The organism is Pseudomonas lurida (genome assembly GCF_013522705.1).
Lineage (GTDB): Bacteria > Pseudomonadota > Gammaproteobacteria > Pseudomonadales > Pseudomonadaceae > Aquipseudomonas > Aquipseudomonas quebecensis.
Map to the genome: position 1 here is coordinate 113,382 of NZ_JAAMRE010000009.1, position 44,201 is coordinate 157,582.

At 62.0% G+C, this 44,201-nt stretch carries 38 protein-coding genes, 1 rRNA gene and 2 pseudogenes (1 of these 41 only partly in view); 15 read left to right on the top strand and 26 right to left on the bottom strand.

What is annotated here, in order from left to right:
* The 3 genes from G7025_RS10515 to G7025_RS10525 all read left to right on the top strand — a co-directional run.
* Nucleotides 1-64: the final stretch of a polyprenyl synthetase family protein gene (locus tag G7025_RS10515; RefSeq protein WP_032885595.1), read on the top strand. The gene continues 905 nt to the left of window position 1, outside the view; only the last 64 of its 969 coding nucleotides appear in the window; its start codon lies off the left edge, out of view; its stop codon occupies nt 62-64.
* A 118-nt stretch (nt 65-182) separates the two neighbouring features.
* Nucleotides 183-524, top strand: a complete 342-nt coding sequence (locus tag G7025_RS10520; RefSeq protein ID WP_181078794.1) for a zinc ribbon domain-containing protein YjdM — start codon at nt 183-185, stop codon at nt 522-524.
* Nucleotides 525-684: 160 nt separating this feature from the next.
* Nucleotides 685-942, top strand: coding sequence for a PA4570 family protein (locus G7025_RS10525; RefSeq protein ID WP_181078796.1), 258 nt, complete (start codon nt 685-687; stop codon nt 940-942).
* 63 nt (nt 943-1,005) lie between these two features.
* On the opposite strand, the gene G7025_RS10530 is transcribed toward G7025_RS10525, so the two are convergent.
* Nucleotides 1,006-1,623, bottom strand: coding sequence for an FKBP-type peptidyl-prolyl cis-trans isomerase (locus G7025_RS10530; protein ID WP_034100560.1), 618 nt, complete (start codon nt 1,621-1,623; stop codon nt 1,006-1,008).
* Between the two features lie 272 nt (nt 1,624-1,895).
* On the opposite strand from G7025_RS10530, the pseudogene G7025_RS27015 reads away from it, so the two are divergent.
* Both G7025_RS27015 and G7025_RS27020 read left to right on the top strand, forming a co-directional pair.
* Nucleotides 1,896-2,960, top strand: a pseudogene (locus G7025_RS27015) (methyl-accepting chemotaxis protein); the annotation flags it as partial.
* 258 nt (nt 2,961-3,218) lie between these two features.
* A pseudogene (locus G7025_RS27020) lies at nt 3,219-3,815 on the top strand (methyl-accepting chemotaxis protein); the annotation flags it as partial.
* Between the two features lie 300 nt (nt 3,816-4,115).
* On the opposite strand, the gene G7025_RS10540 reads toward G7025_RS27020, so the two are convergent.
* The 4 genes from G7025_RS10540 to G7025_RS10555 are packed head-to-tail and all read right to left on the bottom strand — an operon-like array spanning nt 4,116 to nt 8,201.
* Nucleotides 4,116-4,484 carry a glyoxalase superfamily protein gene (locus G7025_RS10540; protein WP_181078800.1) on the bottom strand — a complete coding sequence of 123 codons (369 nt, stop codon included), beginning with the start codon at nt 4,482-4,484 and terminating at the stop codon, nt 4,116-4,118.
* A gap of 29 nt (nt 4,485-4,513) precedes the next feature.
* The gene (locus tag G7025_RS10545; protein ID WP_181078802.1) at nt 4,514-5,977 is read right to left on the bottom strand and encodes an N-acyl-D-amino-acid deacylase family protein; all 1,464 of its coding nucleotides are present in this window, start codon (nt 5,975-5,977) and stop codon (nt 4,514-4,516) included.
* Between the two features lies 1 nt (nt 5,978).
* On the bottom strand, nt 5,979-6,839 hold the full coding sequence (locus tag G7025_RS10550) for a MurR/RpiR family transcriptional regulator (protein ID WP_181078803.1): 861 nt from the start codon (nt 6,837-6,839) through the stop codon (nt 5,979-5,981).
* Between the two features lie 12 nt (nt 6,840-6,851).
* Nucleotides 6,852-8,201, bottom strand: a complete 1,350-nt coding sequence (locus tag G7025_RS10555) for a GntP family permease (protein WP_258197669.1) — start codon at nt 8,199-8,201, stop codon at nt 6,852-6,854.
* A gap of 248 nt (nt 8,202-8,449) precedes the next feature.
* Here G7025_RS10555 and G7025_RS10560 point away from each other — a divergent pair, with 248 nt between their 5' ends.
* On the top strand, nt 8,450-8,830 hold the full coding sequence (locus tag G7025_RS10560; RefSeq protein WP_181078807.1) for a lysozyme inhibitor LprI family protein: 381 nt from the start codon (nt 8,450-8,452) through the stop codon (nt 8,828-8,830).
* A 19-nt stretch (nt 8,831-8,849) separates the two neighbouring features.
* On the opposite strand, the gene G7025_RS10565 is transcribed toward G7025_RS10560, so the two are convergent.
* The 4 genes from G7025_RS10565 to G7025_RS10580 form a co-directional block, all read right to left on the bottom strand.
* Nucleotides 8,850-10,295, bottom strand: a complete 1,446-nt coding sequence (locus tag G7025_RS10565; protein WP_181078809.1) for a SulP family inorganic anion transporter — start codon at nt 10,293-10,295, stop codon at nt 8,850-8,852.
* A gap of 123 nt (nt 10,296-10,418) precedes the next feature.
* Nucleotides 10,419-11,315, bottom strand: a complete 897-nt coding sequence (locus G7025_RS10570) for a LysR family transcriptional regulator (protein WP_181078811.1) — start codon at nt 11,313-11,315, stop codon at nt 10,419-10,421.
* Nucleotides 11,316-11,345: 30 nt separating this feature from the next.
* Nucleotides 11,346-11,936, bottom strand: a complete 591-nt coding sequence (locus tag G7025_RS10575) for an NAD(P)H-dependent oxidoreductase (RefSeq protein WP_181078813.1) — start codon at nt 11,934-11,936, stop codon at nt 11,346-11,348.
* A gap of 115 nt (nt 11,937-12,051) precedes the next feature.
* Complete coding sequence (locus G7025_RS10580) at nt 12,052-12,816, bottom strand: sulfite exporter TauE/SafE family protein (protein ID WP_181078815.1); 765 nt, start codon at nt 12,814-12,816, stop codon at nt 12,052-12,054.
* A 135-nt stretch (nt 12,817-12,951) separates the two neighbouring features.
* Here G7025_RS10580 and G7025_RS10585 point away from each other — a divergent pair, with 135 nt between their 5' ends.
* The gene (locus tag G7025_RS10585) at nt 12,952-13,848 is read left to right on the top strand and encodes a LysR family transcriptional regulator (RefSeq protein WP_181078817.1); all 897 of its coding nucleotides are present in this window, start codon (nt 12,952-12,954) and stop codon (nt 13,846-13,848) included.
* On the opposite strand, the gene G7025_RS10590 is transcribed toward G7025_RS10585, so the two are convergent.
* A complete protein-coding gene (locus G7025_RS10590; RefSeq protein WP_181078819.1) occupies nt 13,794-15,200 on the bottom strand; it encodes an amino acid permease in 1,407 nt (468 codons plus the stop codon). The genes G7025_RS10585 and G7025_RS10590 overlap by 55 nt on opposite strands.
* A gap of 100 nt (nt 15,201-15,300) precedes the next feature.
* Nucleotides 15,301-16,551, bottom strand: coding sequence for a kynureninase (gene kynU, locus G7025_RS10595; protein WP_181078821.1), 1,251 nt, complete (start codon nt 16,549-16,551; stop codon nt 15,301-15,303).
* Between the two features lie 144 nt (nt 16,552-16,695).
* Between kynU and G7025_RS10600 the strand changes: the two genes are divergently transcribed.
* The gene (locus G7025_RS10600; RefSeq protein ID WP_017531067.1) at nt 16,696-17,169 is read left to right on the top strand and encodes an Lrp/AsnC family transcriptional regulator; all 474 of its coding nucleotides are present in this window, start codon (nt 16,696-16,698) and stop codon (nt 17,167-17,169) included.
* 77 nt (nt 17,170-17,246) lie between these two features.
* Here the strand turns inward: G7025_RS10600 and catA are convergent, their stop codons facing one another.
* The 3 genes from catA to G7025_RS10615 are packed head-to-tail and all read right to left on the bottom strand — an operon-like array spanning nt 17,247 to nt 19,648.
* Nucleotides 17,247-18,176 carry a catechol 1,2-dioxygenase gene (gene catA, locus G7025_RS10605; RefSeq protein ID WP_181078823.1) on the bottom strand — a complete coding sequence of 310 codons (930 nt, stop codon included), beginning with the start codon at nt 18,174-18,176 and terminating at the stop codon, nt 17,247-17,249.
* A gap of 41 nt (nt 18,177-18,217) precedes the next feature.
* Nucleotides 18,218-18,508, bottom strand: coding sequence for a muconolactone Delta-isomerase (gene catC / locus G7025_RS10610; protein WP_181078825.1), 291 nt, complete (start codon nt 18,506-18,508; stop codon nt 18,218-18,220).
* 12 nt (nt 18,509-18,520) lie between these two features.
* A complete protein-coding gene (locus G7025_RS10615; protein ID WP_181078827.1) occupies nt 18,521-19,648 on the bottom strand; it encodes a muconate cycloisomerase family protein in 1,128 nt (375 codons plus the stop codon).
* A 114-nt stretch (nt 19,649-19,762) separates the two neighbouring features.
* Between G7025_RS10615 and G7025_RS10620 the strand changes: the two genes are divergently transcribed.
* Nucleotides 19,763-20,638: a LysR family transcriptional regulator gene (locus G7025_RS10620; RefSeq protein WP_181078829.1), complete on the top strand. Its 876-nt coding sequence runs from the start codon at nt 19,763-19,765 to the stop codon at nt 20,636-20,638.
* Between the two features lie 38 nt (nt 20,639-20,676).
* Here the strand turns inward: G7025_RS10620 and G7025_RS10625 are convergent, their stop codons facing one another.
* Entirely contained in the window at nt 20,677-21,669 is a 993-nt protein-coding gene (locus tag G7025_RS10625) for an AraC family transcriptional regulator (protein ID WP_181078831.1), read from the bottom strand.
* A gap of 311 nt (nt 21,670-21,980) precedes the next feature.
* On the opposite strand from G7025_RS10625, the gene antA reads away from it, so the two are divergent.
* The 4 genes from antA to G7025_RS10645 all read left to right on the top strand — a co-directional run bounded on the left by antA (nt 21,981) and on the right by G7025_RS10645 (nt 26,372).
* Entirely contained in the window at nt 21,981-23,372 is a 1,392-nt protein-coding gene (gene antA, locus G7025_RS10630) for an anthranilate 1,2-dioxygenase large subunit (RefSeq protein ID WP_181078833.1), read from the top strand.
* Complete coding sequence (gene antB, locus G7025_RS10635) at nt 23,372-23,863, top strand: anthranilate 1,2-dioxygenase small subunit (protein ID WP_181078835.1); 492 nt, start codon at nt 23,372-23,374, stop codon at nt 23,861-23,863. Before antA ends, antB begins: the two co-directional genes overlap by 1 nt.
* A gap of 26 nt (nt 23,864-23,889) precedes the next feature.
* A complete protein-coding gene (gene antC, locus G7025_RS10640) occupies nt 23,890-24,897 on the top strand; it encodes an anthranilate 1,2-dioxygenase electron transfer component AntC (protein ID WP_181078836.1) in 1,008 nt (335 codons plus the stop codon).
* 71 nt (nt 24,898-24,968) lie between these two features.
* Nucleotides 24,969-26,372 carry an amino acid permease gene (locus G7025_RS10645; RefSeq protein WP_181078838.1) on the top strand — a complete coding sequence of 468 codons (1,404 nt, stop codon included), beginning with the start codon at nt 24,969-24,971 and terminating at the stop codon, nt 26,370-26,372.
* 37 nt (nt 26,373-26,409) lie between these two features.
* Here G7025_RS10645 and kynA read toward each other — a convergent pair whose 3' ends face one another.
* Nucleotides 26,410-27,267 (bottom strand): tryptophan 2,3-dioxygenase, encoded by an 858-nt coding sequence (gene kynA / locus G7025_RS10650; protein WP_181078840.1) that lies wholly within the window; start codon nt 27,265-27,267, stop codon nt 26,410-26,412.
* Nucleotides 27,264-27,914 carry an arylformamidase gene (gene kynB / locus G7025_RS10655; RefSeq protein WP_181078842.1) on the bottom strand — a complete coding sequence of 217 codons (651 nt, stop codon included), beginning with the start codon at nt 27,912-27,914 and terminating at the stop codon, nt 27,264-27,266. Before kynB ends, kynA begins: the two co-directional genes overlap by 4 nt.
* 379 nt (nt 27,915-28,293) lie before the next feature.
* Between kynB and G7025_RS10660 the strand changes: the two genes are divergently transcribed.
* Nucleotides 28,294-28,638, top strand: a complete 345-nt coding sequence (locus tag G7025_RS10660; protein WP_181078844.1) for a cupin domain-containing protein — start codon at nt 28,294-28,296, stop codon at nt 28,636-28,638.
* Nucleotides 28,639-28,722: 84 nt separating this feature from the next.
* Here the strand turns inward: G7025_RS10660 and mmsB are convergent, their stop codons facing one another.
* On the bottom strand, nt 28,723-29,610 hold the full coding sequence (gene mmsB / locus G7025_RS10665) for a 3-hydroxyisobutyrate dehydrogenase (RefSeq protein ID WP_181078846.1): 888 nt from the start codon (nt 29,608-29,610) through the stop codon (nt 28,723-28,725).
* 15 nt (nt 29,611-29,625) lie between these two features.
* Nucleotides 29,626-31,143, bottom strand: a complete 1,518-nt coding sequence (locus tag G7025_RS10670) for a CoA-acylating methylmalonate-semialdehyde dehydrogenase (RefSeq protein ID WP_181078848.1) — start codon at nt 31,141-31,143, stop codon at nt 29,626-29,628.
* A 132-nt stretch (nt 31,144-31,275) separates the two neighbouring features.
* Between G7025_RS10670 and G7025_RS10675 the strand changes: the two genes are divergently transcribed.
* Nucleotides 31,276-32,223, top strand: a complete 948-nt coding sequence (locus G7025_RS10675) for a LysR family transcriptional regulator (RefSeq protein WP_181078850.1) — start codon at nt 31,276-31,278, stop codon at nt 32,221-32,223.
* A 56-nt stretch (nt 32,224-32,279) separates the two neighbouring features.
* Here G7025_RS10675 and G7025_RS10680 read toward each other — a convergent pair whose 3' ends face one another.
* The 7 genes from G7025_RS10680 to rrf all read right to left on the bottom strand — a co-directional run bounded on the left by G7025_RS10680 (nt 32,280) and on the right by rrf (nt 44,191).
* Entirely contained in the window at nt 32,280-32,771 is a 492-nt protein-coding gene (locus tag G7025_RS10680; protein ID WP_181078852.1) for an OmpA family protein, read from the bottom strand.
* A gap of 4 nt (nt 32,772-32,775) precedes the next feature.
* Nucleotides 32,776-34,038, bottom strand: a complete 1,263-nt coding sequence (locus G7025_RS10685; RefSeq protein ID WP_181078854.1) for a diguanylate cyclase domain-containing protein — start codon at nt 34,036-34,038, stop codon at nt 32,776-32,778.
* Nucleotides 34,035-34,610, bottom strand: coding sequence for a YfiR family protein (locus G7025_RS10690; RefSeq protein ID WP_181078856.1), 576 nt, complete (start codon nt 34,608-34,610; stop codon nt 34,035-34,037). Before G7025_RS10690 ends, G7025_RS10685 begins: the two co-directional genes overlap by 4 nt.
* A gap of 155 nt (nt 34,611-34,765) precedes the next feature.
* Nucleotides 34,766-36,823 (bottom strand): exodeoxyribonuclease V subunit alpha, encoded by a 2,058-nt coding sequence (gene recD, locus G7025_RS10695; protein WP_181078858.1) that lies wholly within the window; start codon nt 36,821-36,823, stop codon nt 34,766-34,768.
* Entirely contained in the window at nt 36,820-40,494 is a 3,675-nt protein-coding gene (recB, locus tag G7025_RS10700) for an exodeoxyribonuclease V subunit beta (RefSeq protein ID WP_181078860.1), read from the bottom strand. Before recB ends, recD begins: the two co-directional genes overlap by 4 nt.
* Nucleotides 40,491-43,943, bottom strand: a complete 3,453-nt coding sequence (recC, locus tag G7025_RS10705) for an exodeoxyribonuclease V subunit gamma (protein ID WP_181078862.1) — start codon at nt 43,941-43,943, stop codon at nt 40,491-40,493. The genes recB and recC overlap by 4 nt, the downstream gene beginning before the upstream one ends.
* 132 nt (nt 43,944-44,075) lie before the next feature.
* A 5S ribosomal RNA gene (gene rrf / locus G7025_RS10710) occupies nt 44,076-44,191 on the bottom strand.
* Nucleotides 44,192-44,201 lie beyond the last annotated feature (10 nt).

A 44,201-nucleotide genomic window follows, 5' to 3' on the forward strand; every position in this document is an offset into this window, starting at 1 on the left:
GGCCAGCGAATACAGGGACGCCCTGGTTGAGCTGAGTGAGTTTGCGGTGGCACGCACGCACTAAATCACATTGATGCGGGAGGAGCGTACCTCCTCCCACATTTAGATTTCATTCAACCTGCAAGACCGTAAATCCCTATACAATGTGCGACTTTAGCCATCCTGACCTTTAAGGAGCGCAAGTGAGCACTTTGCCACCCTGCCCGAAATGCAATTCCGAATACACCTACGAAGACGGCACCCAACTGGTCTGCCCGGAATGCGCCCATGAATGGTCCGCTAACGGTGAGACCGAAGCGGCCGGCGATGAAACCGTGAAGAAAGACTCCGTGGGTAACGTGCTGCAGGACGGCGACACCATCACCGTGATCAAAGACCTCAAGGTCAAGGGCACCTCCCTGGTGGTGAAAGTCGGTACCAAGGTGAAAAACATCCGCCTGTGCGACGGCGACCACGATATCGATTGCAAGATCGACGGTATCGGCCCGATGAAACTCAAATCCGAGTTCGTGCGCAAAGTCTGAATATGCTGCTTCCATCCCGCGCCCGTCGCGGGATGGCGTTTTGCCCTCTGCGTTGATCGAACGCAACACCCCTTCAGAAAAAACCAAAAACCGCCAATAGGCACTTGCTATTCAGCGAATAAGAATTATTCTCATTGAAACCCATCAAGGAGAATTGACCATGACTTATTTGATAGACGCCTGGCTGGATCGCCCACACCCTTACCTGCGAATCCTGCATCGGGAAACCGGCGAAGTCTGTGCAGTGCTTGAAGAAGAAGCATTGAGTGAACTGCAGGACCAGGGCGACCTGGACGTCAATGGCCTGAGTTCGAGCGAACCCGGTGTGCTGAAGGAGGTGGTGCGTAATTTGTTTCTGTTCTGCTATGCCCGAGCGTTGCGCCCGGCCACGGAAATCAATGGCAAGTTTCATCCATGAGCCATGCTGAAGAACCCTGTAGGAGCGGGCTGGCTCGCCCCTACAGGTAATCAGCAGCAGGTCTTACAGAACGTCGAGCAGCTCGACGTCGAACACCAGAACGCTGTGTGGCGGGATGCTGCCAACGCCTTGAGCGCCGTAAGCCAACTCGCTCGGCACGTACAGGCGCCATTTGCTGCCGGCATTCATCAGTTGCAGGGCTTCGGTCCAACCGGCGATCACGCCACCTACCGGGAATTCGGCTGGCTGGCCACGCTCGTAGGAGCTGTCGAACACAGTGCCGTCGATCAGGGTGCCGTGGTAGTGGGTACGCACCTGGTCTTCACGGGTCGGCTTGGCGCCGTCCCCCTGAGTCAGCACTTCAAACTGCAGACCGGAAGCCAGGGTGGTGATGCCCTCGCGCTTGGCGTTTTCAGCCAGGAAAGCCAGGCCGGCACCGGCTGCGGCTTCAGCCTTGGCAGCGGCTTCGGCTTGCATGACTTCGCGGATCACCTTGAAGCTGGCGGCCATTTGTTCCTGGTCAACACGGCTTGGCTTGCCCGCAAAAGCGTCGGTCAGGCCGGCCAGGATCGCGTCCAGGCTCACGCCCGGCGGCGGGTTGTCGCGCAGTTGGTCGCCCAACTGACGGCCGATACCGTAGCTGACGCGGGTTTCGTCGGTGGACAGATTAACTTCGGACATGAATAGGCTCCGCTGTAGGACGGTACTGAAAACACTGTCTCCCGCACCGCCCAAAACTAAAAGGGCCCGCAGACTAGCACAGAATATGTGCCCCCGATGAGCCTTCGCGGAGTACCGATATGGCGCCGCAGGTCGCTGTACAAGAGTGTGCGCCGGGGTTTTACGAATAAACGTTTCAGATTCTCGTCTGCCTGCCGATACAGGTCTACTCACCTTGGCTGGCTCAAACAACAACACCGTCCAGCAGACAAATCACTTTTGCGGAGCATTCGATGAACAGCTGGTTCGGTAACATCAGCGTCAACCTCAAACTCGGCCTGGGCTTCGGCCTGGTGCTGGTCCTCACCTCGATCCTGGCCCTCACCGGCTGGACCAGCCTCGGCAGCCTGATCGATCGCAGTAACTGGATGAGCGATATCACCCAGCTCAACGCGTCGCTGACCAAACTGCGCATCGTGCGTTTGCAGTACATGCTGGCCAACGGCGACGAAGCCGTGGCGCAGAACGTACAGACCAGCCTGGATGCGTTCGCCGCACAACAGCAGAAGCTGCTGGACAGTTTCAAGAGCCCGGAAAACGTCAAGCTGCTGACCGACCAGAAGGCCGTGATCACCGCCTATCAGCAGTCCCTGAACAAAATGCGTGAGGCTTACCGCAACGGCAACGCGTCGCGCCAGGTCATGGGTGACAAGGCTGACATCGCCAACGCTCAGATCGAGGCCCTGGACACCAGTGTGCAGCAGATGCCGGACAGCCCGGAACGCTTCACACAGTTCCAGGCATTGACCAATGCCAAGCAGGAATTCCAGTTGGCCCGCTACGAAGTGCGTGGCTACACCAACAACGTCAACCCTGACACCGAAGCCCGCGCCGCGGCACAAATCGAGAAAGCCATCAACGGCTTGAAAGGTTTGAACGCCGTGTTCAGCAGCAGCCAGCAAAGCGCACTGACCGCGCTTGAAACCGCCCTGAATGCCTATCGCAACGCCGTGCAGAACTATAAGGCTGCCAACGCCAACATCGTCGCCGCCCGGGCCGAGATGACCACCCAGGGAGCCGATATCGTCACCATCAGTGACAAGCTCTACGATATTCAGCTTGACCGCCGCGACGCCGAAAGCGCCCAGGCCCGTAGCCTGCAGTTGATCAGCACCTTGCTGGCACTGCTGGTCGGCATCATCGCCGCGCTGGTGATTACCCGCCAGATCACCCGTCCGATCCAGGACACCCTGGCCGTGGTGGAGCGCATTGCCTCCGGCGATCTGAGCCACAACATTCAGGTCACCCGCCGCGACGAGTTGGGCGTGCTGCAACAAGGCATCCAGCGCATGGGCACCACTTTGCGCGAACTGATCAGCGGGATTCGTGATGGCGTGACTCAAATCGCCAGCGCCGCCGAAGAGTTGTCGGCCGTGACCGAGCAGACCAGCGCCGGCGTGAACAGCCAGAAAATCGAAACCGACCAGGTCGCCACCGCGATGCATGAAATGACCGCCACCGTGCAGGAAGTGGCGCGCAATGCCGAGCAGGCTTCCCAGGCTGCGTCCGACGCCGATGGCCAGGCCCGTGAAGGCGACAAGGTGGTGGCCGAGGCCATCGCTCAGATCGAGCGGCTCGCCGCTGAAGTGGCGCGCTCCACCGACGCCATGACGCATCTGCAGCAAGAGAGCAACAAGATCGGCAGCGTGATGGATGTGATCAAGGCCGTGGCCGAACAGACCAACCTGCTGGCTCTCAACGCAGCGATCGAAGCGGCACGTGCCGGTGAAGCCGGCCGTGGCTTTGCCGTCGTGGCGGACGAAGTGCGCGGCCTGGCCCAGCGCACGCAGAAATCCACCGAAGAAATCGAAGGCCTGGTCGCCGGCTTGCAGAACGGCACCCAGCAAGTGGCCAACGTGATGAACAACAGCCGCAGCCTCACCGACAGCAGCGTGGAACTGACCCGCAAGGCCGGCGTGTCGCTGGAGAACATCACCCGGACGGTGTCCAACATCCAGTCGATGAACCAGCAGATCGCCGCTGCCGCCGAAGAGCAGAGCGCCGTGGCCGAAGAGATCAGCCGCAGCATCGTCAACGTGCGCGACGTGTCGGAACAGACCGCCAGCGCCAGTGAAGAGACCGCCAAATCCAGCGTGGAACTGGCCCGACTGGGCAGCCAGTTGCAGCAGATGGTAAGCCACTTCCGGGTGTAGGAAAGCAAAAAGCCGCCTCGGCATACACCGAGGCGGCTCCGCTTTTCAGACCTTAGCGGTCATCGAAGCTGTCCCAAATCGGCAGTCAAAACCAACCGATTCATTGCAAAATTTTGCCGCCGTTTTTGTACATAAACAAACCAGGCCGAGCGTGGTCAGGCCTTGCACGAAAGGATAGTCGCCATTAATATCGGCAGGGTGGGTCAGCGCTTTCAGTGAGCTCGCAATCCCAGCCACTAACTGGGATCGCAAAAAAACCGTCTTAACCAAGACGGTTTTTTATTGCCCGCGATTTACCGCTCAGCCCTCGCCCTCCTCCACAAACACCAGCCGATTCCCGAACGGATCCTTGATGCTCATCTCCCGCGAGCCCCACGGAGTTTCCTCAACGTCCGGCTTGGCGTAACGATAATCCTTGGCCAGCAATTGCCGTTGGTACCCGTCCACGCCTTGCGCCTGAATGCGCACGGCGGCGCCCGGCGACGCATCGCCATGGTGCTCGGACAAATGCAGCACGCACTCGCCCAAAGACACCTGCAGGTACACCGGATAATTGGCCTCGAAACGGTGCTGCCAATCCACCTTGAAACCCAGGAAGTCGACGTAGAATTCCAAGGCTTTGGCTTCGTCGAAAATTCGCAGGATGGGGGTGACTTTTCCTAAGTGCATGGCGATCGCTCCGTGTGTGAAGGCGCCCACTATAAAGACCAAAACCCACCGCGCAAATCCCCGCTGCGCGCCAGGAAGCGGCCCGGCCGTTCACCGTTGGCGTGCCCATTGTGGTAGCTCAACACACCGTTGACCCATACCCCCTCGATGCCTTCCGCCGCCCGCTGCGGTGCCTTGAAGTCTGCGACGTCACGCACTCGCAAGGGGTCGAACAACACCAGATCGGCCCAGTGCCCTTCACGGATTTCACCGCGCTCCGACAAGCCAAACCGCGCCGCCGACAAGCCGGTCATTTTGTGCACCGCCGTGTGCAGCGGGAACAACCCCACATCCCGGCTGAAATGTCCTAGCACCCGTGGGAACGCGCCCCACAGGCGCGGGTGCGGGAACGGGTCTTCCGGCAACCCGTCGGAGCCCACCATCGACAACGGATGCGCAAGGATGCGCCGCACATCCGCCTCGTCCATGCCGTAGTACACCGCCCCCGCCGGTTGCAGGCGACGGGCCGCGTCGAGCAGGGAAACGTCCCACTCGGCCGCAATGTCTTGCAAGTCGCGCCCGCCCATGGAGGGGTACGGCGTCGACCAGGTGATGGTGATGGGGAAGGCATCGGTGACTTGCTTGAGGTCCAGCGTCGAGGAACTGGCCGCATAGGGGTAGCAATCACAACCCACCGGGTGGGTTTTCGCGGCCAGTTCCAAGGACGCCAGCAACTGCGGACTACGCCCCCAGTTACCCGCGCCGGCACATTTGAGGTGGGAAATGATCACCGGCGCCTGGGCATGCCGGCCGATCAGGAACGCTTCGTCCATGGCCTCCAGCACCGGCTCGAATTCGCTGCGCAAATGGGTGGTGTACACCGCGCCGAAAGCGGTCAGCTCTTCGCTCAGTTGCAGCACTTCATCGGTCTCGGCGTTGAACGCACTGGCGTAGGCCAAACCGGTGGACAAACCCAGGGCGCCCGCCTCAAGGCTTTCCTTCAACTGCGCGCGCATGGCCGTTATTTCTGCCTGGGTGGCCGTGCGGTAGAGGTCGTCCAAGTGGTTGCTGCGCAGCGCCGTATGGCCGATCAACGCAGCAACGTTGACCGCCGGGTGGGCGTTTTCCACCGCTTGGCGGTAGTCGGCAAAGCGCGGGTAGGCAAAGGCATCACGCCGCCCCAGCAGGTTCATCGGGTCCGGCGGATCGCCACGCAGGCTGACCGGCGCCGCGCTGATACCGCAGTTGCCGACGATCACCGTGGTCACGCCCTGACTGAGTTTGGGCAGCATCTGCGGCTGGCGGATCACCACTGTGTCGTCGTGGGTGTGCACGTCGATAAAGCCTGGCGCCAGCACCCGGCCACTGGCCTCGATTGTTTGCGCGGCCGAGCCGCTAGACAGCTCGCCGATGGCCTCGATACGCCCCGCGCGCACGCCTACATCGGCGACATATCCCGGGGTGTTGCTGCCATCGATAATCAGCGCCTGGCGGATCAACGTGTCGTACTTCATTTCAATCTCCGAGCGGCAAGGCATCGGGGCCGCCGCGGTAGTCGTCCAGGGCCAGCTTGATGCGGCGCAGGCGTTCCTGATTATCGTCCGGCATGGCCAGCGCCAGCTCGGTGGCGAGCAGGTCGATGGCCAGCAGCATGCCGTAGCGCGCCGCCGTGGGTTTGTAGATAAAACTGGTTTCGGCCGGTTGCAGCGGTAGCACCACGTCGGCCAGGCGCGCCAACGGTGAGTCGGCGAGCGTGAGGGCGATAACGCGTGCGTCGTAGTTGCGCGCCAGTTCCACCACGTCGAGCAACTCGGGCGTCAGGCCGGTCAGCGAGCAGACGATCAGCACGTGCTGCGGGCCCAGCGTGGCGGCGGTGACGCGCATCATCAGTGGGTCATGGCAAGCGGCAATCGGATAGCCCAGGCGCACCAGGCGCACTTGCAACTCATCGCTGCACAGGCTGGACGGGCCGCCCATGCCGAACGCATGCACCATGCGCGCCTTGCTCAACAGGCCGACCGCGTCGGCGAAACTTGCCTGATCGAAGCCCGCCAGGTGCTGGCGCAGCGTGGCTTCGATATCCCCCAGGATCTGCCGGTGAAACGCCGACTGCTCGGGTGTGCCCACCGGGTCCAGGAAGCGGCTGCCGACGCCGCTGGCCTGGGCCAGTTGCAGGCGCAGATCGCGCAAGTCGCGGCAACCGACACTGCGGGCAAAACGTGACAAGGTCGCAGTGCTGACCTCGGCGCGCTGGGACAGTGCCTCCAGACTGGCCGACGCGGCAAAGCCTACGTCGTCCAGCATCAGCCGGGCGATGCGCCCTTCGCCGGCACTGAAGGACGCCTGGCGGGCGCGGATCTGGTAGAGGATGTCCATAAGGGCTCCGGGTCAAAGCAGGCAGGACAGACCATAGGTCAGACCGAAGGCAACCACGGAAATCAGGGTTTCCAGCACGGTCCAGGTCTTGAAGGTCTGGATCACTGTCATATTGAAGTATTCCTTGATCAGCCAGAAGCCGCCGTCGTTGACGTGGGAAAAGATCACCGAGCCCGCACCGGTGGCCAGCACCAGCAATTCCGGATGTGGATAGCCCAGGCCCAGGGCCACCGGCGCCACCACACCGGAGGCAGTGGTCATGGCCACCGTGGCCGAGCCGGTAGCGATGCGCATCAGTGCGGCGAACAACCAGCCCATCACCAGCGGCGACAGGTGGAAGGCATGGGCCAGCCCCAGAATCTCGTTGGTCACGCCGGCATCCACCAGGATGCGATTCAAACCGCCACCCGCCCCCACCAGCAGCGTGATGCTGGCAGTCGGCGCCAGGCATTCGTTGGTAAATCTGAGGATCGATTCGCGGTTGAAGCCTTGAGCCAGGCCCAGGGTCCAGAAACTGACCAGCGTCGCCACCAGCAGCGCAATCACCGAGTTGCCGATAAATAACAGGAACTGGTTGAACCCCGTGCCCGGCGTGGACAGCACATTGGCCCAGCCGCCGATCATCATCAGCACCACTGGCAACAGAATGGTGGCCATGGTCAGGGCAAAACTCGGGAGACGGCTACGCGGCTCGCGCTCGATAAACTGGCGCTCCAGCGGGTTTTCCGCCGGCAGGTGAATACGCGGCACGATGTATTTGGCGTAGACGGGGCCGGCGATAATTGCCGTCGGAATGCCGATCAGAATCGCATACAGCACGGTCTGCCCCACCGACGCGTTGTACGCCAGCACCGCCATCATCGCCGCCGGGTGCGGCGGCACCAGCGCATGCACCACCGACAAGCCGGCGACCATCGGTAAACCGACCATCAGGATCGACACCCCCACGCGCCGCGCCACGGTAAACGCGATGGGCACCAGCAACACAAAGCCCACCTCGAAAAACAGCGGCAGCCCCACCAGAAAGGCAATGCACACCATGGCCCAGTGCGCATTGCGCTCGCCGAAGCGATGGATCAAGGTGCGCGCCACCTGCTCGGCACCGCCGGACTCGGCCATCATTTTGCCGAGCATGGTGCCCAGCGCCACCACCAGGGCGATGTGTCCCAGGGTCTTGCCGACGCCCGCCTCGTAGGAGCCCATGATGGTGTCGGCCGGCATCCCGGCCAACAGCGCCAGGCCGATAGACACCAGGGTGATGACGATAAACGGGTTGAGTCGGTAACGTGCAATCAGCACGATCAATGCAATGATGGCGATGGCAGCGTATGCCAACAGCCCAAAGCCCGGTGATGCGGCCATGCGGTACTCCTCGGAAAGGGTCACGTCGAATTGGTTGTGAAATTCATAAATCATTTCCCCACGGGATTTTCAAACTGCATGAAAGTAACTTTCGTCCACGGATAAGCGCTGTCGCCGTCGGACATGTTCGGCGCCATCGGATGAAAATCAGGAAGGTGTTCTTACATGAGGATCGGACGCTGGCGGAAACTCAGACCGCGCCGCTGGGTCTTAGAATGCGCACCCACTCACGCTCAGGAAAATCGATGATGACTCGTAGCTCTTTCGCCGCCGCCGCCGTGCTTCTGGCCTTGTGCGGCCACGCAACGGCCGCCGATAACGCCGCGCTGACAAAGTGCATGGACAGCGCCAACACCACGCTCGACATGGTCACCTGCAACACCAAGGAGGCCAAGGTTCAGGACGATCGCCTGAACCGCGCCTACAAAACCGCCCTCGCCGCCCAGGAAGGCCCACGTAAACAGCAGCTGCAGGACGTGCAGCGCCTGTGGATAAAGTATCGCGACGCCAATTGCGCCTTTGCCGGCTCGGCGACCGGTGGTTCCATCGATCGGGTCAACGGCTCCGGCTGCGTGCTGGACATGACCCAGACCCGCGCCCAGGAACTCGAAGACCTGATGGGGCCATAGCTCTTCGCTCTGGGCGGAGTCAGTCGTGATGCACCCGCGCGCGTTTGAGCAGTTTTTTGCAGCGCTCAGACAAATGCAGCACCCGCAAATGCTTGCCGGCCTTGTTGTAGCGCTCGCGCAGGGTCATCAGCGCGGCAATCGCCGAATAATCGACGAAGCTGAGGTGGCGACAGTCCAGCGTCACCTGGGCCGGGTCGTTGGCCGGATCGAACTGGTTCAGGAACGGCGTGGTTGAGGCGAAGAACAAAGTGCCATGCAGGCGATAGAGCTTGCTGCCGTCGGCTTCCACGTGTTCGTCGGCGTACAGCTCGCGGGCCTGCTGCCAGGCAAAATTCAGTGCCGCAATCACGATCCCGCACAGCACCGCGGTGGCCAGGTCGGTGAACACGGTGATGACCGTCACTGCGATAATCACCAGCACATCATTGAGCGGCACCTTGTTGATCACCCGCAACGACGCCCACGCGAAGGTCTGTTGAGACACCACGAACATCACCCCCACCAGCGCCGCCAGTGGAATCCGCTCGATCAGCGGCGACAAAAACAGAATGAACAACAGGATCATCACCCCGGCAAACACCCCGGAGAAACGCCCGCGTCCGCCGGAGCTGAGGTTGATCACGGTTTGCCCGATCATCGCGCAACCGCCCATGCCACCGAACAGGCCCGAGACCATGTTCGCGGCGCCCAGGGCCACGCTCTCACGGTCGGGGTAGCCACGGGTCTCGGTGATTTCGTCGGTGAGGTTGAGGGTCAGCAGGGTCTCCAGCAGGCCGACCATCGCCATCAGGAACGCGTAGGGCGCAATGATGCCGAGGGTTTCCAGGGTCCAGGGAACCTGCGGCAGCGCAAAGCCGGGCAGGCCACCGGCGATGTGAGCCATGTCGCCCAGGGTGCGCGTCGGCAAGCCCAGCAGGTACACCGCCAGACCCACGCCGAGGATCGCCACCAGCGCAGGCGGCACTGCGCGCGTGATGCGCGGCAGCCCATAGACAATCGCCATGGTCACCAGCACCAGGCCGCTCATTACGTAGAGCGGCGTGCCACTGAGCCAGGCCTCGCCGTTCTTGAAATGCTCCAACTGCGCCAGGGCAATGATGATCGCCAGGCCGTTGACGAACCCCAGCATCACCGGGTGCGGCACCATGCGCACCAGCTTGCCCAGGCGCAGCAGGCCGAACGCAACCATGATCAACCCGCCCAGCAGCACGGTGGCGAGCAGATACTCCACCCCGTGCCGCACCACCAGCGCGACGATCACCACCGCCATCGAACCGGCCGCCCCGGACACCATCCCCGGCCGCCCGCCGAACAGCGCGGTGAGGGTACAGATGATAAAGGCGCCGTACAGGCCCATCAGTGGGTTGAGGTGAGCGACCAGGGCGAAGGCGATGCATTCGGGCAGCAACGCAAAGGACGTGGTGAGGCCGGCCAGGGCATCGGCGCGCAGACGGGTGAGGTTCATGAGGTACCAGGGTATTGCGGGGAATAAGGCCGGGAATGGTACGGAATTGAGCGGGGTGGGGCTAGTCTTGAAGGCCGAGTGGGCGCCATCGGGGTGCAAGCCCGCTCTCACATGACCGTCGAATCAGCAGGCATACCGCGCCAGCTTGGCCTGGATAAAGTCCAGGAAGCACTGGATGCGCAGTGCCAACTGCGAGTTGCGATAGAACACCGCGTGGATCGGTTGGCGGTAGCCGCTGTAAAACGTTTCCAGCAGCGGCACCAGGCGCCCGGCGTCGATGTCGTCGAAGGTCATGAAGTTCGACAGGCAAGCAATGCCCTGCCCTTCCAATGCCAGGTGACGCAGGGTTTCGCCGCTGGAAGCGCCGATGCTCGGCTGGATCAGCCAGCGGTCGCCTGCCGCATGGCGCAGCGGCCAATGGTTGAGGGTTTCGGTCTGGGTGAAACCCAGCAAGGTGTGATCCGCCAGGTCAGCGACCGTGCGTGGCGTGCCGTGGCGCTCAAGATAGTCGGGGCTGGCAAGGATATGCAGCGGGGTGCAGCCCAGGGACCGCGCATGCAGGCTCGAATCGGCCAACGCACCGATGCGAATCGCAATGTCGGTGCTCTGTTCCAGCAGGTCGATGATCAGGTCATCGCTGTTGAGCTCCAGTTGGATCTGCGGATACAGGCGGCGAAATTCGGCGATGTACGGAATGATCCCGTGCAGCATGAACGGCACCGCCGCATTGATGCGCAGGCGCCCGGCCGGTGTTTGCTGGCGCGAGCTGAGGCGTTCTTCCAGCTCATCCATCTGCGCCAGAATCGCCTTGGCCTGCTCGAAGAAGTATTTGCCTTCCTCGGTCAGGTCCATGCGCCGCGTGGTGCGGTTGATCAGCGTGGTGTCGAGCTTGGCTTCCAGGCGCGACAACGTCCGGCTGACCGCCGACGGCGTCTGCCCGGCCTGCTCCGCCGCTGCGGAAATCGAGCCGCACTCGATCACGCTGACAAAAATCTGTAGCTCATCGGATCGGGCTTTCACGGGCGCTCCTCTCTCATCGTGAGGCGCAGCTTACACCGAGAGGTTGAACACCTGCGCCAGATGCTGCTCATAGCGCGCCACATCCGCGTCGATGGCCGGGCGTTTCATCACATCCACGCAAAGGAAAGTCGGCAGGCCGGTCATGCCGAGGAATTGATTGGCCTTGTGAAACGGGAAGTACACCGCGTCCACGCCCTTGGCTTCGAAGAAATCGCTGGGGTCGTCGAAGGCTTGCTGCGGTGCGTTCCAGGTCAGCGACAACATGTACTGCTTGCCCTGGATCAGGCCACCGCTGCCGTATTTCTGCGATGCATCGGAACGGGTGCGACCATCGCTGGCATACAGGCTGCCGTGGCCTTCGGTGAAGACTTCGTCGATGTACTTCTTGACGATCCACGGCGCGCCCATCCACCAGCCGGGCATCTGGTAGATGATCACGTCGGCCCACAGGAACTTGGCGACCTCTTCGGCCACGTCGTAGCCGGCGTCGATATGAGTGACTTTGACGTCGATACCGGCACGGTCCAGCACCGCCGCTGCGGTGTCATGCAGGGTAGCGTTGTAGCGGCCATCGGAGTGGGCGAATTGTTTACCGCCGTTGAGCAACAGGACTTTTTTCATGGGAGATTCCAGAAGGTTGAAAGGTCTGGACGCAGACTATCCACCCAGACCCCTTCGAATAAGCCATGAACCGGCAAAATACATTTGATCTGCAAGCACGAATAGGCGGCCATTATTAACCACTGATCAGCAGATGCCCCCCCAACAGCGCCATGCCGACAAAAAATACCCTTTTGAACACCACGGCACTGATGCGCTGGCGTACCCACTGGCCCAGCCACATGCCCAACAGCGCCGGCACCAGCGCCAGCAATGAAGCATTCAATTCAGCGCCGCCCAGCCCACCGCGCCAGGCCAGCCCGCCAGCCAAGGCCAGGGTGGACACGCTGAACGACAGCCCCAGCGCCTGCACCAGTTGATCGCGCTGCAAGCCCAGCGCCTGCAGATATGGCACGGCCGGAATCACAAACACCCCGGTGGCTGCGGTGACGACGCCGGTGAGCAATCCGCATAGCGGGCCCAGCCAGCGCTCCGCCGCCGAGCCGACCTTGAACGTGGGCAAAAACAACCCGCTCAAGGCGTACGCCAGCAACGCTGCGCCCAAGGCGTGCGCCACCCAGCCGCCGCCGTCGATGCCCAACCACGCCGTACCGAGCCCGGTGCCGAGAAAAATCAGCAACAGCATCGGCCACAGACGTCTGACCAGCGCACTCAGATGGCCGCCGAATGCCAGTTGCCAGAGGTTGGTGACGGTCGACGGAATGATCAGCAACGCCGCAGCCTGCGCCGGCAACATAGCCAGACCGAGCAGGCCCATGGCCACGGTGGGCAAGCCCAAACCGATAACCCCTTTGACGGTGCCCGCCAGCATAAAGGTGGCGATCACCAGCAAAGACAAGGCCAAGCCGATATTTTGATAGAACGTGAGGAAGGTCGTCATGGGCCGATTGTGACGATTTTCGATGAGCGCGAAAATTCGCCATATACTTAGGCAGCCTCTTGTTTTACTTGAGGCTTGAAGCTTCATCCGGAGCAAGGCCCGATAAGGCCCGCCCAGCCACCCGAGAAACCGGCCATGCACTTTGACCTGATCGACCTGCGCCTCTACCTGCACACGCTGGACGCCGGCAATATCACCGCTGGCGCAGCCCGCAGCCATTTGTCCCTGGCCGCCGCCAGCGCGCGAATCCGGGCCATGGAAGCGTCGCTGGGGATCGAGTTGCTGCAACGCGGTCGCCGTGGTGTCAGCCCGACGCCCGCGGGCAAGGCCCTGGCCCGCCACGCGCGCCTGCTGTTGCAACAGGCCGACCACCTGCAACAAGACCTGGCGGCGTATGCCAATGGCGTCAAAGGCCAGGTGCGCCTGCTGTGCAACACCACGGCGCTGAGCGAATACCTGCCGGAACTGCTGGCGGATGTGCTGCGTGACAATCCCTACCTGGATATCGACCTGCAGGAGCTGCCCAGCCTGCGCATCACCCAGGCGCTGCGCCAAGGCACGGCCGACCTGGGGATCATCTCTGACGCGGTGGATACCCACGGTTTGCAGACCCTGCCCTTTCGCGACGACCCGCTGGTGCTGATCATGCCGCCGACGCATGCACTGGCGGCAGGACAGGCCAGCTTTATCGATAGCCTGCAACACGACTTCGTCGGCCTGGCGGCCCACAGTGCGCTGGCGGTGTACCTGGAAGAACAGGCGCTGCACGCCGGCTTTCGTTTGCACACGCGGATTCGCACCGAGAGCTTTGATGGGCTGATGCGCATGGTCGCGCGCGGCGCCGGCCTGGGGATCGTGCCCCAGGCCGCGTTGGAACGCTGGTCAGGAAAACACCGCTTCAAAGCCCAGCCGCTGCGCGAAGACTGGGCCTCTCGGCGATTGCTGCTATGTGCGCGCTCGTTCGAACAACTGCCGGGTTACGCCAAGGCCTTGTTCGACGCGCTGGCCCTGCCCTTGCGGAAAAACCCGTAGTACACCGCCGACAGTATCAGCAGAAACGGCACGCCAAACACCAGAGTCAGCTTGAACGCCTCGGTGAAGTAGGTGGTGATCATCACGGCGCCCATCAGCACCAACCCCAGCAGGGTGCTGCAGGGAAACAGGCGCAACTGGAACGACAGGTTCGGCCCACCGTGGCGCTTGCGATAGCGACGGAAAAACAGGTGGGTGAGGAAGATCATGAACCAGGTGAAAATCGCACCGAACATCGAGATCGCCATCATCAAGGTGAACGAGCTTTGCGGGTACACCACGTTGAGCAAGGTCGCCAGGGCGATGCCCGAGCTGGACAGCACCAGCGCGTTCAGCGGTATCCCGCTCTTGCTCAACGTGCCCATGGCCTTGGGCGCAAAGCCGGCGCGCGAGAGGCTGAACATCATGCGCGTGGTGATGTAGAGCTGGCTGTTCATCGCCGACAGCGCCGCGATCAGGATGACGAAATTCATCACCCCGGTGGCGCCGGGGATACCGAGGGTCTGCATCACCGTGACGAACGGGCTCTGGGCCTGGCCGGCCTGGTTCCACGGCACGATGGCGAGCATCAGCGCCAGGGTCAGCAGGTAGAACACCACCAGGCGCACGATGGTCGCGCGAAAAGCTTGCTTGACCGCACGCTCCGGGTCGGCCGCTTCACCGGCGGCCACGGCGATCATCTCCACACTCAGGTAACTGAAGATCGACACGATCACCGCGATCCACATACCGCTCACACCGTGGGGAAAGAAACCGCCATGAGCCGTGTAGTTCTGCACACCGTAGTCCGGGTTGGCGGAACCGAACACCACGTACACCGCGAGGAGAATGAAGCCGACGATGGCGCTGATCTTGATCGTTGAAAACCAGTACTCGAAGTTGCCGAAGGTTTTCACGCTGATGGCATTGAGCACAATCAGCACGCCGGAAAACGACACGATCCACACCCACTCCGGCACGTTGGCGAACCAGTACTTCATGTACATCGCCACCGCCGTGACCTCGGCGCCCACCGCCAGCACAATCGCGGCCCAATAGGCATAGCGCACCAGGAACCCGGCCAGCGGGCTGATATAGAACTCGGCATAGGCGCCGAAGGAACCGGAGGTGGAATGGGCCACCGTCATCTCCGCCAGGCAGCCCATCAGCAGCAAGGTGATCAACGCACCGATGGCGTAGCTCACCAGTACGCTGGGCCCGGCATAGCCGATGGCGTAGGCGCTGCCCATGAACAGCCCGGTGCCGATGGCGCCACCGATGGCGATCATGCTCATCTGGCCGGAGGTGAGCTGGCGCCTCAGGCCCAGTTCGCGATGGGTGATTTCGGCAAAGCCGTTGTCTGGTGTGGTCACTGTGGTGTGCCTCTTTATTATTGTGGTTGTACTGTCTAACCGTTGTCACAGATCCCCTGTGGGAGGCGGCAGGCCCCTCCCACATTTCTCCGGCGTTTATTCAGGTAACGCTGTGGCGGACCTTGAATTGGGGTTGGTCCCAGGTGTTGTTATCTAGAATCTCACCAAGGATTTCCACCGCATCCCACACCTCGGTAAAGCTCGTGTACAGCGGCGTAAACCCAAAGCGCATGATGCGCGGTTCGCGGTAGTCGCCGATCACGCCACGGGCGATCAGCGCTTGGATCACCGCATAGCCTTCAGGATGCTCGAAGCTCACATGACTGCCGCGCTTGGCGTGTTCACGCGGGGTAATCAGTTGCAGGCCATGGGCGGCGCAGCGGGTCTGCACCAAGGCAATAAACAGGTCGGTCAACGCGAGGGATTTGCGGCGCAGGCTGGCCATGTCGGTCTGTTCAAAAATCTCCAGACCGCATTCCACCATCGCCAACGAAGTGATCGGCTGGGTGCCGCACAGGTAGCGAGCAATGCCGGCGCTCGGCGCATAGCTGGATTCCATGGCGAACTGCCGCGTATGCCCGAACCAGCCCGACAACGGCTGGCGCACCAGGTCCACCAGCGCCGGGTTGACCCACACGAATGCCTGGGAGCCGGGGCCGCCGTTGAGGTATTTGTAGGTACAGCCAATCGCGTAATCGGCGCCGGCCTGATGCAGGTCCAGCGGCACCGCGCCCGCCGAATGCGCCAGGTCCCAGATCGTCAGCGCACCGCACTCATGGCTCAGGGCGGTCATGCCCCGCATGTCATACATGTAGCCGGTTTTGTAGTTGACATGAGTGAGCATCACCACCGCCACGTCGGCGTCGATGGCCCGGGTCAGCTCGTCCGGGCCGTCCACCAGGCGCAGCGAATAGCCCTGTTGCAGCAACTCGGCCAGGCCTTCGGCGATGTACAGGTCGGTGGGGAAGTTGCTGGCCTCGCTGACGATGATCCTGCGCGTCGGCGCCCGCTGGCGCTGCACGCTCAGTGCGGCGCTGAGCACTTTGAACAGGTTGATCGAAGTGGTATCGGTGATTGCGACTTCGCCGTCGCGTGCGCCGATCAGTGGGGCCAGGCGGTTGCCAAGGCGCAGGGACAGGTCTGCCCAGCCGGCGCTGTTCCAACTGCGAATCAAGCCCTCGCCCCACTCCTGGGCAATCACCTGTTGCGCCCGCGCCAGCGATGCCACCGGGCGTGCGCCGAGGGAGTTGCCGTCCAGGTAGATCACGCCTTGGGGCAAGGCAAAGCATGCACGCAGCGGTGCCAGCGGGTCCTGGGCATCCAGGGTTTGGCAATGGCTTCGGGAGGTCATGGCAGGTCCTGATTCTTATAAGAGAAGATGAACCAAATTATTAACGAAGTTTTAAAGAATTTTCGTGCAAAGTGCTGGGCGACAAGCTAATTAAGCTGTAGGAAATTCGAATTAAACCTTCAAACACGCGGATTTATTCTAAGCATGATCCTTGACGCCACCGACCTGCGCCTCCTGCATTTTCTGCAACAGGACGGCCGTATCAGTAATCAGGAACTGGCGGAAAAAGTCGCCCTGTCGCCCTCCGCCTGCCTGCGCCGTTTGCGCCTGCTGGAAAGCGAGGGTGTAATCAGCGGCTACCGTGCGGTGCTGAATGCCGAGCAATTGGGGATCGAACTGGAAGCCATCGTCCACCTGTCCTTGCGTCAGGACGTAGAGGATTGGCACGAGACCTTCATCAAGAAGGTGCAAGGCTGGCCGGAAGTGGCCAGCGCCTATGTGATCACCGGCGCGAGCAACTACGTGCTGCGGGTGCAGGCGCGCAACCTCAAGCATTTTTCTGACTTTATCGTGAACCACCTGAACCGCACGGCGGGAGTGATGGATATCCGTTCGGAGATTGTGCTGCAGAAGATCAAGGATCGGGATGAAGTGCTGGATCTGGTCGTGCGCAAATAGTCAGGCACGACACAGATCAAATGTGGGAGGGGCGGTGCGACCATTCGACTTGCCCCCTCCCACATGTTTGACCGCATTCAGTCTTCGAGGGCGCGCACCCGCTGCATGCGTTTCTGTTCTACCGGCGCGTCGGCCGCCTGCAACTCAAAGTCAAAATCAATCTGTGCAAAGCGCCCTTGCACACCAAACTCGCGCGCCAGTTGCGGATCGTCGCTGAAGCGGATCTGGGCGATCAGTTCGTCACGGGTGGCATAGGCGAAGTCATCATGCAGATAGGGGTCGTCCGACAGGTTGATCTGCGTGGTCAGGTGCCGATGTCCAGGCGCAGAGATAAAGAAATGGATATGCGCCGGGCGCTGCCCGTGGCGCCCCAGTTGATCGAGCAACTGCTGGGTCGGCCCGCTCGGCGGGCAGCCGTAGCCCGACGGCACGATGCTGCGAAAACGGTAGTTGCCCTGGGCGTCGGTCTCGATGCGGCGGCGCAGGTTGAAGTCCGACTGCGTCGCGTCGAACCACGAGTAGGTGCCACCGGTATTGGCCTGCCACACATCCACAATCGCTCCGGCCAGTGGCTTGCCATGGGTGTCGCGTACCTGGCCGCGCATGAACAGCGGCACGGCATCGTCGCTGCCGTCGTCCAGGCGGGCTTCGTACTGGCACAGCGGCGCGCCGGCCACGTACAACGGGCCTTCGATGGTGCGCGGGGTGCCGCCGGTCTTGCCGGCCTCTTCGTCGGCAGCGTCCATCAGCATGTCCAAGTAATGCTCCAGGCCAAGCCCGGCGGCGAGCAGCCCGGCTTCCTGCTGTTTGCCCAACTCGTTGAGGTAGTTGACCGCTTTCCAGAATTCTTCCGGGGTCACCTCCAGGTCTTCGATGATGTTCACGGTGTCGCGCAAAATCCGGTAGATCAGCGCTTTGGCGCGCGGGTTGCCGCCGGCGTTGCAGTTGCCGCTGGCTTCTTCGAGAAACTGCTGGGCGTGGGCGGTCTGGGACAGTCGAATGGACATGGTGCAATCCTCATCTTGTAATTATCGGGCGCAAATCAGACTCAGCGGTCGTCTTCATGGATCGACGACGGGTGTCGGCACAGGGCATTCACCTCGATGGCCATGTAGGGATACAGCGGCAGTTGCATCAGCAGGTCGTGCAGTTGCTGCACGCTGTCGACGTCGAACACGCTGTAGTTGGCGTAGTGCCCGGCGATGCGCCACAGGTGGCGCCACTGGCCGGACTCCTGCAGGCGCTGCGCCAAGGCTTTTTCTTCGGCCTTGAGGCTGGCGGCGCGTTCGGGGTGCATGTCGACGGGCAGGTTCACGGTCATTTTTACGTGGAACAACATGGCAGGTGCCTCTTAGGGTTTATCGCGACGCAAGAACGCCAGGCGCTCTTCATCGATGACCAGGCCAAGGCCCGGTGCGGTGGAGACATGCAGCTGGAAATCGCGGTACAGCGGCGGCTCGACAAGGATGTCTTCGGTGAGCAACAGCGGGCCGAACAGTTCGGTGCCCCACGCCAGTGTGTCCAGGGTCAGGAAGGCATGGGCCGACGCCAGGGTGCCGATACCGCCCTCCAGCATCGTGCCGCCGTACAGGCCGATACCGGCCGCTTCGGCAATAGCCGCCGTGCGCAACACTGCGCGCGGGCCGCCGTTCTTGGCGATCTTGAGGGCAAACACCGACGCCGCACCTTCGCGGGCCAGGTTGAAGGCATCCTCGACACATTCGATGGACTCGTCGGCCATGATCGGCGTCGGGCTCGACAGATTGAGCCGCGCCATGCCGGCACGATTGTTGCGCGAGATCGGCTGCTCGATCAGGTCGATGCCGTTGTCGCCCAGCACCCGGCACGCGCGCAGGGCCACGGCTTCGTCCCACGCCTGGTTGACGTCGACCCGCACACTGGCGCGATCGCCCAGGGCTTTTTTGATCGCGATCACATGGGCCAGGTCATGGTCGACCTGCCCTGCGCCGATCTTCAGCTTGAACAGGCGATGGCGGCGCAGGTCGAGCATCTTCTGCGCTTCGTCGATGTCCTGCGCGGTATTGCCGCTGGCCAATGCCCAGGCCACCGGCAGCGCATCGCGCACGCGCCCGCCGAGCAACTCGCTGACGGGCAGGCCCAGGCGCTTGCCAAGGGCGTCGAGCAAGGCGCTTTCCACGCCGGATTTGGCAAAGGTGTTGCCGCGCACACTGCGCGCCACGCGCAACATGGCGGCGTTAATGTTGCTGGCGTCCTGGCCGATCAGCAACGGCGCGATGTGACGATCAATGTTGACCTTGATGCTGTCGGGGCTTTCGTTGCCGTAACTCAGGCCGCCGATGGTGGTGGCCTCACCGATGCCCTCGATGCCATCGCTGCTGCGCACTCGGATGATCACCAGAGTCTGGTTCTGCAAGGTGTGCATGGCCAACTTGTGCGGGCGAATGGTTGGCAGATCGACGATAAGGGCCTCGATCGAGGTGATGATGCAAATCGGCATGGCAATACCCGCTGGGTTGCGTATAAGTTTCGATCGATTCTGCGCCCCATATTTCAAGGCTTCCAATATAGAATGGGTCTGGTTTGATACCTCATAAGTATGGAAGGATTTGTCATGGAACTGCGTCATCTGCGCTATTTCCAGGTGCTGGGAGAAACCCTCAACTTCACTCGCGCGGCCGAACGCCTGCACATCGCCCAGCCGCCGTTGAGCCGGCAGATCCAGCAATTGGAGGATGAACTGGGGGTGCTGCTGCTCGAACGCAGCCGCCCATTGCGGTTGACCGAGGCCGGACGGTTTTTCTATGAGCACGCCCAATTGTTGCTCGAGCAGTTGGACAAGATCCGCGACGTCACCCGCCGCATCGGCCAGGGCGAGAAGACCTGGCTGGGCATCGGCTTCGCGCCCTCGACGTTGTATGGCGTGTTGCCGGAGCTGATCCGGCGCCTGCGCAACCACGACACGCTGGAACTGGAGCTGGGCTTGGCGGAGATGACCACCTTGCAGCAGGTCGAAGCGCTCAAGGCCGGGCGTATCGACGTGGGCTTCGGGCGCATTCGTATCGACGACCCGGCCATCGTGCAGCGCGTGCTGGTGGAGGATCGCCTGGTGGCCGTGCTGCCCGCCGGGCATCCGCTGCTGGCCGCACCCGTTACCCTCGCGCAACTGGCCGCCGAGCCGGTGGTGCTCTACCCCGGCAACCCACGGCCCAGTTATGCCGACCATGTAATCGCACTGTTCGACGCCCACGGTTTGAGCCTGAAGGTGGCGCAGTGGACCAACGAGCTGCAGACCGCCATCGGCCTGGTCGGTGCCGGGATGGGCATGACGCTGGTGCCGGCGTCGGTACAGGTGCTGCATCGGGCGGACATCGGATATACGCCGATTGTGGAGGCGACGGCGACTTCGCCGATCATCTTGAGCCGACGGGTGAACGATCAATCGCCGGGGCTGAGTCATTGCCTGCAACTGCTGGAAGAGTTGATCTGATCCCCACCCCGCCCCTCCCACATAGGATGTCATTGCTTTTAGAGATTGCGCAGGCGCTTGCGCTGCAAGGTCTGGCTGGGGGACTCATCGAACAGTTTTCGGTACTCCGCCGAAAACCGCCCCAGGTGAGTAAAGCCCCAGCCCAGGGCGATTTCGGAGATGGTGCGGGTCGAGCCGTGCTCGAGGATCTCCTGGCGTACACCGCCCAGGCGATGCTTTTTCAGGTAGGCCATGGGCGACAGGGCGAAGTACTTGCGAAACGCATCGAACAGCTTGAACCGCGACACCCCGGCGGCGGCTTCCAGGTCTTCCAGGTGCACGGCTTCGCGTGCGTTGACGTGGAGGTACTGGCGCGCGCGGATCAGGTAGTGCGGCAGTTTCACGCCGAGTACGTCGCGCAGTTCTTCGGAATAGTTATTCGGCTGAGCGAGGATCAGGCCCTTGATCAGCGAACTCTCCAGGTCGCGGGTAAACGCCGCGTGCTCGTACAACTCGCTGCTGTGTTCCAGCTCGGCAATGAAATAACGCGCCATGCGCCACCACGACGCCGGCGCGCCGTCCACGGCGTCCATCACCGGTTCGAAGCACAACGGTGCTTCGATCGGGCGCTGCAGCAGGCCCTCGAGGGTTTCGCTCATGGCGGCGCGGGTGATCACCACTTGCAGCTTGCGGCAGTCGCCGGAAATCGCCAGCACCTGATGCTCGTTGGGCGAGATGATCACGCCTTGATCGCAGTTGGAACTCAAGCGCTCGCCGTTCTTGCTCAACTCCTGCTCGCCCACCAGCGGCAGGCTCAGGCTGTAGCTGCTGAAGTGTTCGGCGTCTTCGATATCGATAGTCACGTCGGTGCCGTATTCGATCACGCCGAGGGTGGTAGCGCGGGACTTGAACACATTGGCACTGTGGTGGAAGCGCAGGCGCTCGGGCGTTGCCGTCGCCAGGCGGTGCGGCCCGCAGATGCCGGACATCCAACTGCGGGCGCCCTCCAGGTCGAAACGTTGAATACGGATATCGCGTGTCTGGCTACTCATCAGGGTGCACCCACGGCGGTTAGGCATTTGCGCGCTCTGGCGGCGCGTCATCTGAGCTGAAGGCAAGTTCTGCGCCACGCCGGCCGGTTTGCCACTGGCTGGATAACAAGCGTCGACTATGTGGATAAGTCCCACGCTTTTGCGCACATCGCCTGGCAGGACAGTAGCGCATTACGTCACCGCGCTGCACCGACGTGGGTAGTTGCTGCCCAATTATCCGGCGCACCTTCCCCCATTAAGCGGATAGCCCACGGCCGACGCTCAACCGCTTAATGGCCGACGTGTTCAGCCATTAATAAAAGGTGCCTCCCATGAGTGGTGCAAGAAGCGTCGAGCAATGGAAAAGCTTTATCGAAAGCTGCCTGGATTTTCGCCCCGTCGACGATGTGTTCCGCATCGCCCGCGACATGTTCACCGAGCCGCAGCTGTTCGATCTGGAGATGGAACTGATCTTCGAAAAGAACTGGATCTACGCCTGCCACGAAAGCGAACTGGCCAACCTCCATGACTTCGTGACGATGCGCGCCGGGCGCCAGCCAATGATCATCACCCGCGACGGCGAAGGCCGCCTCAATGCTCTGGTCAATGCCTGCCAGCATCGCGGCACCACGCTTACCCGCGTGGGCAAGGGCAACCAGTCCACCTTCACCTGCCCGTTCCATGCCTGGTGCTACAAGAGCGATGGCCGACTGGTGAAGGTCAAGGCGCCGGGGGAATACCCGGAGGGTTTCGACAAGGCGACACGCGGCCTGAAAAAGGCGCGCATCGAAAGCTACAAAGGCTTCGTGTTCATCAGCCTGGACGTGAGCGGCGGCGACAGCCTGGAGGATTTTCTCGGCGATGCAAAAGTGTTTTTCGACATGATGGTCGCGCAGTCGGCTACCGGTGAGTTGGAGGTGCTGCCGGGTAAATCCGCCTACACCTACGACGGCAACTGGAAGCTGCAAAACGAAAACGGCCTGGACGGTTATCACGTCAGTACTGTGCACTACAACTACGTGGCCACGGTGCAGCACCGCCAGCAAGTGAACAGCGAAAACGGCAGCGCCGCCGGCAGCACGCTGGACTACAGCAAGCTCGGCGCAGGCGACGCGAATACCGATGACGGCTGGTTCGCCTTCAACAATGGCCATAGCGTGTTGTTCAGCGACATGCCCAACCCGAGCGTGCGTTCCGGCTATGCCACGATCATGCCGCGCCTGGTCGCCGAACACGGCCAGCAAAAAGCCGAATGGATGATGCACCGCCTGCGCAACCTGAACATCTACCCCAGCCTGTTTTTTCTCGACCAGATCAGCTCGCAGCTGCGCATCATCCGCCCGGTGGCATGGAACAAGACCGAGATCATCAGCCAATGCCTGGGCGTGAAGGGTGAATCCGACGCCGACCGCGAAAATCGCATTCGCCAGTTCGAGGATTTCTTCAACGTGTCGGGCATGGGCACACCGGACGACCTGGTGGAATTTCGCGAAGCCCAACGCGGGTTCCAGGGCCGCCTGGAACGCTGGAGCGATATCTCCCGTGGCAGCCACCGCTGGCAAACCGGGGCCACCCCCAACAGCGAAGCCCTCGGCATCCAGCCGGCGATGACCGGTACCGAGTTCACCCACGAAGGGCTGTACGTCAACCAGCACCGCAACTGGCAGCAATTTCTGCTCAAGGGGCTGGAGCAACGCGCGCTGACACTGCGGGAGGTGCAATGATGAATGCGCAACTGCAGTACCGCATCGAACAGTTCTTCTACCGCAAGTGCGAGCTGTGCGACGCCCAGGACTGGGACGCCTATGTGCAGCTGTTCGACCCACAGAGCGAATTCCACTTGCCGCAGTGGGATTCGGAACACGTCTATACCCGCGATCCCAAGCGCGAGATGTCGCTGATCTACTACGCCAACCGTTCGGGGCTTGAAGACCGCGTGTTCCGCCTGCGCACCGGCAAGGCCGCCTCCGCCACGCCGATGCCGCGCACCTTGCACCTGATCAACAACGTGCGTATTGCCGAACAGGCCGACGGCACCCTGCAAGTGCACCTGAACTGGCACACGCTGTTTTACCGGCTGGCCACCTCGGAGCAGTTCTACGGGCACGCCACTTACCGCCTCAAACCCGACGGCGACAGTTGGCTGATCACCCGCAAGCATGCGCTGCTGCTTAACGACACCATCAATTCGGTGTTGGATTTCTATCACCTGTGACGCGCATCACCTGTGGAGTTTCGCGAATGAATCACAAAGTGGCCTTCAGTTTTGCCGACGGCAAGACCCTGTTTTTTCCGGTGGGCGCGGGTGAAATCCTGTTGGATGCCGCACTGCGCAATGGCATCAAGATCCCCCTCGATTGCCGCGAAGGTGTGTGCGGCACGTGTCAGGGCCGTTGCGAGTCGGGGGATTACACCCAGGATTATGTCGACGACGAAGCACTCTCCAGCCTCGACCTGCAGCAACGCAAAATGCTCAGTTGCCAGACGCGGGTGAACTCCGATGCGGCGTTCTATTTCGATTTCGACTCCAGCCTGTGCAACGCGCCGGGCCCGGTGCTGGTCGGCGCCAGCGTGAGCCATGTTCAGCAGGTGTCGGCCAGTACCGCAATGCTCACCCTGCGACTGGACGCACCGCTGGATTTTCTGCCCGGCCAGTACGCCCGCCTGCAAGTGCCCGGCACCGATAGCTGGCGCTCGTATTCGTTCGCCAATCGTCCGGGCGAGCAGCTGCAATTTCTGATTCGCCTGCTGCCCGACGGTGTGATGAGCAATTACCTGCGCGAGCGTTGCCAGGTAAGTGACCGGCTGCAGTTGGAAGCGCCGCTGGGGGCGTTCTACCTGCGCCACGTCAGCCAACCGCTGGTGCTGGTGGCCGGTGGCACGGGCTTATCGGCACTGCTGGGCATGCTCGATCAGCTGGTCGACAACGGCTGCGAGCAGCCCGTGCATCTTTACTATGGTGTGCGCAGTGCAGAGGATTTGTGCGAGGCCGAGCGGATCAAGGCGTACGCGAGGCGCCTCGCGGGTTTTCGCTACACCGAAGTGCTCAGCAACCCGTCGCCCGAGTGGCCCGGCAAGCGCGGCTACCTCACCGAACATTTCGAGGTGGCGCAATGGCGGGATGTTTCGGCGGATATGTACGTGTGTGGCCCGCCGCCGATGGTCGAATCCATCCAACAATGGCTGTTGGATCAGGCACTTGATGGCGTTCAGCTGTATTACGAAAAGTTCACGCAGAGTAATATCTGACCCTCAGCACTTCTGAGGGGCTGATGCGGCCTGCACTCACCCTTAAGAAAAACAAGTAGAAGGGAACGTTAATGGCGGATGACATGGTTAACCCGGTGGGCCTCAAGCGCGGCTTGAAGAACCGGCATATTCAGCTGATCGCTTTGGGCGGCGCCATCGGTACGGGGTTGTTCCTCGGTTCGGCCGGTGTGCTCAAGTCCGCCGGGCCGTCGATGATCCTCGGCTACGCGATCGCCGGTTTTATCGCCTTCCTGATCATGCGCCAGCTCGGCGAGATGATCGTCGAAGAGCCGGTGGCCGGTTCTTTCAGCCACTTCGCGCACAAATACTGGGGCGGTTACGCGGGTTTCCTGGCGGGCTGGAACTACTGGGTGCTGTATGTACTGGTGGGCATGGCCGAACTGACGGCGGTGGGCAAGTACATCCAGTTCTGGTGGCCGGAGATTCCGACCTGGGTCAGCGCGCTGGTGTTTTTTGTCGCGGTGAACCTGATCAACACGCTGAACGTGAAGTTCTTTGGTGAGGCCGAGTTCTGGTTCGCGATCATCAAGGTGGTGGCGATTGTCGGCATGATCGTGCTCGGTTGCTACCTGCTGTTCAGCGGCACCGGCGGTTCGCAGGCGTCCATCAGCAACCTGTGGAGCCACGGTGGGTTCTTCCCCAATGGCGGCATGGGGCTGCTGATGTCCATGGCGTTCATCATGTTCTCGTTTGGTGGCCTGGAGCTGGTGGGCATCACCGCCGCCGAGGCCAGCGAACCGCGCAAGGTGATCCCCAAGGCGATCAACCAGGTGGTGTACCGCATCCTGATTTTCTACGTGGGTGCGCTGACTGTGCTGCTGTCGCTGTATCCGTGGGACCAACTGCTGCAGACCCTCGGCGCATCGGGCGATGCCTACAGCGGCAGTCCGTTCGTGCAGATCTTTTCACTGATCGGCAACGATACCGCCGCGCACATCCTCAACTTCGTGGTGCTGACCGCGGCGTTGTCGGTGTACAACAGCGGCGTGTACTGCAACAGCCGCATGCTGTTCGGCCTGGCCGAGCAAGGCGATGCGCCCAAAGCGCTGATGAAGCTCAATAAGCAAGGCGTGCCGCTGCGGGCCCTGGCGATCTCGGCGCTGGTGACGATGCTGTGCGTGGTGGTCAACTATGTCGCGCCGCAGAGCGCCCTGGAGTTGCTGTTCGCCCTGGTGGTTGCCTCGCTGATGATCAACTGGGCGCTGATTAGCATCACCCATATCAAGTTTCGCAAGGCCATGGGCGAGCAAGGCGTGGTGCCGTCGTTCAAGACGTTTTGGTTCCCGTTCAGCAACTACCTGTGCCTGGCGTTCATGCTGATGATTGTCAGCGTGATGCTGGCCATTCCGGGGATTCGTGAGTCGGTGTATGCGATGCCGGTGTGGGTGGGGGTGATCTATGTGGCCTACCGGTTGCGAATGAGTAAGGCGAAAGCAATCGCCGCTACGCAGTGATAGGCATGTGGGAGGGGCAAGCCCCTCCCATATGTGTTTAGAGCGTGGAACGCACTCGCCATAACTCGGGGAACAACACCGTGTCGAGCATCTTGCGCAGGTAACCCACGCCCTCGGTGCCGCCGGTGCCCGGTTGGAAGCCGATGATGCGCTCCACCGTGGTCACATGGCGAAAGCGCCACTGACGGAACGAATCCTCCAGGTCGATAAACTTCTCGGCCAACTGATACAAGTCCCAGTAACGGCTCGGATCGCGATACACCTCGCGCCACGCCGCTTCCACCGAGTCATCGTGAACGGTCGCTGCCGTTGGGTCGCGTTGGGTGCGTTGCGGGTCAATCGCCAAGCCGGCCTTGGTCATCAGGTTGATCGCCTCGTCATACAGCGACGGCGTGGCAATCGCCACTTGCAGTTGCTGCAACAATTCCGGGCGATGGGCATGGGGCCGCAACAATGCCGGGCTCTTGTTGCCAAGGATAAATTCGATCTCACGGTACTGAAACGACTGGAACCCCGACGACTGTCCCAGGAACGGGCGAATGGCCTTGTATTCCGAGGGCGTCATGGTCGCCAGTACCGCCCAGGCATGCACCAGCTGGTCGAAGATCCGCGACACCCGCGCGAGCATCTTGAACGCCGGCGGCAGCTCGCCCAGGCGCACATGTTCGCGGGCGGCCTTGAGCTCGTGGAGCATCAGCTTCATCCACAGCTCGGAGGTCTGGTGCTGGATGATAAAGAGCATTTCATTGTGGTCCGGCGACAGCGGGTGCTGAGCGCTGAGGACTTTGCCCAGGTCCAGATAATCGCCGTAGCTCATGGATTCGGAAAAATTCAGCTCGGCGTTATGCCATTCTTCCGGCGCTTGGTAGTCAGCAGAGAAAGGACATTGGCTCATCGCGTGGGCTCCTTGAGCGGGCGCAGGATTGCGCGGACCGGACTGGCGTCGAGGTTGGCAAAGCGCAGCGGCAAGGCGATCAGTTCGTAGTCGCCCTCCGGTACGTCGTCAAGCACGATGCCTTCGAGAATCGCCATGCCATGCCGGGCCACGGCGTTGTGAGAATCCATGGTCTTGGACTGCTGCGGGTCCAGAGACGGCGTATCGATACCGATCAGCCGCACACCCAGGCCGGCGAGCCGTTCGATGGTTTGCGGGGCAATCGCGGTGAAGTTCGCGTCCCATTCAGTCAAAGGCGCTTGTGGATAAGTGCGCAGCAGCACGCGCTCTGGCAAGTTATCCACACGGCCATCGAGCTGATGAGGCTGCACCAGCGCACCGCTGCCCAGGCAATGCAGCACCCGGCAGGGGCCCATGTACACCTCCAGCGACACCTCACCGATCGGCGCGCCGTCCGCGCTGTAATGCAGCGGCGCATCGACATGGGCGCCGGTGTGCGGCGAGAAGGTTACGCGCCCGACATTCACCGGGCACTCGGGGCCGAACTGCCATACGCGCTCTTCCTGAAACGGCGTATCGCCCGGCCAGGTGGGCGTGGCTGCGCTCAAGGGCGGGCTGATGTCCCACCACGTTTTTATTGGGTTCATGCTCAAGGCTCTCGGTCGTTACTGGGGTGAATGATACGAGGGCCTGCTGTGAATTTTCTTGCGAATTCTGGCGTGAGATGGGAGATCTTTCGCACTTACTGCGAGAAACAGGCTTACTCACGCTCGAATATGTCGCCTGGCAACGTTTGACTGGACACCAAGAATTAATGTGGGAGGGGGGGGATGCCCCCCGATTCAGTGAGCCAGTTGATCCAGGTGCCCGCTGTGACGCCGCCATCGGGGGCAAGCCCCCTCCCACATTGACCTTGTTGTGCCAGGAGCATCTGCGCTTCTGGACATCCCGATGTCGAGTTCAGACCACTGAGGGTGCTGGCGACGCTATAGGGTTCGACTCTCGTTTACTTGCCTCGGAGTCATCATGCCCAAGCCCATTACCGTACTGCGCGACACCCATCCCTTGCCGGTCCTGGATGCCTGCAAATGGGAGAAGCTCGAAGGCGATCCGCACACCGTCAACCTCAACGCCTACACCAGCGAAGACGGCAGCAAGATCATGGGCACCTGGATCTGCACGCCGGGCAAGTGGTACGTGGAGTACGTGAAGTGGGAATACTGCCATTTCCAGGAAGGCTACTGCGTGATCACGCCTGAGGGGATGGCGCCGATTCACTTGCGGGCCGGGGATATCTTTGTGGTGGAGCCAGGGATGAAGGGGACGTGGGAAGTGGTCGAGACTGTGCGTAAGTATTTTGTGTTCGCCTGAGTAATCGCTCCGCTTATGGGGGATTGAGCAGGTGGGTGGTGAGCGGCCGGTCCTGCTCACCACGCAGTTTCCTTTGCGCAGGACCTATTTGGGCTTGCGATAGCTGTTAACGATCGCCGAGAAGTCCTGGCCGCCCTCCCCGCGCTGGCTCATGGATTGATACAACTGTTGAGCCACAGCGCCCAGAATCACCGGCTGCCTGGCCTGGCGGGCAGCTTCGGTAGCCAGGCCCAGATCCTTGAGCATCAGGTCGGCGCCGAAACCGCCGGTGTAGCCACGGGACGCCGGGGCGGTTTCGATCACGCCAGGCCATGGGTTGTAGGTGTCGGAGCTCCAGCAGCGCCCGGTAGAGCTGTTGATGATGCCCGCCAGCACTTGGGTGTCGATCCCCAGCGCATCGCCCAGGGCCATGGCTTCGCTGACGCCCACCATGCTGATACCCAGCAGCAGGTTGTTGCAGATCTTGGCGATCTGCCCGGTGCCGACTTCACCGCAATGCACGATGTTGCGGCCCATTTGCGCCAGCACCGGGTGCAGGGTGGCGAACAGTTCCGGGGTAGCGCCGACCATAAAGGTCAATGTGCCCGCCTGGGCGCCGCCGGTACCGCCGGAGACGGGCGCGTCGGCCATCGCCACGCCGTGCTTGGCTGCCGCTGCGGCCACGTCGCGTGCGGTCTGCGGATCGATGGTGCTGCAGTCCACCGCCGGCACGCCACTGCCGATACCGGCGAGCACGCCATCGTCATTCAGCCACACGCTGCGCACGTGGGCAGCGGCCGGCAGCATGGTAATTACCAGCTCAGCGCCTTGGGCGGCATGGCGCGGCGAGTCGCTGATGGTGCCGCCCAGTTCGGCGAGCTCCTTGAGCACCGTCTGGTTGAGGTCGAACAGGTTCAGCGCGTGGCCGGCCTTGATCAGGTTGCGGGCCATGGGCGCGCCCATGTTGCCCAAACCGATAAATGCGATCTTCATGGTGGTCTCCCGGAATCAGCGCAGGTTGATGGTGGTGTTGACGCCATCGTTGACCGTGTCGTCGTCGAACCAGCGGCTCGTCACGGTTTTGGTCTGGGTATAGAACTGCACTACTTGCTTGCCGTACGGGCCGAGGTCGCCAAGCTTGGAACCCCGGGAGCCGGTGAAGCTGAAGAACGGCACCGGCACCGGAATCGGGATGTTGATGCCGACCTGGCCTACGTCGATTTCACTCTGGAACTTACGCGCCGCCGCCCCGCTCTGGGTGAACAGGCCGGTGCCATTACCGAACGGGTTGGCGTTGACCAGGGCGATGGCCTCGTCGAGGGTGTCGACTTCGATCACCACCAGCACCGGGCCGAAGATTTCTTCGGTGTAAATACGCATGTCGGTGGTCACGCCCGAGAACAGGGTCGGACCAACGAAGTTGCCTTGCTCGAAACCCGGCACCTGGATGTCGCGACCGTCCAATTCGAGCTTGGCGCCTTGCTGCACGCCACTTTCGATCAGCTCCAGGATGCGTGCCTTGGCGCGCTTGGAAATCACCGGGCCGACATCGGTGCCGGCTTCGCTGCCGGCGTTGACCTTGAGCTTCTGCGCCAGCGCCTTGAGGTCCGGCAGCCATTGCTTGGACGCCCCCACCAGCACCACCACGGAGGTGGCCATGCAGCGCTGGCCGGCCGCACCGAAACCGGCGCCGACCAAGGCATTGAGGGTGTGTTCGCGATTGGCATCCGGCAGCACCACCGCGTGGTTCTTGGCGCCCATCATCGATTGCACGCGCTTGCCGTGTTTGCCGGCCAGGTCGTAGACGTGCGTGCCCACCGCCGTCGAGCCGACGAAGGATACGGCCTTGATGTCTTTGTGGGTGCACAGCGCATCCACCACGTCCTTGCCGCCATGCACCACGTTGAGCACACCCGCGGGTACGCCGGCTTCCAGCGCCAGCTCCACCAGCAGCATGGTCGATAGTGGGTCCTGTTCGGACGGTTTGAGGACGAAGGTATTACCGCAGGCGATGGCCATCGGGAACATCCACAGTGGAATCATCGCCGGGAAGTTGAACGGGGTGATACCCGCACACACGCCGATAGGTTGGCGCAGGGTGTAGGTATCGACGCCACCGGCGACGTTCTCGGCGAACTCGCCCATTTGCAGGGTGCCGATGGAACAGGCGTGCTCCACCACTTCCAGGCCACGGAAGATATCGCCTTCGGCATCGGCAATGGTCTTACCCTGCTCGGCGCTGAGGACCACGGCGATGCGCTTGGAGTGTTCGCGAATCAAGGCCTGCAGTTTGAGCATGATGCGCATGCGCGCGCCGATCGGCGTCAGTTTCCAGGTTTGGAAGGCGCGATGGGCGGCATAGATGGCGGCGTTGACTTCATCGGCGGTGGCAAACGGCACTCTGGCCAGCACTTGCTGAGTGGCGGGGTTGACGATGTCCTGCCACTGGGTGGTCTTGGACTCAACCCATTCACCGTCGATCAGTAGCTTGACCGGTTGTACGGAAATTTCGGCAGATGCGTTCATGGGGTCTCCAATTCTTATTTATATGCAGAGAACCAAGGCGTTGAACCGCCCTGAAGAATGAGGCGTTCGGACTGTTTTTGGAGTATAGATGTGCAAATCTCTAATAAGAACGCACATAAAAGCCGGACCAATATGCAAAAAAACATCACGTCGCTGGGCTCCCTGAACTGGGATGACCTGAAGTTTTTCCTCGAAGTGGCCCGCACCCGCAAGGCCAGCGTCGCCGCCAAGCGCCTGGCGGTGGACTACACCACGGTGTCGCGGCGCATCAGTTCGCTGGAAGTGTCACTGGGCACGCTGCTGTTCGAGAAATCCCGCACCAACGGTTTTGTGCTCACCCCCGAAGGCCAGCGGCTGCTGGGCTACGCCGAGTCCATCGAAAGCACTTTGCATATGGCCTGCGAGCAGGTGTCCGGCTCCGGCGTGGCGTTGTCGGGGCATGTGCGCATGGGCTGCACCGAAGGCTTCGGCAGCTTCTTCGTCACGCCGCAGTTGAGCCACTTCGTCGACACCTACCCGGCGATCTCGGTGGACATCCTGCCCCTGCCCCACTTCATCAGCCTGTCCAAACGCGAAGCCGACATCGTCATCGCCCTGGAACGCCCGGAACACGGGCCTTACGTGTGCTGCAAACTGTGCGACTACACCTTGCAGTTGTATGCCACCCAGGATTATCTCGACCAACACCCACCGATCCAACGCCCGTCGGACCTGGCCACGCACCCATTTATCAGCTATGTCGACGACCTGGCCTTCAGCTCCGAGCTGCTCTACCTGGCCAACGTGGTGCCCGGCGCCAGCGCCAGCCTGCGCAGCACCAGCGTCATTGCACAATACGTGGGCGCGCAGCAGGGCCGTTCGATGGCGATTTTGCCGTGTTTCCTGGCGGCACAGGACCCGCGCCTGCTGCCGGTGCTGGGGGAGCAGATCACGATTACGCGCCAATTCTGGATGTACTGCCGGGAGGATCTGCGCAAGTTGAAGCGCATTACATTGTTGTGGGACTACATCCGGGAAGTGACGGAGCAGAACCGGGGGTTGTTGATGGGGGAAACCCGGCAGATGCGGTTTGCGGATTAAATGGTCAGCCGGGCGAGCCCCTTCACGTACTTGATGGTCTTTCAGATTGAAGCCGCTCAGTCGGCAATCACTACAATCGACACTCGCCGATTCTCGGTGCGCCCCGCTGCGGTGTCGTTCGACGCGACTGGCTGGCTGCTGCCCAAGCCGCGTAGTTGGATGTTTTCGTCTTTCATGCCCACGCCAGTCAACACCGTGGCCACGCTTTTGGCGCGGCGCAGGGAGAGTTGCTGGTTGTAGGTTTCCTTGCCGGAGGCATCGGTGTGGCCGTCGACGCGCACGCGCTCAATACCTACGCCGAGCAAGGCTTTACCGATGCGTTGAACGATTACAGTGCTGGGCGGGTTGAGGGTTTCGATGTCGCTGCCGAACAGCACTTTGCCCGACAGGCCGAACGCCCAGCCGTCGTCGGTGAGTTCGAACCCCTGTTGCTTGAGCACCGCGACTTGCGCCGGGGTCAGGCCCTTGGGGGGTTGGGTCTGACAGCCACCGAGGGCCGACAGGGCCACCAGCAAGGTAAGAAACATAACGCGTGCAGTCGAGAACAAGGGATCAACTCCTGTGTTGAACGTTGACAGCGGAGTGCTCCGACTCCGCCGTGTGCTGGCCGCCCTGGGACAGGCGTTTGGCCTGGTACATTGCCGCATCGGCGGCGTTGAGCAAGGTGCCGGGCGTGGCGCCATGTTCGGGGTAAAGGGCAATCCCGATGCTCAGAGAAGTGACCACCTGGGTACCACCCGGTACGTCAATCGGCAGGTCCATACTGGCGATGATTTTATCGGCGATGCGTTGTGCATCCTCGGCCTTGTGCAACGGCGCGAGCAGGATGGCGAATTCATCACCGCCCAGGCGTGCCACCAGGTCACCGTCCCGCAGTTGCGCGCGCACACGTGCGGCAACGGCCACCAGCACCGCATCGCCGGCGGCGTGGCCGAAGGTGTCGTTGATGTCCTTGAAACGGTCACTGTCGAGAAACAGCACCGCGACCCGCTCGTTGACCTTGGCCGCGCCGCGCAGGGCTCGGATCAGCCGCCCCTCGAAGAACGCGCGGTTGGGCAACCCGGTCAGGCTGTCGTGGCTGGCCTGGTGGGCCAGGGTTTCATTTTCACTTTGCAGATGGCTTTGCCAGGCTTCCATTTCGCCGAGCAAGGCATTGAAGTCACTGCCGAGGCTGTCGAGTTCGGCGATGCGCGCCGGTGGCACTCGCCGGTCAAAATCGCGCTCGCTGCGAGCGGCGTGGGCTACCGCGGCCAGGCTTTGCAGGGGCACGGTGATCCCACGCAGCAGACGCCGGGCCAGGTGCAACGCCACCCAGGCGCTGAGGGCGGTGCAGATCAGAATCCCGGCCAGGCCGCTGAGCAGGAAGCGCAGCAGGCTGCCGCCGTGGCCAGTCAGGTGAATGCTGCCGACCGTGCGGCCCTGGTGCAGGATCGGTTGGTTGATCGGCTGTTCGAGCAGGGTGTGCGCCAGCGCCAATTCAACCCGCGAAAGCAGGCCGGTTTCGGGTCGCGCCCAATAGGCTAATAGATTGCCATCAGCCTCGAATACTTCGGCCTCGGCCACTTCTTCGGTGGAAGCAATCAGGCTCAGTGCTTCGGTGGCTGCGGCGCTGTCGTTGAACACCACCGCCGCTTCCACCGTATAGGTGATCGAGCGCGCGATCAGTTGCAGGTTATGTTCGGCATATACGCGCAGCGCCAACACACCGAGCAGGGTCAGGGACACACTGGCCAGGGTCACCGCCACCAGCGCCAGGATCAAGTGACCACGGCCGATGACGGAGCGCAGGGTAGGTCGCACTTTCACGTCGGTCATGGCCCCGGCGACCGGCGGCGGGACAGTTGCAGCACGCTGGGGTGAATGCGCACGCCGCTGCGTGCCACCGAGTCGAGGTTGACCTCGAACGACACCTGCTCATTGCCCACACGCAGGCAGAACAGACTGCCCACGGTGCATGGGTCGCCGCCTTCGCTGATGCTGAGCACCGGGTGACCGATCAACGAGGCAAACAACTGGCTGCGCTCGTCGGCGGAAAGCTTGCCGATGTACACCGCATCGCAGGCATTGACGATATCGGGATGGTTGACCAGCAGGCGCTGCACCACTACCGGACGGCCGGTGGCCTGAGTGGTGCCCTTGATCAGGTCGTCGGTGTATTGGGTAGGCCCGACGATGCACAAACGCAATTGCGCCGGCTCGACCGGCCAGCGCGCATAACTGAGGATGCCCAGGACCACCTGAGTGACGGCCTCGGCACGCTGATCAGCCATGCGGTCGCCGCCTGAGGCTTCAGCGAACACGCGCGGTGCCAGCACACACAGCAGCGCGATCAGCAGCAGGCGTCTCCAGCTCCAACGGCACTCTGTGGGCGAGACAGCCACGTTCATGCTGCGATTCTCTCGGGTGTTTTCGTGGGGTGATGCCGCAACGATAGCACAGCGGCGAAAAACCCCGCGAGGCAGTGCCATCGCGAGGGCCGCTATTTTTTCAGAAAATTCACACAGCGAAATAAGAAATATTAGATGACCTGTCAGTCAGCTTTTCAGGCGCCGCTATCCAATTCCAGCATCAGCCCGCTCAAACGCTTGACCTTGCGTCGCACCGCTTCCTCAAATACACCGCCGCGCGGCTCGATCAAGCTGAACCAGCGTTTGGCGCGGGTGATGCCGGTGTAGATCAACTCCTTGGTCAATACCGGATTCAAGGCGTCCGGCAGGATCAGCGCGGTGTGGGTGAATTCCGAGCCCTGGGATTTGTGCACGGTCATGGCGTACACGGTTTCCACATCATTCAGACGACTGGGCAGTACAAAGCGCACACCACCCTGACCATCGTTACGTGGGAACGCGACGCGCAGCACCTGCGGGCCGCCGTCGCTTTCGGGCAGTTTGAGGGCGATGCCGATGTCGCCATTCATCAAACCCAGGCCATAGTCGTTGCGGGTCATCAGCACGGGGCGACCTTCATACCATTGCTCATCGCCTTCGATCAGCCTCACCTTGCGTAACGCCGCAGTGATACGCGCGTTCAGCCCCTCCACGCCCCACGGGCCCTTGCGCACGGCACAGAGCAATTGGAACGCGTCGAAGGCTTGCAACAGTTGCTGGGCCCAGGCCGTCCAGGCGGGGTCGTCACGCGGGGCGGCAGGTGACGGACGCGCCGATTGCAGCAGGTTCAAGTAATAACGATAGCCCTCGGCACCGCCGCCCTGCCCGTCCAGCACCAGGCGCTCCAGGGCGTGGTCGTGTTCGCCCTTGAGGCTGACACAGAACAGGTCGCTGTGACTGCGCGCAGCCAGCAGCCTGCGCGCTTCTTCCGCGTTCTGTTGATTGACCCAGCGCGCCAGTTGCCCGATGCCGCTGCCTTCGCCGAACCGGCGCGAGTAGCGCAGCATCACCACTTGCTGGGCCAGGGGATGGCTGTGGTCGAGGTCTTCGCTCAGGCCGCTGGTGCTGAGGTCTTCGCCGCTGACGGCTTGCAGCCACTGGCGCGTGTCGGGGTTGTACCAACCGGCCTCGGCGTCGCGGCACAGGTCACCGAGCACCGCGCCGGCTTCCACGGACGCCAATTGATCCTTGTCGCCCAGCAGCACCAGACGGGCATGGGGCGGCAGGGCATCCAGCAGGTTGGCCATCATTTCCAGGTCGATCATCGAGGCCTCGTCCACCACCAGCACATCCAACGGCAATGGGTTGCCCGCATGGTGCCGGAAGTGTCGGGTGCCTGGACGACTGCCCAGCAAGCGGTGAACCGTGGTGACCTGAGTAGGAATTTTTTCGCGCACGGCCTCGGGCACGCTCAGCGACAGCACTTGCTGGCTGATGGACTCGGTGAGCCGCGCAGCCGCTTTGCCGGTGGGCGCCGCCAGGCGAATACGCAACGGGGTGCCGATTTCCACGGCAGGCGCCTGCAGCAACGCAAGCAGACGCACCACAGTGGTGGTCTTGCCGGTGCCGGGCCCGCCGGTGACGATGCTGAACGCACCTCGCGTGGCCAGTGCACAGGCGAGTTTCTGCCAATCCACCACGCCGTCGGGCGCAGGTTGGTCGAACAGACCGCTCAAGCGCTCGGGCAAATCGTCGGCAACGTTTTCGCGGGTCGCCAGGCGCAGGCGCAATGCAGTGTCGATACGCCGCTCGTAAGTCCAATAACGCCGCAGGTACAGACGTTTACCTGACAACACCAAGGGCCGGCTCTGCGCCGCCTCGCTGCCGTCCAGCGCCAGGGCGACCAAGGGACTGGCGGCCAGTACATGGCACCAGTGAGCGCCGTCGAGGCCATCGAGCAACTGCGACGGGAGGAGCATCGCGCCGGTCTGCAGGTCACCTTCGGGAGGCAGGGACAGAGCGAAATCCGGCGCTTTGAGGGTTTCGAACAAATCCAGGCAGACATGGCCGTGGCCCAGTTGATGGCTGGTCAATGCAGCGGCAAGCAATAACAGAGGATCGGCCAGGGGATCGAGTTCGTGCAGGAAGCCGACGAAGGCTTTGTCCAGCGCTCGCAACCAGCCGCGCTCGACCCAGCGCTCCAGCAGTTGCACCAGGTCGACGGCACGTTCCAACGGTTCCAACGCCTCCAGCGGGAGCGGCGACAGGCTCATAACAACACTCCTTGTTCCCAGGCGGGCTCAGCCTTCGGCGGCAGCGGTTTGCCTTGGAACAGCAGATCGAGGCCCTCGATCAACGCGCGTGGCGGTCGGGTGAAATAGGCGCCTTGGCTGGCCGACTGGGTGCCGCGCAGGAACAGATACAGCGCACCACCCACGTGACGGTCGTAATCGTAGTCGGGCAAACGCGCCTTGAGCTGGCGATGCAGGGCCAGCAGGTAAAGAACGTATTGCAGGTCGTAGCGATGCTCGAGGATCGACTGTTCCATGGCTTGCCGGGTGTAGGCCGAATCGTCGGGGCCGAGCCAGTTGGATTTATAGTCGGCCACGTAGTAGCGACCGTGGTGTTCAAACGTCAGGTCGATAAACCCCTTGAACATGCCGTTGAGCAGCACCGGTTCGGCAGCTACGCGGGCGACGCCGTTGTGAGTGTGCTGACACACCAGTTTATCCAGAGCAAGTACATCGACTTTATGGCTGGCGAACCAGAACTCCATTTCGATCTGGTACTGCTGCAGGCTGTTCAAGGTGACATGGCCGTTATCCACAGGCAGTGGTGTGTGCAACAGGTGGCCCAGCCAGGCGCTGAGGGTGACGATCCAGCCTTCCCAGTTACGCCGATTGCAGCGCGCGCCAACGGCTTTTTCGATAGCCTCAGGCGTTACGTTGAAGCCGTCTTCACCGGCCCATTCCAGCAGGCCATGCAGAAAGGTGCCGGGATTGGGCCCGCGTGGGAAACGGTGAATATCGCCCCCAGATGCCGCCATTTCGCGCGGTGCGTCAGGGTCGAGGCGTTCGTCATCGAACAGCTTTTGCGCTTGTGGGCTTTCAGGCGCTTCGAGGGTAGCGGTGCTCAAGCTGTCGCCAATGCGTAGAGCGCTGTAGGACGCAATCCACCAGTTTTCCGCCGCCTTGCGAGCGGGCAATAACGGCGCCAGCAACGTGGCCGGGTTGCGTGGCGGATGGAACAACACGTCCCGCGCCTCGGGCACCTGGGCGTAATGGATGGCTGGGCAACCGTCCTGCAAGTTCAATAGCCAACGCGCCAGGCCCGCGGACTCGCCGAGCGCTGCGCCGCCGCCGAGCAAATAGCCCAGCGCACACAGGTGCAGGACCGAACGGCTGTTATTGCCGCGTTTGAGGTCGGCAACGCCCAGCCAGCACGCATGCTTGGCGCGGGTCAGGGCGACATAGAACAAACGCAGGTCCTCGGCCAGCCGCTCGTCGTCAGCCTGGGCAATCAGTTCGGCAGTCGGGCGCAGGCTGATGTGAGAAGTGCCGTGTTCATCGTGGTAATGCAGCGGCAGGCGACTGCCGTCCACCGGCTTGGCCGAGCAGATGAACGGCAGGAACACCAGGTCGTACTCCAGGCCTTTGGACTTGTGGATGGTGACCACTTTGACCAATTGCTCATCGCTTTCCAGGCGCAGGATCTGCTCTTCACCGGCTTGCCCCGACAGTGCCAGATGCTCGGCCAGGTGGCGGATCAGCGCCTGTTCGCCGTCCAGCTCCGAGGCGGCCTGTTGCAGCAGTTCGCTCAGGTGCAGCAGGTTGGTCAACACCCGCTCGCCGTCGCTGCGGGCGATCAGGGTTTGCGGCAATTTGAAGTCATGCAGCAAGCGCCGCAGCATCGGCAACACGCCTTGGGTGCGCCAGATCGCACGGTAGCCCCGGAACTGCATCACGCGGCTTTCCCACGCCAGTTCGTCCTGATTCAGACGTTCCAGTTCAGGCAGTGTCAGGTTCAGGGTGACGCACGCCAGGGCGGCGCGCAGTGGGCGCTCCACATCCGGCTCGGCGCAGGCTTTGAGCCAGGCCAGCAGGTCGTGGGCTTCCTGGGCGGCGAATACGGAGTCCTTATCGGACAGGTACACACTGCGCACGCCTCGGGCGGCCAATTCGCCACGCACGGCTTGGGCTTCCTTGCCGTCGCGCACCAGGATGGCGATGTCCGACGGCATTACGCCTCTGAGGCTGGCGTCCGGCTGTAGAAAGCCGGCCTTGCCTTGCTGCCCGGCGTTGAGCAACTCGACAATCTGCGTGGCGCAGGCAGCGGCCAGGTGCTGGCGGTAAACCGCATTGGAAATCGGTTGATCGGTGGGCAGGTGCCAGAGGTTCATCGCCGGCACCCGTTGGCCGTCGACCAGCAGGGTTTCTTTGCGCCCCTGGGACATTACCGGCTGGAACGGCACCGGATTGTCGCCATTCGGTGCGCGGAACAAAAACGCGCCGCGCCCGGTTTCTGCGCGCTGGAATACGTGGTTCACCGCCTCGACCATTGCATGGCTGGAGCGAAAGTTGGTGCCCAGGGTGTGATGACGGCCGAGGGTGGACTTGCGCGCGCGCAGGTAGGTGTAGATGTCGGCGCCGCGAAAAGCGTAGATCGCTTGTTTGGGGTCGCCAATCAGGAACAGGCCACTGTCGAGGTGGTTTTCTTCGATGCGGTAGATACTGTCGAAGATGCTGTACTGCACCGGATCGGTGTCCTGGAATTCATCAATCAGCGCTACCGGGAACTGCTCGCGGATCACACTGGCCAGGCGCTCGCAGCCCTCTGCTTGAAGGGCGGCGTTAAGGCGGATCAGCATGTCGTCGAAGCCCATTTCGGCGCGGCGGCGTTTTTCTTCTTCGAACCGTTTGCTCACCCAGGCGGCCGCGTGTTGCAGCACGGCGGCGTCGGGGCTCGGCAACGCGTCGAGGCTGGCCTTGAGAGTGGCCATGGCCTCGATGCCGGGATGCCGGGGCGGTTCGTCTTTCCAGGCTTCGGCCATACCCTCGGGCGTGAGGCGACTGAAACCGGTGCCGATATCCAGTTGCTCCAGGGTTTCATCGTTCGCCCAGGCGCTGATTTTTTCAAACCAGGGCTCGAAATACCGTGCCTGCATCTTACGACCGTCGACGGCTTTGGCGGCCACGGCTTGCAGGCAGAGATCGCGCAGTTCGGCGGCCCACTGTTGCCAGGGCGCTTTGAGGGCGACCAGCGCCTCGCGACGCTCCTGCAGACAAGCGTTGATCAATTCGGCGGGGGCGCGTGTGTCGTCGCTGGGCCGTTCACTGCCGAACAGCGCGCGCACGCGCGGCATCAACGCAGCGGGACCGCCCCAGTGGGTGCGCACCCAGTTGAGCGCATCGTCGTGCATCGGGTAGCAGAACAGTCGCCAGTAATCGCGCAGCACCTCGCCGAGCAGGTCGCTGTGATCAGTTTCCAACGTCTGGGTAAACAGGCTGCCGCTGTCGAACGCGTGCTCGCGCAGCATGCGCTGGCACCAACTGTGGATGGTGGAGACGGCCGCTTCGTCCATCCACTGGGCCGCGATGTCCAGGCGGTTGGCGCAGGCATGCCACTGTTGCGGCGCATAGTGCGCGCGCAGGTCGGTGATTAATGCGTCGGGTGACGGGATCTCGTCGCGGAAGAACCGCGCGGCTTCGGCCAGACGAATGCGAATGCGTTCACGCAGTTCTTTGGTGGCGGCGTCGGTAAACGTCACTACCAAGATCTGCGGCGGCAGCAATTCCCGCCCAAAGCCCCACTCATCGCCGCCGTGGCCAAGCACCAGGCGCAGGTACAAGGCGGAGATGGTGAAGGTCTTGCCGGTGCCGGCGCTGGCCTCAATCAGCTGGCTGCCCTTAAGTGGGAAGGCCAGCGCCAAGGGTTTACTGCTCATGCGCCGCCCTCCTCGCCAGTGAGGGATCGCCACGGCGCATTGATCATCGGTCGATAGAGCGCTTCGCACCAACCCTCGAATTCTTCGCTGGCCGTTAGCGCTGCGTAGTCCGGGAATTGGCGCGTGAGCGCAGGGCTCTCTCTCCGTTCGCCGTCGGTGGTCAGGCCGTCGCCTTCATAGGCTTTGCTCGCCGCGGCATGGGCTTTGGCCGGATCGGTTTGGCCCAGCCACGCAAATGCGGTCTTGACGGCCACCGGCAGTGGCTTGCGCATACCGCTGTGCCAGGCCAGGAGCAGGTTGCCGAGGATGTCCTGGGCGAGCGTCGGGGCCAGCGGAGCCAGGAGTAAGGTGTCGTCGCTGGCCACCAGGCCAGTACTCAAGGGTAGTCCGCAGGCGCAGCCCACCACGTGATTGACCCAAGGGCGGATCAGACGATGCCACTTGCGCGTCTTGATCGAGCCGATGCTGTTCGGGATGGTGCTCACGCTGAGCAATCCGCCATCACTGCGCCGATGCAGGCCGCTGACCCAGCCTTCGAGCCTGATCCCTTGATGCTCAAAACTGACCGGTTCGGCAGCGGTATGCGGAGTTGGCCATAGGGCCAGCAGTTGCTGGTAGCGTTGCAGCAGATCGGGCAAGGGCTCGATCAGTTCGTTGCGCAGACACTCGCCGAAACCAACCATGGGCAACAGACCACTGCCCTGCAGACGCTGGGCCTGGGCCTTGAGCGCCTGGTCGAGGTGATCCGGCTGGCTCAGTGCAGCATTGAGCAGGCTGTCGCTCAGGTTGTAGCGTTGCAGGGCGTCCAGGACAAAAGGTTCTTCATCGGCGAGCGGAACTTCGGCGGCCTCAAAGAATACTTTCAGGCGCTGACTGAAGAAGTGCTTGACCGGGTTGCGCAGGAAATCCTGCAACTGACCGAGGCTTAGCGGTTCTTCTTGCTGGTGTTGCGTCAGCTCGGGCTCCGGCGCGGCAGTGGATGTGGCCTCGTGCAGCAGCTGCCATTCACGGGCGTAGCTGAACAATGGATCGCCCGCGTGGAAATAGCGGGCGCTGAAGGGCTGCAAGGGGTGTTCCTGAGTCAGGGCGTCGATGAGCGGTTCATCACTTGTTACGTGCTTCCAGCCGCTGGCGAGATGATCGCGCAGCTGGCCGATCAGCACCGAAGCCGGGCGCTCACTATTGTCTCGGATGTTACGGCCGACCCAACTGATGTAGAGCTGGTCGCGGGCCGAGAGCAGGGCCTCGAGCAGCAGGTAACGGTCATCTTCGCGGCGCGATCGGTCGCCAGGGCGGTAATCGCTGCCCATCAGGTCGAAGTCCAGTGGCGGCTGCGCACGGGGGTAATCGCCATCGTTCATACCCAGCAGACAGACGAGTTTGAAGGGGATAGCGCGCATCGGCATCAGGGTGCAGAAATTGACAGCGCCGGCAAGAAAACGCTGAGACAACCGGCCCTGGTCCAGACCGGCCAGCCAGGCTTCACGGACCACGGTGAGTGGTAACTCATCCTGCAGACCGACGGACTCGCAGGTTTCGAGCCAGGTTTCCCGCAGTTGCTCAAGTTGGCTCAGGAGATAGTCATCATGTTCGCTGCTGGCCAAGAAGAAACGCTGCATCAAGCGTTGCAGGCGTTCGCCCCATTGTTGGGGAGTAGTCGGTTCGGACAAGGCCTGGTGAGCATCACTCAGTGCATCGAGCAACGCGACCAGCGGGCCGATCAGCGCGGCATCAAGACCGCCGATCTCATCGTAGGGCTCAATACCTTCGCAGGCCGCACCGCTACCGACTGCGTATCCCAGCAACATGCGGCGCAGCCCGAATCGCCAGCTGTTCTGCTCAAGCTCAGCGGGCAGGCCCAGGCTGGCACGTTGTTGCGCGTTGAGCCCCCAGCGAATGCCGGCCCCTTCGATCCAGCGGTGCAGCGTCGGCAAGTCGCGCTCTTTGATCGCAAAGCGTTCGCGCAGGGCGGGCACGTCGAGCAGATCAAGAATTTCGCTGACAGGAAAGCGGCTGTCGGGGAGTTTGAGCAAGTGCTCCACGGCGATCAGCAGAGGGTCGCGTCCACGTTGTCCCTGGTCGGTCAAGGTGAATGGGATGAAGCGCGGATCATTGCGCTCGAGTTGGCCGAACACGGCGCGAATGTGCGGCGCGTAGCTGTCGACATCCGGGACCATGACGATGATGTCCCGAGGTCGCAGCGTGGCGTCGGCACTGAAGCGGTGCAGCAGTTGGTCGTGGAGCACTTCGACTTCGCGTTGAGCGCTGTGGGCGATGTGGAAGCGGATTGACGTGTCACGCTGCAGGTCGACAGCGGGCCATAGAGCGCGGGTTTCATTGAGCGGGCGCAGTTCGAGGATATCGTCCTGCAACTGATTGAGCAGCGTGGTGGGCTCACTGTCGCTGAACAGGTCTATGCGTCCATCGCGGAATGCGGCGCGGTAGCTGTTAGGGTCGTCGTAACTGTCCAGCAGGCTTATGTAGTCGCGCCCCTGTTTGCCCCAGGCGGCCAACAACGGATGGGCGTGCTGGTGCAGGGTTTGCGGGTCGATACTGATGGGCATGCCGGTCTTGCGCGCCTGCCGTTTGTATTCGTTACGAAGCAGGTCTTTGTCGGCGACGATGTCGGACCAATGATGGCGACAGGGGTTGTGTACGCACAGCAGGACCTGACTGAAACGAGCCAACCCGGCGAGTGCTTCAAGAGCCTGGGCCGGCAAGGAAGAGATGCCGAAAACAATGACTCGTGAAGGCAGGCCGGACGGGGCCTGCTCAAGCGAATTGATCCGCTCGATGAAGCGCTGGTGCACGCCGGCACGGCTTTCAGACATACCCTCTTCCCCAACGTCCAGCAGCAATGCACGCCACAATTCTGCTTGCCAGCAGTTCGCCGGGTTCAGGGGTTTGGTTTCACCTCGCCCATTGCGAAGTTGATGGCGACCGGCGGCCCAATCCTCAAGCCAGTCAGCACGGTAGACCTGATATTGGTCAAACAGGTCAGCCAGGCGCTCAGCCAATTGATAGCGCTTACGCAGGTCGGTGTCGTGGGTGAGGAAGCGCTGCAACGGTTCGAAGTGTGGTTGGTTGATCAGTTCCGGCAGCAGGCGCATAAGGCGCCAAGTGAGTGGGGCTTTGTCGAGCAGGGATTTGGGCGGGATTTCATCGCGGCCCAGAACCATGCGATAGAGCTGCCACATAAAACTGCCAGGAAGTTGCACATCAATGGCGGCGGCAATGCCGCAGCCGCCCATGTCGTCATCTTCTGGATCTTCAGCCAGTGCCAGTTTGAGCCACTGGGCGATACCGTTGCTTTGTACCAACGCAATTTCGTTTTCCAGGGGCGCGAGGGGGTACCGGCGCATCCAGCTCACCACCAGGCTGCGCAGCTCATCCAAGCGGTTACCGTGAACCACCATGAATCCAGCGCTGAGGGACTCCGCATCCGGCATAACAGCTTCCTTGGGAAAGCAAAATCGGGGGTATGGACTTTAGCATTGATGACGACGTTGACGCCCGTGGCGCTTTTCGAGCGCGCAAAACAAAACCCCAACTGCTCACGCAATTGGGGTTTCGGAATTTAATCTTGACGATGACCTACTCTCACATGGGGAAACCCCACACTACCATCGGCGATGCATCGTTTCACTGCTGAGTTCGGGATGGGATCAGGTGGTTCCAATGCTCTATGGTCGTCAAGAAATTCGGGT

Bases quoted from the DNA above. Each gene is read 5' to 3' on its own strand.
- G7025_RS10565 (WP_181078809.1), bottom strand. From the start codon at position 10,295: ATGAACCTCACCCGTCTGCGCGCCGATGCCCTGGCCGGCCTCACCACG.
- recB (WP_181078860.1), bottom strand. From the start codon at position 40,494: ATGAGCAGTAAACCCTTGGCGCTGGCCTTCCCACTTAAGGGCAGCCAG.
- G7025_RS10540 (WP_181078800.1), bottom strand. From the start codon at position 4,484: ATGCACTTAGGAAAAGTCACCCCCATCCTGCGAATTTTCGACGAAGCC.
- kynB (WP_181078842.1), bottom strand. From the start codon at position 27,914: ATGAACCCAATAAAAACGTGGTGGGACATCAGCCCGCCCTTGAGCGCA.
- G7025_RS10530 (WP_034100560.1), bottom strand. From the start codon at position 1,623: ATGTCCGAAGTTAATCTGTCCACCGACGAAACCCGCGTCAGCTACGGT.
- G7025_RS10600 (WP_017531067.1), top strand. From the start codon at position 16,696: ATGATCCTTGACGCCACCGACCTGCGCCTCCTGCATTTTCTGCAACAG.
- recC (WP_181078862.1), bottom strand. From the start codon at position 43,943: ATGCCGGATGCGGAGTCCCTCAGCGCTGGATTCATGGTGGTTCACGGT.
- G7025_RS10685 (WP_181078854.1), bottom strand. From the start codon at position 34,038: ATGACCGACGTGAAAGTGCGACCTACCCTGCGCTCCGTCATCGGCCGT.
- antB (WP_181078835.1), top strand. From the start codon at position 23,372: ATGAATGCGCAACTGCAGTACCGCATCGAACAGTTCTTCTACCGCAAG.
- G7025_RS10575 (WP_181078813.1), bottom strand. From the start codon at position 11,936: ATGAAAAAAGTCCTGTTGCTCAACGGCGGTAAACAATTCGCCCACTCC.
- kynA (WP_181078840.1), bottom strand. From the start codon at position 27,267: ATGAGCCAATGTCCTTTCTCTGCTGACTACCAAGCGCCGGAAGAATGG.
- G7025_RS10690 (WP_181078856.1), bottom strand. From the start codon at position 34,610: ATGAACGTGGCTGTCTCGCCCACAGAGTGCCGTTGGAGCTGGAGACGC.
- G7025_RS10675 (WP_181078850.1), top strand. From the start codon at position 31,276: ATGCAAAAAAACATCACGTCGCTGGGCTCCCTGAACTGGGATGACCTG.
- G7025_RS10620 (WP_181078829.1), top strand. From the start codon at position 19,763: ATGGAACTGCGTCATCTGCGCTATTTCCAGGTGCTGGGAGAAACCCTC.
- G7025_RS10670 (WP_181078848.1), bottom strand. From the start codon at position 31,143: ATGAACGCATCTGCCGAAATTTCCGTACAACCGGTCAAGCTACTGATC.
- recD (WP_181078858.1), bottom strand. From the start codon at position 36,823: ATGAGCCTGTCGCCGCTCCCGCTGGAGGCGTTGGAACCGTTGGAACGT.
- G7025_RS10660 (WP_181078844.1), top strand. From the start codon at position 28,294: ATGCCCAAGCCCATTACCGTACTGCGCGACACCCATCCCTTGCCGGTC.
- G7025_RS10555 (WP_258197669.1), bottom strand. From the start codon at position 8,201: ATGGCCGCATCACCGGGCTTTGGGCTGTTGGCATACGCTGCCATCGCC.
- catC (WP_181078825.1), bottom strand. From the start codon at position 18,508: ATGTTGTTCCACGTAAAAATGACCGTGAACCTGCCCGTCGACATGCAC.
- G7025_RS10580 (WP_181078815.1), bottom strand. From the start codon at position 12,816: ATGACGACCTTCCTCACGTTCTATCAAAATATCGGCTTGGCCTTGTCT.
- G7025_RS10615 (WP_181078827.1), bottom strand. From the start codon at position 19,648: ATGCCGATTTGCATCATCACCTCGATCGAGGCCCTTATCGTCGATCTG.
- G7025_RS10625 (WP_181078831.1), bottom strand. From the start codon at position 21,669: ATGAGTAGCCAGACACGCGATATCCGTATTCAACGTTTCGACCTGGAG.
- G7025_RS10525 (WP_181078796.1), top strand. From the start codon at position 685: ATGACTTATTTGATAGACGCCTGGCTGGATCGCCCACACCCTTACCTG.
- catA (WP_181078823.1), bottom strand. From the start codon at position 18,176: ATGTCCATTCGACTGTCCCAGACCGCCCACGCCCAGCAGTTTCTCGAA.
- G7025_RS10550 (WP_181078803.1), bottom strand. From the start codon at position 6,839: ATGGACATCCTCTACCAGATCCGCGCCCGCCAGGCGTCCTTCAGTGCC.
- antA (WP_181078833.1), top strand. From the start codon at position 21,981: ATGAGTGGTGCAAGAAGCGTCGAGCAATGGAAAAGCTTTATCGAAAGC.
- G7025_RS10585 (WP_181078817.1), top strand. From the start codon at position 12,952: ATGCACTTTGACCTGATCGACCTGCGCCTCTACCTGCACACGCTGGAC.
- G7025_RS10645 (WP_181078838.1), top strand. From the start codon at position 24,969: ATGGCGGATGACATGGTTAACCCGGTGGGCCTCAAGCGCGGCTTGAAG.
- antC (WP_181078836.1), top strand. From the start codon at position 23,890: ATGAATCACAAAGTGGCCTTCAGTTTTGCCGACGGCAAGACCCTGTTT.
- G7025_RS10545 (WP_181078802.1), bottom strand. From the start codon at position 5,977: ATGAAGTACGACACGTTGATCCGCCAGGCGCTGATTATCGATGGCAGC.
- mmsB (WP_181078846.1), bottom strand. From the start codon at position 29,610: ATGAAGATCGCATTTATCGGTTTGGGCAACATGGGCGCGCCCATGGCC.
- G7025_RS10560 (WP_181078807.1), top strand. From the start codon at position 8,450: ATGACTCGTAGCTCTTTCGCCGCCGCCGCCGTGCTTCTGGCCTTGTGC.
- kynU (WP_181078821.1), bottom strand. From the start codon at position 16,551: ATGACCTCCCGAAGCCATTGCCAAACCCTGGATGCCCAGGACCCGCTG.